Annotated in this window: 42 protein-coding genes, 1 tRNA gene and 1 pseudogene (2 of these 44 cut by a window edge); 18 read left to right on the top strand and 26 right to left on the bottom strand. The window is 49.1% G+C overall.

The window, feature by feature from the left end:
* Positions 1-73: the final stretch of a type 1 glutamine amidotransferase domain-containing protein gene (locus DU002_RS04695; RefSeq protein WP_114337200.1), read on the top strand. Its footprint begins 1,028 nt before the window's first position; only the last 73 of its 1,101 coding nucleotides appear in the window; its start codon lies off the left edge, out of view; its stop codon occupies positions 71-73.
* A gap of 224 nt (positions 74-297) precedes the next feature.
* Here the strand turns inward: DU002_RS04695 and DU002_RS04690 are convergent, their stop codons facing one another.
* Both DU002_RS04690 and DU002_RS04685 read right to left on the bottom strand, forming a co-directional pair.
* Complete coding sequence (locus tag DU002_RS04690) at positions 298-2,133, bottom strand: hypothetical protein (protein ID WP_147271772.1); 1,836 nt, start codon at positions 2,131-2,133, stop codon at positions 298-300.
* A 199-nt stretch (positions 2,134-2,332) separates the two neighbouring features.
* Positions 2,333-2,419: transfer RNA gene (locus tag DU002_RS04685), tRNA-Leu, on the bottom strand.
* A gap of 201 nt (positions 2,420-2,620) precedes the next feature.
* On the opposite strand from DU002_RS04685, the gene DU002_RS04680 reads away from it, so the two are divergent.
* On the top strand, positions 2,621-3,121 hold the full coding sequence (locus DU002_RS04680; protein ID WP_114337198.1) for an RDD family protein: 501 nt from the start codon (positions 2,621-2,623) through the stop codon (positions 3,119-3,121).
* A gap of 36 nt (positions 3,122-3,157) precedes the next feature.
* Here the strand turns inward: DU002_RS04680 and lptG are convergent, their stop codons facing one another.
* Both lptG and lptF read right to left on the bottom strand, forming a co-directional pair.
* Entirely contained in the window at positions 3,158-4,222 is a 1,065-nt protein-coding gene (gene lptG, locus DU002_RS04675) for an LPS export ABC transporter permease LptG (RefSeq protein WP_114337387.1), read from the bottom strand.
* Positions 4,222-5,331 (bottom strand): LPS export ABC transporter permease LptF, encoded by a 1,110-nt coding sequence (gene lptF, locus DU002_RS04670; RefSeq protein WP_114337197.1) that lies wholly within the window; start codon positions 5,329-5,331, stop codon positions 4,222-4,224. Before lptF ends, lptG begins: the two co-directional genes overlap by 1 nt.
* 230 nt (positions 5,332-5,561) lie before the next feature.
* On the opposite strand from lptF, the gene pepA reads away from it, so the two are divergent.
* From pepA to DU002_RS04655, 3 genes are read left to right on the top strand one after another with little or no spacing between them, the layout of a single operon-like run.
* Positions 5,562-7,070 carry a leucyl aminopeptidase gene (pepA, locus tag DU002_RS04665; protein WP_114337196.1) on the top strand — a complete coding sequence of 503 codons (1,509 nt, stop codon included), beginning with the start codon at positions 5,562-5,564 and terminating at the stop codon, positions 7,068-7,070.
* A 1-nt stretch (position 7,071) separates the two neighbouring features.
* On the top strand, positions 7,072-7,530 hold the full coding sequence (locus tag DU002_RS04660) for a DNA polymerase III subunit chi (RefSeq protein ID WP_114337195.1): 459 nt from the start codon (positions 7,072-7,074) through the stop codon (positions 7,528-7,530).
* Positions 7,531-7,540: 10 nt separating this feature from the next.
* Positions 7,541-10,390: a valine--tRNA ligase gene (locus DU002_RS04655; protein WP_114337194.1), complete on the top strand. Its 2,850-nt coding sequence runs from the start codon at positions 7,541-7,543 to the stop codon at positions 10,388-10,390.
* A gap of 184 nt (positions 10,391-10,574) precedes the next feature.
* Here the strand turns inward: DU002_RS04655 and DU002_RS04650 are convergent, their stop codons facing one another.
* From DU002_RS04650 to DU002_RS04635, 4 genes are all read right to left on the bottom strand, one after another.
* Positions 10,575-11,234 carry a YkgJ family cysteine cluster protein gene (locus DU002_RS04650; protein WP_147271770.1) on the bottom strand — a complete coding sequence of 220 codons (660 nt, stop codon included), beginning with the start codon at positions 11,232-11,234 and terminating at the stop codon, positions 10,575-10,577.
* Between the two features lie 224 nt (positions 11,235-11,458).
* The gene (locus tag DU002_RS04645; RefSeq protein WP_158537963.1) at positions 11,459-13,093 is read right to left on the bottom strand and encodes a methyl-accepting chemotaxis protein; all 1,635 of its coding nucleotides are present in this window, start codon (positions 13,091-13,093) and stop codon (positions 11,459-11,461) included.
* A gap of 146 nt (positions 13,094-13,239) precedes the next feature.
* Positions 13,240-13,596, bottom strand: coding sequence for a ribonuclease E inhibitor RraB (rraB, locus tag DU002_RS04640; protein WP_114337191.1), 357 nt, complete (start codon positions 13,594-13,596; stop codon positions 13,240-13,242).
* Between the two features lie 11 nt (positions 13,597-13,607).
* Positions 13,608-14,327, bottom strand: a complete 720-nt coding sequence (locus DU002_RS04635) for a 1-acylglycerol-3-phosphate O-acyltransferase (protein WP_158537962.1) — start codon at positions 14,325-14,327, stop codon at positions 13,608-13,610.
* Positions 14,328-14,542: 215 nt separating this feature from the next.
* On the opposite strand from DU002_RS04635, the gene DU002_RS04630 reads away from it, so the two are divergent.
* Positions 14,543-15,274, top strand: a complete 732-nt coding sequence (locus tag DU002_RS04630) for a 3-deoxy-D-manno-octulosonic acid kinase (RefSeq protein WP_114337189.1) — start codon at positions 14,543-14,545, stop codon at positions 15,272-15,274.
* A gap of 166 nt (positions 15,275-15,440) precedes the next feature.
* Here DU002_RS04630 and parC read toward each other — a convergent pair whose 3' ends face one another.
* From parC to nudF, 9 genes are all read right to left on the bottom strand, one after another.
* Positions 15,441-17,786, bottom strand: a complete 2,346-nt coding sequence (gene parC / locus DU002_RS04625; RefSeq protein WP_114337188.1) for a DNA topoisomerase IV subunit A — start codon at positions 17,784-17,786, stop codon at positions 15,441-15,443.
* A gap of 143 nt (positions 17,787-17,929) precedes the next feature.
* Positions 17,930-20,350: a putative bifunctional diguanylate cyclase/phosphodiesterase gene (locus tag DU002_RS04620; protein ID WP_114337187.1), complete on the bottom strand. Its 2,421-nt coding sequence runs from the start codon at positions 20,348-20,350 to the stop codon at positions 17,930-17,932.
* A 169-nt stretch (positions 20,351-20,519) separates the two neighbouring features.
* Entirely contained in the window at positions 20,520-22,409 is a 1,890-nt protein-coding gene (locus DU002_RS04615) for a tetratricopeptide repeat-containing diguanylate cyclase (protein ID WP_158537961.1), read from the bottom strand.
* Positions 22,410-22,502: 93 nt separating this feature from the next.
* Positions 22,503-24,863, bottom strand: a complete 2,361-nt coding sequence (locus DU002_RS04610; protein ID WP_158537960.1) for a bifunctional diguanylate cyclase/phosphodiesterase — start codon at positions 24,861-24,863, stop codon at positions 22,503-22,505.
* Positions 24,864-24,984: 121 nt separating this feature from the next.
* Positions 24,985-26,874, bottom strand: coding sequence for a DNA topoisomerase IV subunit B (gene parE, locus DU002_RS04605; protein ID WP_114337184.1), 1,890 nt, complete (start codon positions 26,872-26,874; stop codon positions 24,985-24,987).
* A gap of 113 nt (positions 26,875-26,987) precedes the next feature.
* A complete protein-coding gene (locus DU002_RS04600; protein ID WP_199405162.1) occupies positions 26,988-27,566 on the bottom strand; it encodes a YqiA/YcfP family alpha/beta fold hydrolase in 579 nt (192 codons plus the stop codon).
* The gene (gene cpdA / locus DU002_RS04595) at positions 27,566-28,396 is read right to left on the bottom strand and encodes a 3',5'-cyclic-AMP phosphodiesterase (RefSeq protein ID WP_233496418.1); all 831 of its coding nucleotides are present in this window, start codon (positions 28,394-28,396) and stop codon (positions 27,566-27,568) included. Before cpdA ends, DU002_RS04600 begins: the two co-directional genes overlap by 1 nt.
* Before the next feature lie 12 nt (positions 28,397-28,408).
* On the bottom strand, positions 28,409-28,867 hold the full coding sequence (locus tag DU002_RS04590) for a DUF1249 domain-containing protein (protein ID WP_114337182.1): 459 nt from the start codon (positions 28,865-28,867) through the stop codon (positions 28,409-28,411).
* 3 nt (positions 28,868-28,870) lie between these two features.
* Positions 28,871-29,506, bottom strand: coding sequence for an ADP-ribose diphosphatase (nudF, locus tag DU002_RS04585; protein ID WP_233496417.1), 636 nt, complete (start codon positions 29,504-29,506; stop codon positions 28,871-28,873).
* 221 nt (positions 29,507-29,727) lie between these two features.
* Between nudF and tolC the strand changes: the two genes are divergently transcribed.
* The 4 genes from tolC (at position 29,728) to DU002_RS04565 (ending at position 36,070) form a co-directional block, all read left to right on the top strand.
* Positions 29,728-31,041: an outer membrane channel protein TolC gene (gene tolC / locus DU002_RS04580; RefSeq protein ID WP_114337180.1), complete on the top strand. Its 1,314-nt coding sequence runs from the start codon at positions 29,728-29,730 to the stop codon at positions 31,039-31,041.
* Positions 31,042-31,316: 275 nt separating this feature from the next.
* Positions 31,317-31,691: a hypothetical protein gene (locus tag DU002_RS19260; protein WP_131414253.1), complete on the top strand. Its 375-nt coding sequence runs from the start codon at positions 31,317-31,319 to the stop codon at positions 31,689-31,691.
* A 101-nt stretch (positions 31,692-31,792) separates the two neighbouring features.
* Entirely contained in the window at positions 31,793-33,685 is a 1,893-nt protein-coding gene (locus DU002_RS04570) for a GGDEF domain-containing protein (protein WP_114337178.1), read from the top strand.
* A 237-nt stretch (positions 33,686-33,922) separates the two neighbouring features.
* Positions 33,923-36,070, top strand: coding sequence for a hypothetical protein (locus DU002_RS04565; RefSeq protein WP_114337177.1), 2,148 nt, complete (start codon positions 33,923-33,925; stop codon positions 36,068-36,070).
* Positions 36,071-36,161: 91 nt separating this feature from the next.
* Here the strand turns inward: DU002_RS04565 and DU002_RS04560 are convergent, their stop codons facing one another.
* Positions 36,162-36,479, bottom strand: coding sequence for a hypothetical protein (locus DU002_RS04560; protein WP_114337176.1), 318 nt, complete (start codon positions 36,477-36,479; stop codon positions 36,162-36,164).
* A gap of 373 nt (positions 36,480-36,852) precedes the next feature.
* Between DU002_RS04560 and DU002_RS04555 the strand changes: the two genes are divergently transcribed.
* Together DU002_RS04555 and DU002_RS19255 are read left to right on the top strand one after the other, a co-directional pair.
* A complete protein-coding gene (locus DU002_RS04555) occupies positions 36,853-38,067 on the top strand; it encodes an NAD/NADP octopine/nopaline dehydrogenase family protein (RefSeq protein WP_158537959.1) in 1,215 nt (404 codons plus the stop codon).
* A gap of 706 nt (positions 38,068-38,773) precedes the next feature.
* Positions 38,774-38,956 (top strand): hypothetical protein, encoded by a 183-nt coding sequence (locus tag DU002_RS19255; protein ID WP_147271769.1) that lies wholly within the window; start codon positions 38,774-38,776, stop codon positions 38,954-38,956.
* Between the two features lie 903 nt (positions 38,957-39,859).
* Here the strand turns inward: DU002_RS19255 and DU002_RS04540 are convergent.
* The 6 genes and pseudogenes from DU002_RS04540 to hldE form a co-directional block, all read right to left on the bottom strand.
* Complete coding sequence (locus DU002_RS04540; protein ID WP_114337172.1) at positions 39,860-40,219, bottom strand: hypothetical protein; 360 nt, start codon at positions 40,217-40,219, stop codon at positions 39,860-39,862.
* Positions 40,216-40,491 (bottom strand): hypothetical protein, encoded by a 276-nt coding sequence (locus DU002_RS04535; protein WP_114337171.1) that lies wholly within the window; start codon positions 40,489-40,491, stop codon positions 40,216-40,218. The genes DU002_RS04540 and DU002_RS04535 overlap by 4 nt, the downstream gene beginning before the upstream one ends.
* Positions 40,492-40,836: 345 nt before the next feature.
* Positions 40,837-41,160 (bottom strand): annotated as a pseudogene (locus DU002_RS04530) (RHS repeat-associated core domain-containing protein); the annotation flags it as partial.
* A gap of 37 nt (positions 41,161-41,197) precedes the next feature.
* Entirely contained in the window at positions 41,198-41,575 is a 378-nt protein-coding gene (locus DU002_RS04525) for a type II secretion system protein GspG (protein WP_114337169.1), read from the bottom strand.
* 305 nt (positions 41,576-41,880) lie between these two features.
* Positions 41,881-43,176 carry a lipid IV(A) 3-deoxy-D-manno-octulosonic acid transferase gene (gene waaA / locus DU002_RS04520; protein ID WP_114337168.1) on the bottom strand — a complete coding sequence of 432 codons (1,296 nt, stop codon included), beginning with the start codon at positions 43,174-43,176 and terminating at the stop codon, positions 41,881-41,883.
* The gene (hldE, locus tag DU002_RS04515) at positions 43,176-44,612 is read right to left on the bottom strand and encodes a bifunctional D-glycero-beta-D-manno-heptose-7-phosphate kinase/D-glycero-beta-D-manno-heptose 1-phosphate adenylyltransferase HldE (RefSeq protein ID WP_114337167.1); all 1,437 of its coding nucleotides are present in this window, start codon (positions 44,610-44,612) and stop codon (positions 43,176-43,178) included. The genes waaA and hldE overlap by 1 nt, the downstream gene beginning before the upstream one ends.
* Positions 44,613-44,784: 172 nt before the next feature.
* Between hldE and lpxL the strand changes: the two genes are divergently transcribed.
* Both lpxL and DU002_RS04505 read left to right on the top strand, forming a co-directional pair.
* On the top strand, positions 44,785-45,711 hold the full coding sequence (gene lpxL / locus DU002_RS04510) for an LpxL/LpxP family Kdo(2)-lipid IV(A) lauroyl/palmitoleoyl acyltransferase (RefSeq protein WP_199405161.1): 927 nt from the start codon (positions 44,785-44,787) through the stop codon (positions 45,709-45,711).
* Between the two features lie 127 nt (positions 45,712-45,838).
* Positions 45,839-48,403 (top strand): EAL domain-containing protein, encoded by a 2,565-nt coding sequence (locus DU002_RS04505; RefSeq protein ID WP_114337166.1) that lies wholly within the window; start codon positions 45,839-45,841, stop codon positions 48,401-48,403.
* 62 nt (positions 48,404-48,465) lie between these two features.
* Here DU002_RS04505 and glnE read toward each other — a convergent pair whose 3' ends face one another.
* On the bottom strand, positions 48,466-51,372 hold the full coding sequence (glnE, locus tag DU002_RS04500) for a bifunctional [glutamate--ammonia ligase]-adenylyl-L-tyrosine phosphorylase/[glutamate--ammonia-ligase] adenylyltransferase (protein WP_114337165.1): 2,907 nt from the start codon (positions 51,370-51,372) through the stop codon (positions 48,466-48,468).
* Positions 51,373-51,445: 73 nt separating this feature from the next.
* Positions 51,446-52,951 (bottom strand): CYTH and CHAD domain-containing protein, encoded by a 1,506-nt coding sequence (locus tag DU002_RS04495; RefSeq protein ID WP_114337164.1) that lies wholly within the window; start codon positions 52,949-52,951, stop codon positions 51,446-51,448.
* 146 nt (positions 52,952-53,097) lie between these two features.
* Between DU002_RS04495 and DU002_RS04490 the strand changes: the two genes are divergently transcribed.
* The 4 genes from DU002_RS04490 to putA all read left to right on the top strand — a co-directional run.
* The gene (locus DU002_RS04490) at positions 53,098-53,778 is read left to right on the top strand and encodes a TIGR00153 family protein (protein WP_114337163.1); all 681 of its coding nucleotides are present in this window, start codon (positions 53,098-53,100) and stop codon (positions 53,776-53,778) included.
* Between the two features lie 12 nt (positions 53,779-53,790).
* Entirely contained in the window at positions 53,791-55,056 is a 1,266-nt protein-coding gene (locus tag DU002_RS04485; protein WP_114337162.1) for an inorganic phosphate transporter, read from the top strand.
* Positions 55,057-55,156: 100 nt separating this feature from the next.
* On the top strand, positions 55,157-55,738 hold the full coding sequence (locus DU002_RS04480; protein ID WP_114337161.1) for a TIGR04211 family SH3 domain-containing protein: 582 nt from the start codon (positions 55,157-55,159) through the stop codon (positions 55,736-55,738).
* A gap of 203 nt (positions 55,739-55,941) precedes the next feature.
* On the top strand, positions 55,942-57,671 hold the 5' portion of the coding sequence (putA, locus tag DU002_RS04475) for a bifunctional proline dehydrogenase/L-glutamate gamma-semialdehyde dehydrogenase PutA (protein ID WP_114337384.1). It continues 1,432 nt past the right edge of the window; the window shows 1,730 of its 3,162 coding nt (coding positions 1-1,730); the start codon lies at positions 55,942-55,944; its stop codon lies beyond the right edge, outside the window.

Below are 57,671 nucleotides of genomic sequence, written 5' to 3'. Positions count from 1 at the left end.
ATCAGAGAAAAAGCTGCTGATGAGTGCATTCCCCAAGACCGAGTTGCCCGAAACCGTGAAACAGCTGAATTAGCTCACGCCTCACAACACGTTTGAACTCCATGATAAGACGGACGGAGAAAGCATGATAAGGATATGAACGACGCGCCTTAGTCGGTCAGTGATGAATAGGAAGGGCGACGCCTTTCCTATTCATTTTACCTTATCGGCTTACGCCTTTGCCGCATAACAAAATCAATGAGGACAGCCATTTCCCAATACGAAAATAAGATAACCCGAAAGCGCCACGACCAGTCGTCACCTATCCTGCTCATACAAAACCAAATTGTCGTAGTCGACGCTAGCCGGGGTTCCCTCTTGATGGCTATACAGGTGCTTCAATGGCATGGTATTCCAAGAGGATTTTTGGAACTGATACAGCGCTTGGTTAAAAGTTAAGTGAGCATTCGTCCTGATGGTAGCCGCCTCAGACTCGACATATTCGCGAATTTTCTTCGGCCAATCCGCGATCTTTTGCCCTTTTTTAAGCGCCTTTGGATTCGCTTTTTGATAAAAACTGTAGAAATATGCTTTCAACGGCTTAGGGTTGGCATCGCAAGTGAACTGCACTTCATAGCCCATATTGTTTGACGGCAGAGATAAACTCACGAACCCGCCCGAAACGCTGCCGGAAACATCAAAACGGGGGGTATAAATTTGGTCATTTTTAACGCTGCAATTAAACCCGCCCTTAGGGTGAGCGATGGATTGATGGGACACGAAAAAGGCTCTACCACTGCCATTTTTAAACTTCCCATCTTCAATTTCAAAATCGATCTCCGTGTTTACTTTTGTCGCAATGCCACCGAACAGGTAACTGTCGCCAAACACCAGATCATTTTTTTGCTCAATCACCAAGCGCCAACGCTGCCGCTCTTTCAATACAACCAGCCTAAAGCCATCGCCAAGGTGAGATAAGGAGTTTTCAAACATCACTTGCGCTTGATGTTTGCCCGCTGGCAACTTGTCCGCCTCAGGCCTAAGAGAAAGCTGAATATCGAGTGTTTCATCGGGGGCTAGTTTGCCTTTGTTTGGCTGAACGCCTACCCACGGTTGGTCAGCAGCGATACTAAAACTAAGCTCCTGCTCGCCTTCATTCTTTATTTGATAGGACTTTTGCCGAGGGGCAAACGACTTCTTAGGGGAGTTTCGAAAAGCCTCAAATGAGCCGGTAGGCGAAACAACCAGCATACCGGGTCGAGTGGCCGACAGCGTGTAACTCAATTCCCCCTGAACGTGGCGCTTATGCGCTTCGCCGTAAGCCCAATCTGATGAGAAATCTATTCTAAAATTTTTCTCAATTTTCTTACCCTGCAGCAAGCTAAAGAACTCTTCATAGGTGGGCGCCAAATCAACCATAGAGAGTCCATCTGACAGTTCTTCATTAGCACGTGCGCCATTCACCAGATCAAGCTGGCCAATATTATTGGCGCCAGAAAAGTCGCCATGTTGAAACCACTGGAGCTGCGGGGAATTGATATGACTATCACTATGAACCGTACTGCCTCTTTTTGCCTCTAAGAAGAACCACGCGCTTTGCCAATAGGTTTTCGCCTTGAAATTGGCATGCCGCCACGAGTCGAAATAGGGATAAAACTCATCTCCATCATCCTGTCTGCGCCAGAATTGAGCGTAGTTTCTGACGATTTTAGTCTGGCGACTTTCAGGCCTGATCGCTGAAAACCCAGGTACGACAGCACGAAAAGTTTCAACGCAACTTTTTGATGTGATTTTGCAATCTGGCTTGGCCTGAAAAATATGTAATTCACCTATACCGCGCTCTTTTATGTGCCAAAACATCTTATCGGTGAAATCTGGGCCTTCGTGTTTTTCAGCTACTTCCCACTCAATATCCACCTTGATTGGCTGACACTCGACCATGACATAAGGCCCGTTATAGGGCCCTTTTGAACGCCACTGACATGGAAAATCTTTGCCTTGTATCGCTTGAAACTGCGTTACCAAATTGCTCAAAGGATCTCCTGCGAGCTCAGTACAAATACCAAGACCGGACGAAAGGCTCAGAACAACCACAAACAAGAGAAAGGGTAGACGTTGATAGAAAGAGGCCACGGCAACATCCTTTGTCGACACAAGCTTGCCTTTTAAGCCTAGCCGCCAACGGCGCCACCGATGGTGTGCACCTTGCCCAATCGAACATTTATTGCTTGGTATCAATTTTCAGGCAACAGCCATTGCCTTGTTGGGGATTACCGACGAGATAAAAGTGATTGGCTAGCAGTTTCCGCCCTCAAAACGAAAAAACCCAGCCATAAGGCTGGGTTTCCGAATTTGGTACCAGTGGGCGGACTTGAACCGCCACGCCCGCAAAGGCAACGGATTTTGAATCCGTCATGTCTACCAATTCCATCACACTGGCAATGAATTTTAAGGCTTCCGCCTGTGTTACTGAGCAGATTTTGCAATCATCTCGGTAACGAAGTGCGGCTATTATACGTATTCGTCGCCGCTAGACAAGCCCCGTTTTTCTAACCGCTCAAGATTCGTACAGAGTTGCGAAAAATCATCTGATACACTGAACCAAGAATCTTGGCTAGTTCACTCAATATACAGGTAAATCATGGCTGAAAATCCGTTTAAAGAGTTTCCCCGTGCAGGCTTTTTTCGACGCTTAGGCGCTATGATCTATGACTTTTTAATTGTCATGGCGATCTATATGGTTGCAGGTGCGCTGGCCATGCTATTCGTGGTTGTGTTGGAAAAATTTGGTGCAATCTCTTTAGAGGGTTATCAGGACACAGCAGACTATTTGGGCGCTCAGCCTTGGTTCACCTTCTTTTTGGTGGTCTGTATTTGTAGTTTTTACGTCTGGTTTTGGAGCCATGGCGGCCAAACCATCGGCATGCGGGCATGGCGTTTACGGGTACAAAATGACGATGGCACGGCGATCACGTTAATGCAGGCGATCATCCGCTTGTTCTCTGCCGCCATGGGCATAGGCAACCTGCTGGTCATCATGGACCGGAAGCAAAAATTGGCGCTACAGGATCATATGGCGGATTGCGAAGTGATTGTTCTAAGTAAAGAAGCGAATCAATTTAGAAATTGGCAAACCCCATAAATAAGGGGCGCCAATCGTTTCTGTTTTTGACAGTTGCTAGTGTTTTCGCCGCAGCAAAAATACCGCTATGCCGGTAAACAGAGTTGCAGGCAGGATAGCGCCGATCACCGGTGGTATCTGATACACCAGCGTAATGGGGCCAAATACCTGCTCACAGATATAGAAGGTAAAACCGGCCACTATCCCCATCAGGATCCTTGCCCCCATGGTGACTGAGCGCAACGGACCAAAAACAAAAGAGAGTGCCAGCAACATCATGACCGCTACGGTAGCGGGTTGCAGTAACTTACGCCAAAAAGCCAATTCGTAACGGGCTGACTCTTGATTACTATTTTCCAGATAGGCGATATAGTCAGACAAGCCCGCTAAAGAGAGGGCTTCCGGTTTAACCGTCACCACACTGAGCTTTTCCGGGGTGAGATAGGAGGTCCAAAAGTCTGTGGGTTGATGCCGATTGGTCACCTTATCTTCTTCAAACTGAGTAAATGTCACATCCTCTAACTGCCACACACTGCCTTTAAACTCGGCGGCACGCGCGGCTACGATACGGTGCAGATCCAGCTTGCGATCAAACTCATAGATAGTCACCTGTCCGAGCGTGTTCTCATCAACCACTTCACCGATATTGATAAAGCTGTCGCCATCTTTGGCCCATATTCCTCGCTGGGAGGTAATTAAACTCCCGCCAGATAGTTCCTGTGCCCGCAGCTCTTTCGCCATACGCTCAGCCACCGGCGCGCCGTACTCTCCTAAGGCCATGACCAGTAACATCAGCGGGATCGCTGTTTTCATCACCGATCCGGTGATCTGTAAACGCGACCAGCCCCCAGCCTGCATGACAATGAGCTCGCTGTTTGAAGCCAGCATGCCCAGACCAATCAGCGCCCCCAATAACACTGCCATGGGGAAAAACATCTCGATATCCCGTGGCACGCTGAGCACAGTAAAAAGCAAGGCATCACTCATCTCATAGGTGCCTTTGCCCACTCGTCGCAACTGGCCAACAAACTTGAGGATGCCAGATAAGCCAACCAGTACCACTAGACATAGTGAGGAGGTAGTGACGATAGTGCGACCAATGTACAGGTCAAGGATCTTAATCATCCCTTCATCCCCTTTAATCTCGCTACCAAGCGCACACCAATCGGCCTACCACGCATAATCAATACCGCGCCAAATGACGCGGCCAAAGCATGGATCCACCATAAACCCAGTGACGCAGGTAAGGCACCATCCTCCAGCGCTTTATGACCCGACATTAACAAGACGTAATACCCCAGATACAAAAGAATGGCGGGGAGCATTTTGGCAAATTTTCCCTGTCGTGGGTTAACCGCGGCTAACGGCACGGCAATCAATGCCAAAATAGGAATGGAAAGTGGCACAGCTAAGCGCCATTGGATCTCAGCCTTCGCCTCTGTCGACCCATCTTCAAACAATTTTGCCAATGGCCAGGCATCTATCTTTCGTCCGCGCTCATCAACATCAAACTCTTTGAGTAACACCTGATACTCTTCGAAATCAACAATATGATAATCCAAACGTCTGGGATGCCCCTCCCAGCGCGTGCCTTCATTCAGCACCAACATGCTGGGCTGGTTCTTGGCCTCCTGCACGGAGCCCATATCAGAGACCACAATAGAAAAATTCTTGTGCCGCTCATTTATGGAGGGTGTTTGCGCTAGGAACACTTTAAATAACGTCCGCCCATCGCGGCTCATCTTCTCGACAAAAACCACAGACTTACCATCGAAAGTTTGCTTAAACTGCCCGGCCACTAACGTACTCAAGCCAGCACTGGCGTCAGCATCTTCTAGCAGCTGAAGCTGCTGCTCTTCTGCCCAAGGTTTCAAATAGAGGCTGGTTGCTCCACCAATCAGCCCGAGGAATACCGCGGCCGCCAACGTCACCCGTGCAACGTACCACTCACTAACACCGCAGGCACGCAACACCACCATCTCACTTTCGGCGTACATACGCCCAAGCGCAATTAAGATCCCCAGAAACATACTGAGTGGCAGAATCATCAAGATCAGGCCAGGTAAGTTTAATAAAACCAGACTGGTCACTAAATCTGCGGGAAACTTTCCTTCGGCCGCTTTAGTTAACACCGAAACGAATTCACGGCTGAGGAAAATGAGCATTAATACAGCTAGCACAGTGAGTTGTGCTTTGAATAGCTCTCTTGCCAAGTAACGAAAAAGAATCACGTAATATCTGCCTACAAACTGCTCATTTTGGATACGTTATGCGTAAATTTAATCTAACGCACCGTTTTTATATTTTTAAGCTTGAAATCAGTGCTTTTGCCACCACTTCGACTATAGTACATAACCAAAAGTTCGCGGCCAAAGCGGGCTTTAATTCTTAGCACCGATAGTGCGTTAGCTGCATTATCTAACAAACACCTTGATTTGTCTGTAAGGTTTGAGGAGTCCCCATGGAGTTCAGTGTCAAAAGCGGAAGTCCGGAAAAACAACGTAGCGCTTGTGTTGTCGTTGGCGTTTTTGAACCACGCCGCTTATCACCGATCGCTGAACAGCTCGATAAGATAAGCGATGGTTATATCAGTAACCTGTTACGCCGTGGCGACCTAGAAGGTAAGCCAGGGCAGATGTTGCTATTACACCATGTGCCTAACGTCCTGTCCGAACGTGTATTGCTGGTTGGTTGCGGTAAAGAGCGCGAGTTAGACGAAAAGCAGTATCGCCAAATCATCGCCAAAACTATCAGCACACTCAATGAAACTGGCTCCATGGAAGCGGTGTGTTTCCTTACCGAACTCCATGTCAAAGCGCGTGATACCTATTGGAAAGTACGTCAGGCGGTGGAAACCACCCGCGATAATCTGTACAGCTTCGACATGCTGAAAAGCAAGAAGGATGAGACGCGTCGCCCACTACGCAAATTAGTTTTCAACGTACCCACCAGACGCGAACTGTCCATTGGTGAACAGGCAATCAATCACGGTTTAAGTGTCGCAGCAGGTATCGAAACCTGTAAAGACGTAGCCAACATGCCGCCAAATATCTGTAATCCAGTTTATCTGGCCGAACAGGCTGAAAAACTGGCCGCAGAATATCCACAAATTGATGTTGATGTTATCGGCGAAGCAGAGATGGCCGAGCTAGGTATGAACTCCTACTTGGCAGTCAGTCGCGGCTCTATTAATGAAGCCAAGATGAGCCTTATCCATTACAAAGGGGATAAAGCCACAAATAGCCAGCCCATCGTTTTGGTCGGCAAAGGCCTGACCTTCGATTCCGGCGGTATCTCATTAAAGCCGGGCGATGGCATGGATGAGATGAAATACGACATGGGAGGTGCCGCGGGCGTACTGGGTACCATGAAAGCACTGGCAGAGTTGCAACTACCGCTAAACGTCATTGGCGTTTTAGCTGGCTGTGAAAATATGCCGGATGCCAACGCCTACCGCCCAGGCGATATCGTCACCACGATGAATGGCCAAACCGTCGAAGTCCTCAACACTGACGCAGAAGGTCGTTTGGTACTGTGTGATGCCCTTACCTATGTTGAACGCTTTGAGCCTGAGCTAGTGGTAGATGTAGCCACACTGACTGGCGCCTGTGTGATTGCGTTAGGTAAACATGCCAGCGGTTTGATGAGCACTCACAACCCTCTTGCCCATGAGTTACTCAACGCATCAGAGCAGAGTGGCGACCGTGCATGGCGTTTGCCGCTATGGGACGAGTATCAAGAACAGCTGGAAAGCCCATTCGCTGATATGGCCAACATCGGTGGCCGCCCAGCGGGCGCAATCACCGCAGGCTGCTTCCTGTCTCGTTTCACCAAAAAGTACCATTGGGCACACCTCGATGTGGCCGGTACCGCTTGGCGAAGTGGTAAAGATAAAGGCTCAACTGGCCGCCCTGTTCCTATGTTGACCCAGTTCCTGCTCAACCGGGCAGAAGAAACACCGGGAGACTAATATGACGCAGGTAGTTTTTTACCTGCTACCGGAAGATCCGCAGGCGCCCAGTGCGCCTGCGTTGCTTTTATCTGCCTGCCGTTTGGCTGAGCGCTGTTATTTAGACAAAGAAAAAGTCTATATCCTGGCCGCAGATAGAGCGCAGGCAGAAGCGGTTGATGAACTGCTTTTTGGCTTCGATCCCGATAGCTTTGTTCCCCACAATTTAGCGGGCGAAGGGCCTGCTGGCGGTGCCCCCGTAGAGATAGGTTGTGATGCCCCGAAAGGACAACGCACTGTTCTGATTAATCTCTGCCCACAAATGCCCTCATTTGCGGTAAAATCGCGCCTCATTATCGATTTCGTCCCCGCTGACGCGACCAACAAACAGTTGGCACGTGAGCGATACAAACAATACCGGACTGCGGGATTGGCCATCGACACATACGATCTGGCCACTCCAAACTCCGCTTCAAGCTGACATAAGATTTATGGATAAGACCTACACGCCGCAAAATATCGAGCAAGACCTGTATCAAGAGTGGGAAGCAAAAGGCTACTTCGCACCCGCCGGTAAAGGCGACCCATATTGCATCATGATCCCGCCACCAAACGTCACTGGTAGCCTGCATATGGGTCATGCTTTTCAACAAACCATCATGGACGCTTTAACTCGCTATCAGCGAATGAAAGGCAAAAATACCTTGTGGCAAGTGGGTACAGACCACGCCGGTATCGCCACCCAGATGGTCGTTGAGCGTAAGCTCGCTGCTGAAAATGGCCCTACACGCCAAGAGCTTGGTCGCGATGCATTCATCGATAAGATCTGGGACTGGAAGAAAGAATCCGGCGGCACCATTACCCGCCAGATGCGCCGTTTGGGCACCTCTGTGGATTGGCAGCGCGAGCGCTTCACCATGGATGCTGGTCTTTCCAATGCTGTGCAGGAAGTGTTTGTACGCCTGTATCAGGATGACTTGATCTACCGTGGCAAACGCTTGGTTAACTGGGATCCTAAGCTACATACCGCCATTTCAGATCTGGAAGTGGAAAACAAAGACAAAAAGGGCCACATGTGGCACTTCCGCTATCCGTTGGCGGATGGCGCCAAAACAGCGGAAGGTAAAGATTACCTGGTTGTAGCCACCACCCGCCCAGAAACCATGTTGGGCGATACCGCGGTGGCAGTGAACCCGGAAGATCCACGCTACAAAGACCTGATTGGTCAGCATGTGGTGTTGCCGTTTGTCGATCGTCAGATCCCTATCGTTGGTGACGAGCACGCCGACATGGAGAAAGGCACCGGCTGTGTAAAGATCACTCCAGCTCACGACTTTAATGACTATGAAGTCGGCAAGCGCAACCAACTGCCGATGATCAACGTGTTGACCTTCGACGCGATGATCCGTGACGAAGCTGAAGTATTCGACACCAATGGCGAAGCCTCCGCCGCATACAGCACCCACTTGCCGGAACAGTTCCGCGGCCTTGAGCGCTTTGCCGCACGTAAAGCCGTTGTTGCTGCAATGGATGACGCTGGCCTGCTCGATGAAGTCAAAGACCATGACCTGACCGTGCCTTATGGCGACCGTGGTGGTGTGGTGATTGAACCTATGCTGACCGACCAGTGGTACGTGCGTGTGGCGCCGATGGCAAAAACCGCTATCGAAGCGGTTGAAGATGGCCGTATCGAGTTTGTGCCAAAACAGTACGAGAACATGTACTTTGCCTGGATGCGCGACATTCAGGACTGGTGTATCTCACGCCAGCTCTGGTGGGGACACCGTATTCCCGCTTGGTATGACGAGTCAGGTAAAGTCTACGTTGGCCGTGATGAAGCGGAAGTACGCAGCAAACACGGTTTGTCTGACGACGTAAAACTGCGTCAGGATGACGATGTACTCGACACTTGGTTTAGTTCAGCATTGTGGACATTCTCAACCCTGGGCTGGCCAGAAGAGACACCAGACCTGAAAACCTTCCACCCGACCGATGTATTGGTGACAGGTTTCGACATCATCTTCTTCTGGGTGGCGCGCATGATCATGATGACCATGCACTTCATCAAAGATGAGCAGGGTCACCCGCAAGTACCGTTTAAGACGGTCTATGTCACCGGTCTGATCCGAGATGACGAAGGCAATAAGATGTCGAAATCCAAGGGCAACGTGATTGACCCACTGGATATGATCGACGGTATCGATCTCGACAGCCTGCTGGAAAAGCGCACCGGCAATATGATGCAGCCGAAGCTCGCCGAAAAAATTGGCAAGCGCACCAAGAAGCAGTTCCCCGACGGAATTGAATCCCACGGTACCGATGCGCTGCGCTTTACCTTGGCGGCATTGGCGTCAACCGGCCGCGATATCAACTGGGATATGAAGCGACTGGAAGGCTACCGCAACTTCTGTAATAAGCTGTGGAACGCCAGCCGCTACGTGCTGATGAATACCGAAGATCAAGATTGTGGCCGTAACGGCGGCGAAATTGAGCTGTCGCTGCCAGATCGCTGGATCTTATCTGCACTACAAAGTGCCACAGAAGAGTTCAGCCAGCATATCGATACCTATCGCTTCGATTTAGCTGCCGGTACCGCATATGAGTTCACCTGGAACCAGTTCTGTGACTGGTATCTGGAGTTAACCAAACCGGTACTGATGTCAGGCACTGAAACGCAGCAGCGCGGTACCCGCCAAACCTTGGTCACCGTGCTCGAACAGCTGCAACGTCTGATGCATCCATTAATGCCATTCATTACCGAAACCATCTGGAAGCGCGTCGCGCCGCTAGCGGGCGTCGAAGGTGATAGCTTAATGCTGCAGCCATTCCCGGCCAAGCAAGATGCATTGATCGATAATGCCGCCGAAACCGATCTGGAGTGGGTGAAACAGTTTGTTGTTGGTATCCGTAATATTCGCGGCGAAATGGACATCAGCCCGAACAAAGAGCTGAATGTCATGCTGCGTAATGCCAGCGCTGACGATCAACGTCGCGTGGCACAGAATGAGTCGTTCCTTTGCACGCTGGCCAAACTGACAACCATCGAAGTGCTTGAAGCAGGCCAGGAAGCGCCAGCATCAGCCACTGCACTGGTCGGTGAGATGGAAGTGATGATCCCAATGGCAGGGCTTATCGACAAAGATGCCGAGCTTGCACGTTTGGGCAAACAGGTCGAAAAGCTCACCAAAGAGCTAGGTCGCCTTAAAGGCAAGTTGAGCAACGACAAGTTTGTTAGCAATGCGCCCGAAGCGGTTATCGTCAAAGAGCGCGAAAAGCTGGCCGACGCGGAAAACCAGTTAGCCAAACTGCAAGAGCAGCAAGCGACCATCGCCGCTTTGTAAACTCAGGTTAGTTACAAAAACTACCAAAGCCCGCTGATTCAGCGGGCTTTTTATTTGCGGGGAATAACTCATTGATAGCGTCGGTGATGTATAAGAGAGCAAGGCAGTAAAAGCTTAACTCACCGCGTTTGACTTTAGTGCCGACTAGAACGGATCAACTACAGAGTCCCTGTTGAACAATTTGTTAGCTGAAATTTTTGAACATTTTTCTGCCGCTTTTCCAACGTTGAATTGCTTTGGGGTTTTGGAATAATTTATGTAGCCCTTGAAGTAATTCATATTTTTCAACATCATCTCTATTGTACTTAAGCACCTGCTCCACTACAGAAAACTGAATATCTTGTTCAATAGATACCCTTGGGTTTAAAGGGATGTTCGTGCTCATATCTGAGGGTTCATCGTATGAGTGCTTACAAATAGCCTCCGAGCAAGAATGATAGCTGGCACAGGTCATTGGGCGTACGGGATATATCGTACATTTATGATTATCTAGAAAAGGACATTCAACATTTATTACAAAATGTTCTGCTTCCGTTAAACCTTTTACTTTTTCGTACTGATTTCTAACCCGTTCAAGTATCTGTGATCGTTTTTGGGAAGAGAATTTAGAATTAACGTATTGATGAATTGCGACTAATTCGTGAGGATAGGCAACAACTCTCAAATGGCAGCAATGTGAACAACCAGAATGACATGCTGGTTTAGGATTTGAATCAAATGCCTCAACAAAACACTGCTTATCAGCAATAGATAGTATTTCAAGTGCATCAGCATTCTTCTTAGCTTTGCGATACTTTAAATCGTATTCCACACAGCGTTTATTAAAACTTTCTTGCGATATCATAATTCCCCTCTCAGCTAACGCTAGATAGATATACACAGACGTTCTATCTGGATAAGGGAGCTTGGTATACCTACCCCCAATCCACTAGATGCCCTGCCCGACTTACTAATGAATGAGTGCTTTCATTGTAACTGACTGATTGAACCCGTTTTAGCCTGCTTATCACAAAAAAATCCCGCTCATCGAGCGGGCTATTAGTCGTGAACATAGGCACAGTATTCGGCTTACACTTTAAAGCGATTCACCAAACCAGCGATGTCACCACTCTGCGCCTGAACCCGTTCGCTGGAGTTAGATACGTCCTGAGCGATAGCATCGGTCTCTTCGGCCATGTGCTTGATCCGCACAACGTTTTCGCTGATCTGGTCCGCAGTGCTGGACTGTTGCTCCGCGGCGGTGGCTATTTGGGTGTTCATGCCTGCAATCTCTTGTACTGCAGCAGTGATCTGTTCCAGTACTTGGCCGGTTTGTCCAGCGTGTTGCACCAGATCCGTAGCACGCCCTTGGCTCTCACCCATGGCCTGAACGGCTTCGTGGGAGAGTGACTGCAAGCGTTCGATGATCTCGCGGATCTCGTTAGTCGAATCCTGCGTGCGCTGGGCCAGCGTTCTTACCTCGTCGGCCACCACGGCAAAGCCGCGACCCTGCTCACCTGCTCGCGCCGCTTCAATTGCCGCGTTAAGCGCCAACAAGTTGGTCTGCTCGGCGATACCACTGATCACATCCATCACGGTACCAATATCACGGCTGCCATTTTCAACCCGTTGGATAACTTCTGCTGATTGCTCAATATTGTTGGCTAACTCTTCAATACCGCCAATGGTTTGATCGACCACGGCGCGACCATTCACAACATCCGAATCGGCCTGATGGGTCGCCTCGGCCGCATCATTGGCATTGCGTGCAACTTCTTGCACCGAGGCCGCCATTTCGGTGACGGCGGTAGCAACCTGATCATTCTCGCCTTGCTGCTCATTGGCAGCCTGACGAGCACGGCCAGCTAAGCTGCCCACCTGTTCCAGTTCATCATTCAATCCTGCAACCAGGCTCTGGATCTGCTTAATTAAATCTGATTGGTTGCCAACAAAGCGATTAAAGGTACTGGCAAGCTCAGCCACTTCATCTTTACCGGATACATTGAGACGTTGGCTCAAATCCCCTTCACCATCTGCAATTTCAGCCATCCGATCACGAATATGAATAAGAGACTTACCTGCGACAGATCCCACCCAAAGTGCCAAGATGATACAAACAATGGCCCCGGCGATACCCCAAAACAATAGCTGGCTAATGGCGGATTCGGCATTCTCATCGGAACTGATTACTTTCTCATTGGCGTGCTTTTCGACTAACTCAGTCAAGGCGTCAACAACATTGCGCATGGCTTGGAACTGTTGCTCTGCCTCCCCCAAACTGAGCGTTTTGGCCTGTTCCCAGTCGTCATCAGCCACAGCTAAAACTTGCTGCGTACTTTTGAGCCATATCTGGCGTAGGCGAAGGTAGTTATCAAATAGCTGCTTTGATTCGGTATCTAGGCTGAGTTCATTAAACTTCGCCATTCGATCGCCACTCTGCTTGATGTTTTCTTGATGCTGTTTTTTGAACTCGGCGTAACTTGGATCATCCACCGGAACAAACACTAACGAGCGCTCAGCCAGCTGTGCTTGGTGCAGATCCCGGTCGGCCTGTAGCAACAGCTCAAGACGGGGCATCAAGCGCTTACTTATCTCATCGGAATCTGCCGCCAGCGCAGTTATCGCGCTGTACGCCACAGAAAAGACAATCACTAAAACAAGTACAAACAGCGACGATAGAAACAGCTGTTTACCACGAAAATTAAGGTTGTTAATCCAGCTCATAGCTAAGTCCTCGATCATCAGGGATCGATAATTAAGTCATTAGCTGAAAAGTTAGCACAAGCAAAAGGTTAACAGCCAAAAGGGCTGCTAACTTCGTTGCTCAGTTCACAAAGAATTTCTATTTGGAAGGAGGGAAGGTAACCAATCTATTCGATGAAGTAGGTACCCCAACCGTCATAATGCACGTCATGCTTTTCGGCGAACGCGAACATCTCATTGGTTTGTTTGTCGATTTTCTCGATATTCAATGGACCTTTAGCGATCACGTCACAACAAAGTAGAAGCTCACCGTCTTCCATCTCCAGCTCTTCCGCATCGGTCACTTCAAAGCCCTGCTTGAAAGCATCCAACACCAGTTTTTCCAACTGGTCGAAATCATCGCTGGCGAAGTGATGCTCGAAAGTGTATTCCGCATCTGGCTGGCTGCCATCTTCAAGCAGCGCTTCTACCGTTTCTCGGTTTATCTCTAGCTGTTCAGCGATCTCTTGCTCTAACTCTGTCATGTCAGGTTCCTTCATGCTAATGCGTCAGACTGTTCGGTTGCGCCATTGAGTTTGTCCAGCTCTGCCGACATCAAGCTGTGGGTGTCAGCCATCAAGCTGCGTATATCTTTGTCTGTGGTATCAATAGGCTCAAGAAATTCAACGCGAATAACGCCATTAGACCACTTATTTAAACCAATACCATCCATCGACGAGACCGCCACGGGAACCACTGGCACCTTAGCTTTCATCGCCACCCGAAATGCGCCACTTTTAAACGGCAGCAGTCCTCTGCCTTTGCTGCGAGTGCCTTCAGGGAACATCCACACGCTCATCTGTTTCTCAGTGATGCGCTTAACCACCTGGCGGATCGTGCCGGCAGCACTTTTGCCGTCACTACGATTAATCAAGATGTTGCCGGTGATCCAAAATAGCAGGCCGAATACAGGAATATAAGCCAAGCTTTGCTTGCCAACGGACACGGTACGGGGGCGTAACACACCGGCGATCGCCAAAATATCGATGGCCGTTTGATGATTCGCTACGTAGACCGCGCTGCCGGTCGATTTAACCGAGTCAGGTACATTCGCTTCTAATCGCAATCCGAGAATAAAAAGCATCCAGCTAAAAGGCCGACCGACCAAATGCATGAGATTTGGATGAAATGGTCGTAACAGGCAAAACAGCACGCAAGGCACTGTAAAAATCAATAAATAGATGAGCAGTAGCACTACCCGAATAACAGCCAGCATGATTCCTCGCTTTTCTTCCCTTAAGAGGGCCAGTATACGTGTACCGGGCACGCTCGACAGCTCTGATCTCATCGAAAAACGACTAATCTATCGAGCTTTTCTCCATCAAGCGCATATTTGGCCGATGATAAAGCCTATCCAATCATGGTAACTAACTGCGCAGCCACATAAAATAGACTTTAATTTGATCTTACCCCGCGCTGAAGGCGAATTAGATGCAGCACCAGCAAGATGGCCACCATCTGGTATTTTGGCACTCTCCATTAAACCCACCACCTTCTCGGGAGTGGTTTTCAGCTAATCATTGGCGCTCACTCGATGCCATCAGCGGTGAAAGTCATGGCCGCGGCGTGACCTATTTTATCAACTTTCAAAGCCACTGCTGGGTGCTCAGACACTACCATCGCGGTGGCATGATCGCCCATATCAGTGATGACCAATACTTCTATAGCGGCTTGAAAAACACTCGCGTTTGGCGAGAGTTTCAACTGCTCCAGCAGATGCACCAACTTGGCCTGCCGGTTCCGCTGCCGATCGCTGGCCACATCTGCCGTCGCGGCCTGTTTTATCGCGCCGATCTCATCATTGAACGGATCGCCAATGCCTCAGATCTGTTTCAGCAACTGCAACAGCAGGCCCTGTCCGCCAAGCAGTGGCAACAGGTAGGCGAAATAATTGGTCAGTTTCATGCCGCCGGCATTTATCATGCAGACCTTAACATCCATAACGTTTTGCAGGACAACCAGGGGCGTTTCTTCCTTATCGACTTTGACCGTGGTGAGCAACGCTCCCCTGCACACCAGTGGCAAAATGACAATCTGATGCGATTGTTACGTTCCTGTCGTAAAGAGGCGAACCGCGTACAAAAGTGGCATTGGCAGGAAGATGACTGGCAGTTGTTGATGCAGGGCTATCGCCAAAGCAACCCTGACTTCGCCAACGAATAACAACAAATAGAGGCGAATAGAGACGAGTAGGGGAAAATAGAGGCGACGAAAACAAAAAAGCGGCCGTAGCCGCTTTATATCTGGTTATCGATCAGGGGTGACCGTCGCTCAGAACGTGTTTCATTCGAACAAAATTCATACACGAAAGGCCAACAGACCCTAGGCACTAAAACAGGTTATCACTTTCGCCAGCAATACCAGTTGGCGGGTTAACCGGATCCTCTGCGCCATTTTCAGTGTCACTCGAGCCGGTCGTATCCGCCGCCTGCCACTCTACTCTTTCCACCCGTTGCAGGCCTCGTGGTAACTTGTTGCCACGGCGACCTCGCTCGCCACGGTAATGCTCGATATCGGCCGGTTTCAGCGTCAGCTTGCGCTTACCTGCCCACAAGGTCACATCGGCATTTTCTGGCACCACCTCAAGTATCGTCACCACCTCTTCCCGGCTTGCAGCACGCGCAGATGGAATGCTGATCACTTTGTTGCCCTTACCTTTGTTCAATTCTGGCAGTTGCGACAACGGGAACACCAGCATGCGGCCTTCATTGGATATGGCCAAACAGAGTTGGGCAGCAATATCGGTGATCGCTTTTGGCGCCAACACCTTAGAGCCGGTAGGCAGGTTCAGCAGGGCTTTACCATTTTTATTGCGCGCCACCATGCTGTCGAAACTACCAATAAAGCCGTAACCCGCATCGGAAGCCATCAGATAGCGCTGCCCCCCACTGGACATCAACACATGCTCAATGGTTTCACCGGCAACAATACTAAAGCGACCAGACAATGGCTCGCCCTGACTTCGGGCCGATGGCAAGGTGTGAGCATCGGTAGCAAAGGCTTTGCCTGAACTGTCCAGGAACACCACGGGTTGATTGCTACGACCGATCGCAGCCGCTTTAAAGCCGTCACCCGATTTGTAGCTTAAGTTCTCGGCATCAATATCATGCCCTTTGGCACAGCGTGCCCAGCCCTTCTCGGAAACGACCACGGTGACAGCTTCGCTTGGCACCAAGTCTTTTTCCGATAACGCCTTGGCTTCATGACGCTCAACCAGCGGACTACGGCGGTCATCGCCATGCTTTTCGGCAACTTCCAGTAGCTCTTTTTTAATCAGCGTCTTCATCCGGCGATCTGAACCAAGGGTAAGCTCTAGTTGCTGTCGCTCTTTTTCCAGCTCAGCTTGCTCGCCAGTGATCTTCATCTCTTCGAGCTTGGCTAAATCACGCAACTTCAGGTTGAGTACCGCTTCGGCTTGTATATCACTCAAGCCAAACCGTGCCATCAATTCCACTTTCGGTTGCTCTTCGGTACGAATAATCTCAATCACTTCATCAATGTTGAGGAAAGCAGTGAGTAAACCTTCGAGGATGTGCAGGCGCGCTAACACCTTATCCAAACGGAACTGCAGACGACGACGCACGGTTTCTCGGCGGTAGACCAGCCATTCGTTCAAGATGACATCGAGCGACTTCACCTGTGGTCTGCCATCCAGACCAAGCATATTCAGGTTAACGCGGTAGTTTCGTTCCAGATCGGTGGTGGCAAACAGGTGCTGCATCAACTGTTCAACATCGACACGATTTGAACGTGGCGAGATCACTAAACGGGTCGGGTTTTCATGGTCTGATTCATCGCGCAGATCACTGACCATCGGTAACTTCTTGGCCTGCATCTGTGCCGCGATCTGTTCAAGGATCTTGCCGCCAGACACCTGATGGGGCAATGCATGGATCACCACATCACCAGATTCCATCTGATACACGGCGCGCATTTTCAAACTACCGCGCCCCGTTTGATAGATCTTCTTCAGCTCACTCTGCGGCGTAATAATTTCCGCTTCTGTAGGGAAGTCAGGACCTTTCACAAACGCCATCAAGGCATCCAGATCAGCCTTACTGTTATCCAGCAAATGGACACATGCATCGACCACTTCACGGACATTATGTGGCGGAATATCGGTCGCCATCCCCACGGCAATGCCTGTCACGCCATTGAGCAATACATGGGGCAGTTGTGCCGGTAACACTTTCGGCTCTTTCATGGTGCCGTCGAAATTCGGCGTCCAATCAGAGGTTCCCTGCCCCAGTTCTGACAGCAGGATCTCAGAGAATTTGGCTAACCGAGCCTCGGTATAACGCATCGCCGCAAACGACTTCGGATCATCGGGCGCACCCCAGTTCCCCTGACCATCAACCAGTGGATAACGATAGCTAAAGGGTTGAGCCATCAGCACCATGGCTTCGTAGCAAGCGCTGTCTCCGTGAGGATGATATTTACCTAACACATCACCAACGGTACGCGCAGACTTCTTATGCTTAGACGCGGCGGATAGCCCTAGCTCGCTCATGGCATAGATAATACGGCGCTGTACCGGCTTTAGGCCATCGCCGATATGCGGCAGGGCTCGGTCCATGATCACGTACATGGAGTAGTTAAGATAGGCTTCTTCGGTAAACTGACGTAGAGGCACCTGCTCTACACCATCAAGGCTGAATGCGACGGGATCGCTCATCTGACAAGGCACTTTTTCTAGGGTTAATTGGGCTGCTATACCATGCCAGAAATTAGCGCGCGCTTGAATAGCAAAGAGGCCAACACAGGGGCTTTATCACATCACAATGAACAATTATCGGTGGCAGGAAATGTAGATAGCTATCAGGCGCTACTCGTCTCAACCAAAATAGGTTGCACCGTATGCAACATCGGCGCAGGTTTACCGACATAATAGCCCTGTGCGTAATCGATACCCAACTCCTTAAGTACTTCATACAGCGCGGCATTTTCGACATATTCGGCGATGGTTTGATAGCCAAAGTGGCCAGCGATCTCAACCAAGGCTTTAATAAATACCCGATCAGAGGGCTTATTTAGCAGCTCTCGCACAAATGAACCATCAATTTTGATGTAGTCCACCGGCAGCTCTTTTAGGGTGTGGAAAGAGGAGAAGCCGACACCGAAATCATCCAGCGCAAAACGACAACCCAGCGACTTCAAGCGATCTATCGCCTCGCAAGCCAGAGGCAAATTGTTCAATGCGGCTGTTTCAGTGATCTCGAAGATCAAACGGCGACAATCAACCCTTGATTCCTCTAAGATCTTTTCGATCTGACGCATCACCCGTGGATCGGCAAACGAACGCCCAGACAGGTTGATCGATAGGCTGATCTCTTTCTGTGATGATGGCAAACCCAGTAGGGTTTGTACCGCATTTTCGATAACAAACAGGTCGATGCGGGAGATATAGCCCCCGTCTTCGGCGGCCACGATCAGCGGATAAGCGGAGACCAGTCGATTGCTGTCGTCTTTAAAGCGCAACAACACTTCGTAATGGCTATTTTGGCCGTTGGCAAACCCCTGAATAGGCTGGAACACCAAGGTCAGCCTTTCTTGGTCAATAGCCCGTCGCGCTTGCTCCAGCCAATAACCACGTTGGCGGCTATCCTCTTTAATCGTTTCCCGCTGATACAAGGAATAGCAGTTCTTGCCCTGCTGCTTGGCTTGGTACATGGCCAAATCGGCATGGGCTAACAGTTCATCCAGCGAACGCCCCTGCTCTGGATAAGCCACAATACCCAGACTGGCAGAAGCGGAATGCAACTGTTCTTTACCACCGATACGCAGCTGTGAAACAACACGCACGACTCTCGCGGCGACCATTTCGGCCAACTCGCTACAAACACCCGGCAGATAGAAAGCAAACTCATCACCACCAAAGCGAGCACATAGAACATTCGGTGACAGCACCTGTTCCAGTGCCCCAGAAACAGCCCTGAGCATGCGGTCACCCACATTGTGACCACTGTAATCATTAATATATTTGAAGTTATCTAAGTCGATAAAGAACAGGCAGCCACGTTCATCTCGTAATAAGCGTTGCCCCAGCAGAATTTCAAATTGGCGACGATTGATCAATCGCGTCAGTGAGTCATGACTCGCCAACCACTCCAACTCTTCCGCTCGATGGGTCAGCTCTTTCTCCATGCTTTCGAGCTGATCGGTCAACTGAGATGCAGCATTCGCCAGATCATCGGTTTCATCAGCGAAGTGGGTCTTCGGCAAAGAGGAGATTTCATTATGCACATCGCGGTAACGCGATTGCGCAAGCTGCGGCAAAATAGCGATCACTTTACGCACACGCAGCAGTGGGCCGCGTAAAACCAGCAGCAGTGAAATAAGCAGAACAAACAGTGCGACAAAACCAAATACCAAGTTGATGGCTTGCGCTTTACCTACCGCTTTCACCACCCCATCGATGTCGACAAGAGAACCAATAAACAGCGCATCATTGTCCACAACCGCCAATGGCAAGGCAGATAAACGCATCTCAAGGGCACGTTTATCCATCTCCACTATCACTGGTTTGTTCTCCAGTTCGCTCACTTGCCAGTCCGACAATAGCTGCTTCAACGGTTGCCGCTCACGGAATGTTGATTCCAGCAGCTCAAGTTTTTCGCCATTGGCGCGCACGGTAAACAGCGTCGAACCTAACTTCTTCTCCATCACCGGCATCAACTGGTTGAGCTTAATGACGTACACCAGACTGTAGCGCTGAACAACAGCCAGCCCAGAAGAGAAGCGATAAGGCACCACAGCCACTAAATAGCAGCGGTCACTGCAGTGAATATAATTGCGAGCAACGGGGGAATAGAGCATCTCGCTGGAGAGTTTGTCCAGCGGCAGGGTTTGATAGCCCCAACTATCTAGATATCTAGCTCGACTATCAAATAACATAAGACTATCAACGGAATAGCCTAAATTGTTGCGCAAGTCGCTCCAAAAAGTGGACATGTTTTGGTAGCTGGTTTCAGTGAGGCGGTCGTTTTCAAGTTCATTGAGGCCAACTTGACTGAGACGGTTTTGACTAAGCACCTGCAGTTGCTCAAGCATATTTGCAAGCATGCCTTCGAGCTGTGCACTGCGTAACTGACTTTGGCTTTGACGTTCAACGGTAAAGTAGTTGTTCAGACTACGGTGGTTCAGATAGGCGTAGGTAGCAAAAAGCACCAGGATCAAACACCCCAGTAACCCGCCAATCTTCCATCCTAAACCAAATCTAAAACTTAACGCCCACTTCACAACAGACCGCGCCCTGATACTACTGATGCGCTATAGCGCCGCTAAAAAACGGATTATCCTCCGCTAAATTAGCTGTGTAAAAGCTAACTTAGCAGAGATTGATTTGGATCGCGCTGGCGCGCGTTTTAAACGATGTTTAAGCGATTTGGCTCACACAGAGAGGGGCACCTCAGGGCAGATCCGCGGCCAATTCACCGGCCTCATCCAGTGCAAGATCAGATTTCTTAGGTAGGTCACGAAGCATAGATTCATGAGCCCGAAGCAATAGCTGCTCAACCGAACTATCATCGCCGGTGAAGGTCGCGACACCAAAACGGCATGAGAGAAAATCCAGATCTTCGATACGACTGGAAAACACATGAACAATCGCTTCACGCATACGTTCACATGCGCGCCAGGCTCTGACATCATCGGTATCAGGCAGTAAAATTAAAAAGCGTTCACCACCAATTCGACCAAACAGGTCGTTGCCCCGCAACACCTGCTTCTCTGCCGCAGCTATCTGAACTAACAGGTCATCGGCCAACTGATGCCCATAGCGATCAGTTAGCACCCCAAACCCTTGTAATTCAAACTCTACCAAACTAAACACACTCGGTAAGCGCATCCCCTTTGGCTTTAGCCATTTACCAAGGGTATTGAGCATATAACGACGATTGAAAAGCTGTGTGAGCGGATCAGTATTGGTGATCCGTTTCAATTTGGTGTGGGCAAGCCATTGCCAATACAGGGAAACCGCCAGCGCCAGGCTCATTACTAGAAATACTGCACTCCAGATAAACCAACGCCGCTCTGATGCCTGACTCTGCTCCAGTGCCAATTGACGTAGCTCTGTTTCCTGTTCCAGCAATACATTTTCCAACGCTTGCCGATCAACATCGAATGCCACTCTTAACAGCGCTTCTCTGCGCCGCTGCTCTGTATGGTAGAACTCCCGTAGCTGTTCAACATATTGATTGAGCTTTAAATAGGCTTCTGTATATGAACCGCGAGCCGCTAACACATTGGCATTCAACCGCTGGGATTGCTGGCTCATCCAAGTCTGTTCCAGATCATTATGCTTGTTCAGCACAGTCAACACGTGCTGGATCCGCACGTCAGCCTGTTCCACTTTAGCCAGACCCAAGCTTATCTCTGTACCTGTCATATAGAGTTGAACTTCGAACGCAGGATCACCGGTGTCACTCAACATTCGCTCCGCTTTGAGAAAAGCGCGCTCCGCTTTGCTATATCGCTTTAACGCCAACCAACCATTTGCCAGCCCCATCTGGGCGTAAGCCATATCCTCTTTCAGCCCTACCGTTTGCGCCGCTTCGAAAGAGAGCTCAAAATTGGCGATCGCATTTTGGTATTGTTCGTCGGCCTGATAAGCACTCGCCAGGTTATACAAGCTGACAGCCATCTCTACCGGATCGCCATGGGTTGCCGACAGTTCATAAGCCTGCAGATAGTACTTAATCGCGGTCTGGTGACGCGCCATATAACTGTAGATGGTGGCCATCTCGTTTGTGACAGCTGCCAATAGCCGGCTATCACCACTTTCACGCGCAAAATCGTGGGCAATTCGAATATGTTCTAACGCACCTTCGTTTTGCTCCAGGGTAGAAAGCAAGTTTGCCATTCCCATATGCGCTTCGGCACCAATATCGGCGTTGCTTGCCATCTCGGCATAGGTTATCGCACTGCCGTAAAGCTCTCTCGCTTCCGCGTACTGACTACGAGATAACAGCGTGTATGCCAATCCGGTTAACAGATGAGCCCGCGCTTCCGACGGTGTGTCAGGCAATCGCGTCAGCGCCAAACGCGCCACGCGTTCTGCTTCATCCCAGTTTCTAATGCCACTATATGCATCGGTCAATAATGCACTGAGAAAAGCAAACGACTCGGCGTCATGTTGACGCTCATTTAACGCAGTCGCCAGCTCCCTCACCGCGTCGGGGGGGGACTGATAAACCAGATCTTCATAACGCTGCCATTCCTCACTGGACATCGCTTGGGCAAACGATGAACACAACAGCAGGAGGCAGGACAATCGTCCAATGAAAGTGAATATAGTCAAACAGTGATCCATCAATGTCTTTAACATAATGAGGTTAATTTACGTGAGATATGAAATGAGTTCAGCTCTAAACATCAAATAATTCGCGATGAATTAATGCAAGATCCTAGTAAACGTTTCAAAAACCATCGGACGATAGTAATAGAAACCTTGTGCATGGTGGCAGTGACGACCCGTTAAGAAGTCTGCTTGTCCCTGAGTTTCAATGCCTTCTGCCACCACCTCTTTCCCCATGATCTGAGCAACAGCAATCATGGTGGAAGCCAAACTACGTTTCGCAGGATCATTCTCGGTGTCGCGTAACAAGCGCTGATCAATCTTCAATAGATCGATAGGCAACCGGGTGAGGGTCTCAACAGCACATGCGCCAGCACCAAAATTGTCGATGGTGAGCCCGACCCCCAGCTGATGAAGACGATGAAGTAAATTCTCAATCTCCGCCACATGATGTAGCAGCGTATCCTCTTTCAGTTCAATCCGCAGGCTACCGGCAGGAAGTTCACTCTCTTCAATCAACAAACGTAAGCGATCAACCAAACCGGCGTCGTCCATCTGTGAGGCCGATAAATTAAAGGAGAGTACGGTATCTTTGCCTTGTGCATTCAGTGCATGCGCATCCTTAACGACCTGCTGACACACCCATTCACCTATCGGTTTTAGCAGCTGATTACGCTCTGCCAGTTCAATAAACATCGCGGGAGCTAATAAACCTAAGCGCGGATGACGCCAACGCAATAAAGCCTCGGCACCAGATATGGCACCATCCTCCAGTGCGATCTGCGGCATATATACCAGCTCCATCTGCTCCTGCTCTACCGCACTGCGCAACTCGGAGATCAACGCATATTCGCTGCGAGCATCCACCGCAACCTGGGTATTAGCAAACTGATAACTACTCACACCTGATGCTTTCACCCGATACATCGCCTGATCGGCCAACTTCATCAGCTCTTCAGCCTCCACCGAATCAGCTGGCGCTAAAGCGATACCAATACTGACACCAATCTCGACACGCTCGCCGTCAATCACATAGGGCTGGATCACCTGATGCAACAGCTTTTCAGCTACCTGAGCAACCAAGTTCGGCATCTTAACGTTATGCAACAACACAATAAATTCATCACCACCGATCCGGGCAATATGGTCGGTCTTCCGCAAACAGCGCTTCAGTCGGCTCGCGACCTGCTGCAGTAGTTGGTCACCGGCACTATGACCTAAGCGATCATTGACCTGCTTAAACTCATTCAGGTCGAGAAACAGCAAGCCGGAACCTTGGCCATCACGATGATATTTCGCCAGTGCATCTTTAAGTTGCTCATTGAATAGCTGTCGATTTTCTAACTGAGTCAACGCATCAAAATAGGCCAAGCCGTGCAGACGAGTGCGAATAGAGTCCGCCTCAAGCTCGATGATACGGGTAAGCATCACCAAGCTGGCTGCCAGCACAAAGTTAAGTTCGTCAGGGTACCAATGGCGACTGATATCACACTGCTCAACCACCAACATGCCATAGCTTTTCTGGTGCAGATGTAACGGCACCACGATCATCGAACGAAGTTGTAACGATGAAAATAGTTTGCTGAATTCGTTGGTGCGAGAATCTTTCTCAGCATCATGGGCAGCAAACGCAACACCCGCTTCAATCGCAGTAAATAGATGATTGAACTGACGGCGATGCAGTTGATGGGAGATCAGCTTATGTTTGGCGACGCTGGTGTTCTCGTCTGGGTGCACAATCAACTTTAACAATTGGTGCCCCTGCTCAAATGACCAGACACCGCAATGGGATGCACCCAAAACACCGTTTATTTGTTCACAAACGTGGCTCACCACCAGCTCGACGGCTGACAATGACATCACCCCGGCAGTTAACTGATTGATCACCAACCCTTGGCGATACAGTCTTTTCTGTGACTGCGCTAATTTGACTTCATCGTGACGCGCACGATCTTCCGCTTCTACCAGCAACTGCTTCACGGCTGCCAGATCCCGGGTTTGCCGCGTCAGCGTGTCTTCCAAGGTTTTTTGCTGTTGATGCAAATCGGTCATATCGACCAAGATAGATTCGGTGAGACAATACTGGCCATCAACATGGCCGGCAATACGACCTGACTCCCAGATCCACAGCACACTGCCATCACGATGAACAAGTCTGTACTGCAAGGTAAAGGATTCTGTTTGATGAAGCTGCTGCAACGCCAAAGCGCGCAATCGGGATAAGTTTTCTTGCGGGTGCAACAAGGATTCGAAACTGCGCACGGCACCGTTCACAACTTCGTCAGCACGATAGCCAGTAAGTTGATGCATCGCGGAAGAAGCAAACGACAAAGACATGCTGGGATCCATTCGGCGGCAGCATATGGCACCGGGCAAACTATTCAGTAGCGCCCTTAGCTCACAATCACAACCCAATCGAGAACCCAACGACTCTCTATCAATTTTTTTCTGTTGCAAAGGGACACTCCTTGATCCCAGCGAACGGCCAATAATCTCAGTATAGTCAAACCTGTACAATTAATAGCCGTAAACAGTGAAAATTCCGTTTCCACCGTATTCCAATCAATAAAGAGGCGCCCTATAACTCGACGCGATCGCCTTTTTGTTCAAGCCACACTTTGCGGTCGGCGGAGCGCTTCTTTGCCAACAACATATCCATAATCAACATGGTCTGCTCAGCGTCATCAATGGTCAATTGCACTAAACGGCGAGTATTGGGGTCCATGGTCGTTTCACGCAACTGCAACGGATTCATCTCACCCAAACCTTTAAAGCGCGTCACCTGAACTTTGCCGCGCTTTTTCTCCGCTTCTATGCGATCCAAGATCCCCTGTTTCTCTGGCTCATCGAGGGCATAAAACACCTCTTTGCCGACATCCACACGATACAGCGGAGGCATCGCCACATAGATATGTCCCTCCTGCACCAAATGGCTGTAGTGGCGTAAAAACAGCGCACACAATAAAGTCGCAATGTGCAACCCATCAGAATCCGCATCCGCCAGAATGCAGATCTTGCCGTAACGCAATCCTGATGTGTCTTCAGAGTCTGGATCCATACCGATCGCCACAGAGATATCATGCACTTCCTGTGACGCTAGGATCTGCCCGCTGTCAACTTCCCAAGTATTGAGAATTTTACCGCGCAACGGCATCACCGCCTGGATCTCGCGATCCCTAGCCTGCTTCGCCGATCCACCCGCCGAGTCTCCTTCCACCAAAAAGATCTCGCTCAGCGCGGGATCATCCGAGGCACAATCGGTCAACTTGCCTGGCAATTGTGGGCCACTGGTGACTTTTTTCCGCACCACTTTCTTGGCCGCGCGCATACGACGCTGAGCGCTGCTAATACAAACATCCGCTAACAGCTCAGCAATGTCGGTATGTTCGTTTAACCAGAGGCTAAATGAATCTTTGACGACACCGGAGACAAAAGCCGCACACTGGCGCGACGATAGGCGCTCTTTGGTTTGCCCGGCGAACTGTGGATCCTGCATCTTAACCGACAGAATATAACTACAGCGATCCCAGATATCATCAGGCGTCAGCTTAACCCCGCGTGGCAACAAATTGCGAAATTCGCAAAACTCACGCATCGATTCCAGCAAGCCATTCCGCAAGCCGTTTACATGGGTACCGCCCTGCGCTGTTGGGATCAAATTGACATAGCTTTCGCCGATCTGCTCGCCACCATCAGGTAACCAAGTGACGGCCCAATCAACCTCTTCGTGCTCAGAGCGAAACACGCCTGTAAACGGGTCTTCAGGCAAGGATGGAAACGCTTTGACGTGTTCACGTAAATAGTCACGCAATCCATCTTCATAGAACCACTCGTGATTCTCGCCATTCACTTTGTCGTTCAGCTTGATGCGTAATCCAGGGCAAAGTACCGCTTTCGCCTTGAGAATATGTTTCAGCTTGGTGAGCGAGAATTTGAAACTGTCGAAATACTTAGGATCAGGCCAGAAATGGACACGGGTACCTGTATTGCGCTTGCCAACGGTTCCAGTAACGGCTAATTCCGATACCTTATCGCCGTTCTCAAAGGCTATTTCATGTACTTCGCCATCGCGACGAATAGCCACCTCTACACGGGTAGACAGCGCGTTGACCACAGAGATACCAACCCCGTGCAAACCGCCACTAAACTGATAGCTATCGTTGGAAAACTTACCCCCAGCATGTAACCGGCAGAGGATCAGTTCAACCCCGCTGACCCCCTCTTCTGGGTGAATATCGACGGGCATTCCGCGACCATCATCAATCACCTCTAGCGACTGATCGGCATGCAAGATCACTTGCACATTGCTCGCAAAGCCTGCCAGCGCTTCATCGACACTGTTGTCGATCACCTCTTGTCCAAGGTGGTTAGGGCGCGTAGTGTCGGTATACATACCAGGACGCCGCTGAACTGGCTCTAAGCCACTCAGAACTTCAATCGCATCGGCTGTATATTGCTGGTCACTCATCAATAGGGCTCTATGGTTGCTATTACTTACTGGCTAAACGCATTGGCGACTATCACCATGCGCATCACGAAAACATGGTGGCGAGGGTGCCATATCTTGTCAATCCTCACCACTCACACCGTTTGGGATTGCTGGAAAAAACGAAAAACTTCGGGAAGATAATCAGCAAACATGGTGAAAAGATGATCGCCACCATCCTCAATTGAAAACTCAGCACCATGATACAAGGCTAAAGCATCACGATAATCTAACACCTCATCTCCCGTGGTTAAGAGTACTTTATAGCGAGCAGGCGCACTGATCGTGGGCGTCATATTCAATAATTCATCCATATGCGCCAAGGTTAGCTGGTAAGACTCGCCAGTATAAGGATTATGCTGCGGCCCCAACGCCTGACGCAGCAATTTGGCAGGGGCTACTGCCGGATTAACGAGTACGCTGGGCAGATTAAATTGCTCTGTTACACAGGTGGCAAAAAAGCCACCTAATGAGCTACCCACACAACCGATAAGGTTGGGTGTACTGAGGACAAGTTGTTGAATTTGTCCCCACGCGGCCTGAGGCGTATTAGCCAATTGCGGCGTAAGCAGTTCAATGTTTAACGCCGATTGCAGAATGTAATCGGCGAGTATTTTGGCTTTTGCTGACTGAGATGAGCTGTTAAAACCATGCAGATAAATCAATCGCTGCATCAGTAGCCTTTACTTGCCAAGTTAGGCGCAAACGGGTTGTCCTTCAGGCGCAACACTTCCGTATCAATCTCACCATCATCCAGCAGCGTCAAACGACGATAACCGGGAGCGACCGTGTCCAAAGTAAACTGGTCACAATTCGGCTTAAACTGGATACAAGTGGATGGCGTTGATAACAGACGGATCCCATTGTGCATCCGATCAAGGGTCTGGTGCACGTGCCCCCAGACAACCCCTTTAACCTGAGGTAACCGGCTCAATAAATCGAGGAATTGACTACCGTTCTTCAGTTGATGCTGATCCAACCAGCGGCATCCAACCGGGATAGGATTATGATGCAGCAACACTAAACAGTGGCGATCCGGATACTCAGCAACCGCTTTTTCAACAAACAACAATTGCGATTCAGATAAAAAGCCATAGGTATGCTTTTTCACCTGGCTATCCAGTAGCAAAACCTGCCATTTAGGGTAAACAATCTGCTTTGCGGCGTGCAGTGTTGGGTTATCTAGCTCTGTCGCCATGATCCGCGGATCATCATGATTCCCGGGGATCCAGTAGCAAGGCGCGGCGAATCGGGCAATACCATGGGCGAAGGCGGAATAAGAGCTAATAGAATCATCCTGGGAGATGTCGCCAGTCGCCAGAAATGCGTCGATCTCAGCCGGTTGCTGTTCGATCAGATCCAGCACAGCATGAAAGCTATCCCGTGTATTGACCCCTAGTAGCGACTTTTCAGGACTACCGAAGAGGTGGGTATCTGTAATTTGAAGCAGTTGTGGGCATACCCTTCCTTCAGGTAGCACTGCTTCGACTTTGAGGATTTCCACTTAAATTAGCCACTATTTTCCGGAAACGGGGTCTACCTGTATCAGCGGAGCGGTGCCATAGCCAAACTTTTTGCTGTGCTGCAGCCACTCAGCAAGAAACTGATTAACCTGAATTTTTTCATCTTTATGATGCATTTTTCTATTAGGATAATCATACCTTGGCTTGAGCCTGGAAATCTGCTGACTAGTTAACACTTCTGCCACGCGGGCATCGTGGTACAGCCTCACCGTCATTTGTGGCAACAAAAAAGCAGCTGCACCTGCGCGATGTTGTTCCAGTAAGATGGTGCTGGTGTACTTAGTTTCTTCAACCAGCTGCATCGACACTTGTGTGTGCGTGTCCAACGCCCAAAATAGGGTATCACCGGCGCTATCCAGCCTCACCAGCAAAAAACGTAAACTGGCATAGTTATGCTCACAGCAACGTAAAAACGCTGACACATCAGGTTGATAGCGGCCGCTGCGAGACATCAGCTAATCCACTTCCCAACGCGACTTAAGCGCATCACCATGTAACTGCAGCCACTGTAAAGCGATAATCGTCGCGGCATTTTCTACCTGCCCATCAGCCAACATCGCTAGCACCTGCGATCGAGGTAACACCTGAACTCGGATATCTTCGTGCTCATTTGCTAAACCATGCAGACCGCCGATACCGCGACTATCAACCTCGCCGACGTACAGCTCAATCCGCTCGGTTGTGCCTCCTGGGCTAACCAGATAACTAAACAGGTGCTCCACCCGTCCCAGCGTTAATCCCGCTTCTTCGGCGGCCTCGCGATGGGCAACCTCCTCTGCAGATTCGCCCGGCTCAATAATGCCTGCCACCAGCTCGTATAGCCAAGGGTGACTGGTTGTCGCGCAGGCGCCCACCCGAAATTGCTCCTGGATCACCACACTATCGCTCTCCGGATCATAGGGCAGCACCACGACGGCATGACCACGTTCAAACACTTCGCGATCCATCTCCTCGCTCCAGCCACCCGCGAACAATTTATGGCGCAAGCGATACTTCACCATAGAAAAAAAGCCAGCATAAAGCGTCTGTTTCGCAAGCAGTTCGACATCTTTATCAGTAAAACGATCGGGTAGGCTTTGTGATGAACTCAACGGATATTCCTCAAAGCAAAGATTATTCTGACGAAACTCATTATCTGCGCCGCCTAACATGACTACAAGCAAACAAGCACACCCAAAAAAATTTCTGTTACACTTCAGGCAAAGAATTGGTGAGTTCTCAAGGGTATACTGCTGAAAAAAAAGCAGCCGATGTTGCTCAAAAGCCAAGTCATAAAGTCAAGTTAAAGAGACTTAAAGGAAGATAGATAACAATGGTCAAGAAGCCCCTTTCCCTTGCAGTCACACTGGTGCTAGGTTCTTTAACCAGTTCTGCTTTCGCCGATGACATCTGGCAAATCTATGAAAAATCATTAGAAGCCGATCCTGTCATTCTCCGAGCCGCCGCCCAGCGACAGCAAGCATTTGAAGCGATAAAGGAAGCGCGAGCGACCTTATTACCGCAAATATCAGTGACTGGTCAGTACACCGATACCAGCAGTAACCGTAACTTTCGTGAAGGTGACGGCACCAGCGCGAGCGTCGGACTGACCCAAGAGATCTATCGTCAGGAAAGTTGGATCAGCCTGGATTTAGCAGAGAAGTCAGCCCACCAAGCCGATGTTAATTACAACCTCGAACTACAGCGCCAAATACTCCGCGTGGCAGATGCCTATTTTGAAGTACTACAGGCAATGGACGATGTTGAATTCATCAGAGCAGAAAAACGTGCCATTGAGCGTCAATTAGAGCAAACCAAACAGCGCTTTGCCGTAGGTTTGACTGCCATTACCGACGTCCATGAAGCACAAGCAGAATATGACCGTTCTGCTGCCGATGAAATTGTCCAAGTCAACGTGTTGGAAAACAGTTACGAAGGGCTTCGGGTATTAACCGGCCTCAGCCATCGAGACCTCGACATCCTCAATACCGACCTGTTTTCACCTGCGAAACCGCAGCCTGAATCAGCGCAGAACTGGCAAACAATCGCGAAAGACAAAAGCTTATCACTGGCCTCTGCTCGCGTAGCTACCGATATTGCTAAGCAAAACATCGACTTGGCAGCGGCAGGTCATATGCCCACGCTGTCGCTGTTTGCTCAATATGACACCTCGAATATTGATAGCAACTTAAACAACGGCCCTGACAGCTATGATGACCAAACCATAGGGCTGCAGGTATCAGTGCCTATCTATACCGGCGGTGCCATCACCTCTCGCGAACAGCAAGCGCAGTATGCTTATGTTGCCACTAGCGAGCAGATGAATGAAACCTATCGTGAAGTCAATCGCGTCACCATCAGCAGCTATAACGACGTTATCGCTTCCATCAGTGCGATCCGCGCATTCGAACAAACCGTCGTCTCGCGGGTTAGTGCCCTGCAAGCAACGGAAGCAGGCTTTGAAGTTGGCACACGTACCATTGTCGATGTACTTGATGCCACTAGAAACCTTTATGATGCCAAAGCGCAGCTTTCCAGTGCCCGTTACGCCTATGTCCTCAGCGTACTGAGCCTGAAATTTGCCGCCGGTAACTTAACAGAACAAGATCTAAAAGATGTTAATAAGGGTCTGAAACGACCGGCGTAATAGTTTTTTCTGACATAAAAAAAGCCGCAATAGCGGCTTTTTTTATGTCAGATACAGACCTACCGCGACAGGCCGAGCCATTGCGACTATGACACACATGCTCACCATTTCCTCAAATATGAAATCGTTATACAGCAAAAACTAACTTGTCAGACCAGCTAGTGAGATGTGACAAAGATCACCTTCAGCCGCTATCTCTTTGATTAAAATGCCGCTAGTTTATTCATGTGACTTAAAAAGGGATCTCGCAAAGCGAGCAAAGGGATAATAAAACGATGGCAACGGGATTTTTGCTTCTAGTCTTGGCAGGTATTGCCTATTTGCTTTGGCGGTATCGTCAAGGTCAAAATAGTAACGGTCAGCTTATCGATCAGCGCTACCATGCCGTATCCATAGAGCAGGGACTCATTTGCTGCCGCCACGTAGAAAAACTTCAACATCAACGCTATTTGTCGCACGAAGCACCACACATTCCTCTGCCCGGCTGCGATCAGCCAACTTGCCAATGCCGTTACAAGCACCATTCAGACCGACGTAATCGACACAATGACAGACGCGATATATACGGTGTTAAGCAAGCACTGTTCGATGCGTTGACCACAGGTGAACGGCGGAAAACTCGAGACAGAAGAGCAACACCGGCATCCTAAGATCATCGTTTTTTATAAAGATAGTCGCTGCGATGGGGTTGAATAGTTGTTAAGCTGCAGCCGAAAGATCCCCTCTAAGCCATTAGCAGTAAGGTAGTACGTTGCAGAAATCGAGCCGATATTACTTAATCGCCCGCCTTCTTATTACGGTCTACTTCTTACTACCGTCCTTGGCGTTTGCGCAGACTTCTTTTCCGGTTTTAGAGAAACAACTGTCCGAAATAGACAATGACGACCACCAGCAAGCCTTAAAGATCCTCGCACGCTACCGCTCTGATTTAACGCTCTGGTCTGTGACTGAGCAAGCGCGCTTCTATCGGTTAAACGCGGATCACCAAATTGAGACCAGTCAATTAGATATAGCTAAACAAAACTATGATCGTAGTATCGGTATTCTGATGCCGCTAGGCGCATCAATCGACCTCGTACATAGCTTGTTGGAGCGTTCCTATATCCGCTACGTACAGACTAACGATCGCGAAAAATATTGCCCCGATAGAGTGATCGCAGAACAGTTCGCCAGAGCATTAGATAACGATGAACTGCTGGTGAAAGCACTGACTCAACTTGCTTTCTGCAACAACGATGATCAGCAATTCGACAAAGGATTGAAGCTATTACAGGAGGCACTGTCGATCGCACAGCGCTCCAACTTATCCTCTGCGCGCGTTGCAATGATCTATAACGCCACCGCACTGATTTATAAAAATAATGGGCTCAATTCTCAGGCTTACGAACATTTCAGCAAAGCCTACCAACAGTGGCAGTCAGTGGATGACAAAGTGGACATGGTGAGCATGCTCCACGGTATGGTCGGTGCAGCCATTGAGCAAGCTAAATGGCAACAGGCGAAGCAGCATGTCGGTGAGATGTTTGAGCTAGCCAAGTCCGCGCCCGAACACCCCGATTTCGAGTTTTTCGCCTATTACAATGCCGGCCGCAGCGCTTTGGCCAAACATGAGCTTGAACTGGCTACCGGCTACTTGGCAAAAGCGCTAGACAGGCAAGCAAACACCGCAGAAAAATTCTTTGTAAAGCACACATATGCCTTGCTCGCCGAAGCTCATCTCCGCAATCAAGCCTGGCAACAAGCCTATCGCTACGCCGAACAATGTTTAACCTTGTTACAATCTTCAGCCAACGAACTCAATGATTCACGCTTACTTTGCCAAGCAATTATCGCGGCGCAACAGAACGTGCCACAAGTAACCTTAGAGGCAATGCTGCAGCTTGCAGATAAACAGACCAAAGCGAAGCGAGACTTCGTCAACAATGCCATTTTGAAAGCCGCCCTCACCCATAATGAAAAGCTAACCCAATTTGAAAACCAGCTGCTTTTAAAGCAGGTGGAAATTAATGAATTGGCGTTACTCAATGAAAAAGACCAACGAAAAATTGCTTATCTGACTATCGCCATCTTCGTGCTCTTTATGGTGGCGTTAGCCGCAATCATCATCTTTCTGGCGCGCTCGCGGAAGGTATTGCAACACCGTGCAGAGACAGACTTCCTCACCGGTATCGCCAATCGTCGACGTATATTTGAACATGCACAACGACTGATTGAGCGCGCGGCCCACAACAAAGATCCACTGTCGATCATTATCTTCGATATCGATCACTTTAAGCAGATCAATGACAACTATGGGCACAACGTCGGTGACTTAGCCATTCAGCAAATTGCCCGCCTTACGGCGAATTCCCTGCGGCCAGGGGATATTGTTGGCCGTATCGGTGGCGAAGAGTTCCTCGTTGTACTGCCGAATACGCAAGAGCTTCAGGCACAGGAAGTGGCCGAACGACTACGCGTAATGATCGCTAGCACTAAGCTAGAGATCGAAAATCAGTCGGTACGCGTTACCGTCAGTTTAGGGGTGTGCACGTTAGACAAACAACGTTACGCGTTACAGAGCATCATCAATGCCGCAGACGAAGCGCTCTACTTCGCCAAAAATGCAGGCAGAAACCAGGTAAAGGTCAGCCCCAGCAGTAACTGAGGCGCCTCTGTAGCAGAGGCAATAGCGACGAGAAAACGCCTTGTGTAAGCAAAGCCTTGTGATAATCCTTCACCAAATAGTCAGCCTGCTATATTTAAAGCGACCACTTTAGCAGCGAACAAATTTTTACTGATATCGACAAAACATTGAAAATTCAATCCGGTGTCAAAAAATTTTACACTTCAATAAGCTAAAGTCGGAGCAGCATGCCGTCAGTCATTATTGAAGAGGTGGGGAATGGGATCTAACAAAGTCGTTAACAAGGACGATTCGCAAACAGCTACCGAAACGCAGCAAACAACAGAGACCGCTGAACGCGTCATCATCACCGCGAATGAAATGGTGCCAGTCCCAGAGCCCTCTGAATATAACTTCTTCACCGAGCGGGAACTGGAAAAGATCCTCGCGAACCTCGATACCTTACGTGACGATGTTTACCCCAGCACTGGCGCCGAGCCAGAACACTCAGCTGCCAATCACAGCTTTCCATCAGTTTGCCTTATTGGCCTAGGACGTTGCGGCTCAAATATTGCGTTAGAAGTTGCCACTCTGGTTTATCGCGCCCGCTCCTATTATCTCAATGAATTTAAAACCCAAGAAACGCAAAGAATAGAAAAAGATGGTCGGCCGCTGCGCTGGATCCGTCGGCGGCTGCACCTAAACGCCGAGAATACACTCAAACCTATCTTCCTTATCGAGCCGATCGTGATGCTCGGTGACCTGGATAAAGATATTGCTGGGCGGATCCGCTACTCCTCAAGAACCGAAGATGGCAAGTTCCTAGAGAACTACACCAAAATGAAAATCATGGATCTATCAGAGGTTCATGCGGGGGGGGCTGGTAACGCACCGATATTGGGTCAATATCTCGCTAAAATCATCTTGAACAAAGACACAGAGAAATTCAGTAATCAGGATTGGAAGTTTATCCACTCCTATCTAATCGACTCCTGCGGCATCAAGGCCAACCAGAGTCGACTGTACTTCTATATTTTCAGTGCCGGCGGCGGTACCGGTTCAGGCATGGCCTCTGAATTTGGTCTGGCACAGCAATATGCCTACATGCGCAAGACCTTTGAGATCCGCCCCAATGACACACTGGATGACGACCGCCATCGTTCATTTGTCTTCGAACCTATCTTTACCAGCGGTATCTGTATTCTGCCGAATATCTCCAACCAACAGGCATCTGTATCTGAAGCCCTGCATATCAATGCCGGCCGTCTGCTATGTAAGTACCTTTCTGAAGAGTGGGATTTTTCTTATAACTACGAAGATGAGGCAGAGAGCGAAGCCAGCGTCATGCAACGTATTCGCCCATGGAATGCGATGATGTTGATATCCAACGATATCATGCGCTACGCCGAGGAAACCGACGACGGAAAGATTGAAGACATCGATGTTAACTCGATGGAGAAGTACGCTAATCAATATATCTCGCAGCAGATATTTAATATCTTGACCGCACAAGCCGTCACCACAGACTACGACGAAAACTACTTCCGCCGTGCCGGTATCGATATTGGAGAGACCATCCGCCTGGACGCCAACGACCTGTTTATGAGCCTGGCTGGCCCCGTGGCGGTGGCTTATGCGGAAAGCGTTGTACCCCACCAGGAATCAACGTTCGGCGATAAGCACCATAATATCGACGTTGATGACCTGTTTTACCGCTCCATTGAGCTGCCCCATTTCAACAAGGACACACAGGCAATTGAAGGCATCAGCTTGTTGCCAATTGAGTCACAACGCTATCGAGCTGCATTAGAAAAGTATAAGAGCAACAGCTACGATGCATCAGCCCTCAATGATCTGCACTTTTTCAAGAACTGCTCATCCATTGTCTCAATTGTTTCGTTGCCAAAAGATTTCAAGCTCTCCTATGTCGATTTAAATCGACTGAAGAGCCATCTGAATGCGCTGTTCCCGAACACCACACTAAAACGCTATGCTTTGGTGATTGGTACCTCTGCCAACCTATCACTGACCACTTTGGTCGCCAAAAGCCCATGCCTCAGTGATGATTTCATCACGCTGATTGTCTCTTACATCAAACGCTGCTTTGCCAAAGACAAATATCGTTATGAAGAGACATTGGACAAGACCCTCATCGACATGATTAAGGCCGAAGAGTTTGATGAATCCAAGATTGATCAACTGGTCAATGTTTATGAAAGCCCGGCGAAGATCCTCGACACCAACTGGTTTGCAATCAAGCCTATGTATGAGAAAAAGTATCGAGAGCTGATCCGCGACGACAGTAAATTCCAGTCGATTAACGATATTCGTCTCTCGTCGGAAAATATCAAAAAGACCATTCGCTATCTACGCGAGATCTATCGTCACCGTATCAGTCGGACCAAGATCTTATCCCTGAGTGAGTGATCCACTTACCAGTGCTAGCTGCTATGCGGCTGGCACAGAAGCAATAAAAAAGCCGCAACAGCGGCTTTTTTATTTCCCATTAGCACTGCGGCTAATCACATTTAAGCAAATTGTACTCTTCGACAATAATATAGCGACCTTCAGCGATAGGCTCCTGATAGGCTACGGTATCAAACTTAAGGCCGTTCTTTTTCGCCAATGTCTTCGCCTCTTCCCGAAGCCTGGTAAATAGGTTGTCGTAGGTGCGTCCCACCGACGCAAAAGCAACTTCTTGCAGATTCTTCATTCCCAAAACGATTTGACACTCATGGACTCTGGCACCATACCAAGGCACTAGCCGTGGCGTTTCAGCAGCCAGTGCAGAAAAACTCATCATGGAAACAACAATAGCCAGAACAATCTTCTTCATAGAACCTCCACATCTCACTCATGGCTGCCTGCACCTTTCTTATTATGGGGAAACCCTTTACATGCAAGCGCCAAGTGTAAAAAAAGCCAACATAGATAACTCACTTTAAGGGTAGGCTACTGGTCTGACAACTTGGGTTGGCATATTCAAATTTTTGGTCTACTTCACGCTTTGAACCGAATTGTTTACAGTGCAACCGCAGCCATACCTCAACACTTTATAAGCTGTCAGCCAACGGAACTGATAGATCGCTCATAGATCCGGCAGACAGATCTCTTCCATAATAGAAATATAAATAATTCCCTATATAAATCAGAATCTTCTAATTCAGGTAGAGAGTGAAACCATTGCAATGACACATCGGAGAGCGGGCATGCAACAAATAGCGTATGACACAAAAAATAGTCAATCCCTTGTCATCACCGTCATCGGTGGCGGTAATGCCGCCCACGCTTTAGCTGCATTGCTACCCTATAAAGGAATCACCACCCGACTGTGGGCGCCCTTTGCTGATGAAGCTCAGCAACTAAACCAAGGTCTGAATGAGCAAGGCTACATTCATGCTGAATTTGCAGAACATAATCCTATCCACGGAGCGATCCAAGGCCGTCCGCAAATAGTCAGCGCTAACGCAGCAGAAGTTATACCAGGCAGTGACATAGTCTTGGTTCCCCTGCCATCATTTGCCTATCGTGATCTATTTAGTCAGATTAAGCCTTATCTCAAACCGGGCATGATGATTGGCGTTTCACCAGGACAAGGTGGCGTTGATTGGGTGGCCCGAGAAATCCTCGGCTCCCTATATGATGAGGTAGTGCTATTCGCCATCATGCCTATGCCGTTCAACTGTCGTATCAGTGAATATGGCAAACGAGTAGAGGTGCAAGAACTTAAACGTGCTTATCGGGTGGCTTGCCACCCTGAATCGGCCAGCGACAGAGTCTGCACTTTGAATAATCTCTTTTTCGGCCAATCAGAGCCCTGTGGCAACCTGCTCACTGCCAGCCTTTACCCCATCAATGCGGTGATCCATCCCGCTCGCCTCTATCAACTGGCCAAAGACTATGAAGATAACCAGCCACTGCAAGCAAACCCGCTGTTTTACGAACAGATGACAGATGAAGCCACCGCGCTGATGGACAGTGTGAACCAAGAACTGTTGGCCATCGCTGCGGCATTAAAGCAAGCTCACATCCCCTGTGGCGAGCTGCCGCACATTGCAGATTTCCTTGCCAACTACGTTTATCAAGAACCGTCACAATGCCTTACCAGTTTCTTTCGAGATAATCCTGCGTACAAAGGGTTCGGAACGCCTTTCATCCCAATCGAAGGCGGCTGGCGGCCTGATTTTTCCAATCGTTACTTTACCGAAGATATACCTCTGGGGCTTTGCTTATACAGAGGGCTGGCAGAGTTGGCTGCAGTGGCTACTCCCACCATTGACAAGATCATTGAGTGGGCACAAACCCATATGGAAAAATCCTATTTAGTCGAAGGCCAACTCATCGGCAAAGATATTAAAGAGACCCATGCGCCGCAACGCTTTGGTATTAATACGCTGACCAAACTAAGAGAATTCTATACCTAGTTTCTAACACAGAGAGGCAATACGTTATCGAAGCATCACCACAAACGCTTGCAGGGCAGTTATCTCTAGATATGCATAAAGATATCGCTTTTGGGCACTAATAATTCAATAGTCCTCCCTTAACAAAAAATTGCCTAAACATTGTTAACCAACTGTTTTTCATTGAATTTTACGGTTTAGGGGGAAATCACAGAAAGCAAGACACACCGGTTACTTCTCCTATGGGAATAAAATCGGATGCACTGATGAAGGTAGTTCGTTTCGGTCTAGCCCGTCAGAGCTAGCGCAGGTCCCATCCCCCCTGCTTCTCGCGTTGGATTGCGCGTAGCACTTTCTGCTGGCTATGTTGCCAATCACTGTACCGCGCGACAGATTTGGTTTCTGAATGGCTGCGATAAAGGTTTCCGCATCTAAGCCTAAGCGTTGCTGAATAGGCGGCGTACCCTTAAGAATACTGCCGCGTTTATCCGTTCGTTGTGCCCTGCCTGTCCAATCTACCAATTCAAGGTAGTCTGCAAATGAAATGCCTTCAGTCTTGTCTTGGTCGTAATTGCCTGCAAAGGATTGCAGCAATGGTGTTTTGGCTGTCTCCTTATTTAAGACGAATTTTTAACACTAGTACAATCAGAAGAATATAGAGCACACAATATAAATATTTTTTAGTCACATCCGTACTTTCACTTTTGCATTCAAAAGGAAATAAAAAGTGGCTGCCCCCTACTTCTCTATTAATTGGCAGCACAACATGACGATTAATCAATGCCATGCAGAACGCTTTGCTGTGCTACTAACCGCTGCCCCAAGTGCTTACCAGACATGTATGGACGCCCACCTTACCTTCCCGCTATTTCGTGGTAGGTATATTCACTACTATGTCACCACTAAATAAGTATTTATTATACACCGGAGTAAATATCTTATAAGACAGTAACCTCGGGGCTAATGATGTAAAAAAACCTGAGGTGAAATCAAATCTACTGACCCCACCATCATCTATCCCATCAGGACCAACACTATAAATTATCATCCCGTTCATTATTTTATATGTTTTTAGTCGCTCACCTGAGCTATCGAAAGGATCAACATCGCAACCACCCCCTCCACAAAAAACACTTTCTCCCTGCTCCTTATAACTACGATTTAAGACCGATAACGTTTCATTTAAAACGACTAGATCTTTATGGTAAAACACACTGCTCCAAATTTGATTGAAAAAACTCAAGGCAAGAAGCACTAAAAAAAACAATCTAATACTCTTATTTTTCAAACAAAAAAATGTCAACAACATAGAAATAATAATGAAAGAAATGAAGCTACTCAACCCAAAGTAATAAAAAGCCACACTTAGGAGATCAACCACCATGACTGAAAAAATAAAAGCGACGAGATATGATGCTATCTTTTTAGAAAATCGACTTTGAAGCAAATTATTCACCTAATTAACTAGACAAGTTTCTATATTAGTATGACAAAGCAAAAATAAAGCGATCCAATAATAAATTAACATTAGGGTTTTCTATATCACTCTCTTCATAGCTAGATAATGGTTTATCTCTAAACTTTGGAAGTTTATTTTCGATCTTGGATTCATATACTAAAAAAAGTGGCTGTCCCCTTACTTTTTTTCGGATCTCAATACTGAGCCTGCAGCTTCCCCTGTCAACGCTTAACCTCTGCCATTACTGACAGCGGCCCATGACTCGGGGCTTCGGCGGCTTGCTAAGCCTTACCGAATAAAGGACTTTCACCTTCAATCTCTTGCCGATTTATCTCGGCGCACTGAGTGTCCTTTCTATTTGTCTATTTTCGCTTTAGTGGATGCCTCCACCTCGCTTCCAAATTCATCATATAGAGTGATTATATATTTATTCTCATCATCATAATATTCTATAAAATATCCATTTTCGATAAGTATCCTTCCATCTACAACTTCCGCATTCAGGCCGCAATTAATTTTTCCATCATAAATAGAGAATGCTTTTTCAATAGAAACGTCTTGTTCGTTATAATTATGGTTTTCGACCACGACAACAAATGCCTGATAGTGGCATATTGCTAACCTTTCTATCGATTCATCCTTGCAAGAAGAAAGGATGAAGATAACGACAGAAAGAAATAGATATTTATAGTTAAACCTCAATAAATTCATCATTCCATTTCTATCTTCTGTTGTCTCCAACTTAAAGAATCCACTTTAGGGAGAGTTTTATTCAGTTCAATCTGATAGTTTAAATCGACCTTCTGGCTTTCCGTCTGAAGCTCCCTCCTAAGTGCATAGATTTGATAATCTCTTCCGAATTGAGTGATTTCACTATCGTGGCCTAGCTGGGTGAAAAATTCGTGAACCGCATATTCTTCCCTTGATAACCCTAGGTGAAACGCTTCATCCACATGAGCATACTCATGAGCAATTGTAGCCTCCACAACTTCGTCACCTACTCCGGCGGTTCTAATTAAAATCAGGTCCTCTTCTTCCCAGTAACCTAGTTTAGTTCTACCCCAAAAGTCAGCAGATCCACTATTTAGCCCACTCTTTACTGCACATGTCCATACTTCTCAAACTCTGGTATGGCCTCAAATACTTTTTGTTGTAAACGTGCAATTCTTTCTTCCGGTGACTCATTAGTAGGTATCGCTTCAGACGTTACCGAATCCTTGTTCGCAAGTAAATCAGTCTTCCCAAATCCCAACTGCTTAAATGCCGCTCCTTCATAGGCGCAACAATATACATATTGACCAACGTCATCGCAGCGAACTTAGCGGCGCCGGTTACCGCTTTACCCAGTACCGCCCCCCAGCACCATCTGTCCATGCTCCATAGGCTTGCGAAATCCCAGCAGCGACTTGACCGATACCTTGAGCCAACGAGAACATGCTATAGACAGTCGAAACTGCACTGAAAAAACTCGCAATAGCGGCATTGGAGGCGAAATACTGAATAGCCGCAACAACTAACATTTGGAAGATATACCCACTCGGATCGGTCGCATTCAACGGGTTATTCATCACGTAGCTATAGCGGTTCAGGTTTTGGCCGCTATTAGCCGCCTGAATATGCGGATCGGCACTCAAAAAGCGACCAAGGCGCGCGTCATAAACACGACAATCTCACCCTGCCTTCATTACTTTATTATTTTTTAGTACAATCAGAAAAATTAATATCGTCACTATCGCCATTATCATCAACGCCATTAGGCCCAAACGAGTAAAATATTGGCATAGTATTTCTATCTATATACTTGTAAAAAATCTCCTTCCCCCAAATATCAAGGTAATAATATTTCCACCTAACATATGGCCCTATCCATTTAGCATCCCTGTTTTCATGATATATCTTTTCTAATTTATCGGGATAATCGCCTACTTCATTTCGATAAGAGTTAATCGAAGAATATAGAGCACACAATCTAAATAATTGCTTAGTCATATCCATACTTTCACTTTTGCATTCAAAAGGAAATAAAGTAAAAAGTGACCATATAAGAAAGCAGATAGATGCTTTCATCATTTTTTAAACCCCATTCAAATCGCCCGCTTTCATTTTGACGAACTTTCAAATTACTCGAATCCAAATATTTATAAAATAATTAGAAAATTCTTCTGGTTTATCGGAATACAAGAGCATATCGGTTTCACGCTTATAAATACTATTGTGGTGAGAATCTGAATCTAAGAATATTCTGAAAAATGCGCCGTCGTCTCGATATCATTAAATAAGATTAGAGGCGAGTGCTAATTTATTGTTAACAAATGTGTTAACTGTTTAATAAATTTACAATTTTGAAGAGTTGATGTAGATCAAATGCTTAACATTTAAACTAATCGAGCATTTTCACTATTTAAATGGCGCCGGATCGCTAGCAGTGTAGACACCAGCGCGCCCTGACTCTTAGTAACCACATCCTTTCCGGCTTTGGCAGCTTGTTCGGCTTCATCGGGGTTGGCGATTAGCTGACTCACAGCCGCCGCCAAGCTGTCACTATCGGCTACCTGCTGGCAATTACCGGCGGCAACCAGCGTGCGCGAAATCTCTGTAAAGTTAAAATCAAACGGACCATTTAGCGTAGGCATGCCCACGGCCGCTGGCTCCAGCAAATTATGGCCACCATTAGGGACTAAGCTACCGCCCATAAAGCAGATATCGGATGCCGCTAACAGCAACATCATCTCACCCATAGTGTCAGCTAGGTAGATGCCACAGGTAGGATCTAACTGATTTAAGCTACGACGATTAAAAATCATGCCCTCTGCCTCAGCACGCCGCTGACATAGCGACGCAACTGCATCAAAGCGTTGCGGATGCCGCGGGACAATGATCAGCAATGCGTCGTTATGCTGTTGCCGAACTCGCTGATGAGCATCCAACAAGATCTCATCTTCCCCCTGATGGGTACTGGCAGCGATCCAGACCGGACGACGTGCAGCGATGTTTTGTCGAAATGAGTGACCATCCTTTGTCGTTTGCTCGCTGATCTTTATATCGAATTTCAAGCTACCTGAAACAGTCACACGACTGGCGTCGGCCCCCAATTCGATAAGGTGTGCTGCGTCTTGCCCCCCTTGGGCCAACACGCTATGAAACCCCTGCAAGGCAGGTGAGATTAACCACCGAAATCGGCGATATCCACGGTAGGAGTTATCCGACATCCGCGCATTAATCAGTAGCGACGGCACTTTTTGACGACAACAGGCTGCCAACGTGTTTGGCCACAACTCCATCTCCATCATCACCGCCAAACGCGGTTGAGTTCTGCGCAGAAAACGAGAGGTGGCATCAGGTAGGTCCAACGGTGCATAACGGTGGATCACCCGCTCCCCAAAAGCGGCTTGTACCCGATCGGCACCGGTGCGGGTGGTGGTGGTCACTAAAATAGGCAGTTTGGGGTATTCGGCAAGCAAGCGCTCAACCAGCGGCGTTACGGCGATCACTTCGCCGACAGATACCGCATGCAGCCATAATGGATGGCCATCAACTGGAGGCACAAAGCCTAAATGCTCAGGCCAACGCTTACCTATCTTCGGCTTACTGCCTTTGGGCCAATGCAGTAGCAGAAGCCCAACCGGTAAAGCCAAGTAAAGCAGGAGTGAATAAAGCGCCCGAATTACCATTACTTAGCGGCTCTATCACCGCGGATCGCATTGATGATCTCAGTAGTAGAGCAACCGTCTTCAAAATTTAGCACCCGGACTTCACCGCCATTGGCGCGTACGGCATCACCACCAGCGATTTCATCTGGCTGGTAGTCGCCCCCTTTAACCAATAGATCTGGCAATACAGCAGCAATTAAACGTGCAGGGGTATCTTCACTGAATGGTACCACCCAATCGACAGCGCCGAGCCCCGCCAATACCGAAGCGCGACGATCGGTTGGATTAACCGGACGACCAGGGCCTTTCAAACGGGCGACAGATGCATCGGTATTAACCGCCACGATGAGGCGATCCCCCAGTTTTGCAGCCTGATTGAGATATGCCACATGGCCAGCATGCAAAATATCGAAGCAGCCGTTGGTCATCACCACCTTTTCGCCGCGAGCTTTAGCCGCTTCAACCGCGTAAAGCAGTTGATCTTCACTGACCGCACCGAAACCGCCCTCTTGCCGTTCTCCGATAGCGTTGGCCAACTCGATAGTCGAAACAGTTGAAGTACCGAGTTTACCCACCACCACGCCAGCAGCAGCGTTCGCCAAGGCACACGCTTCACCAAATGATTTATTCGCTGATAAAGAGGCCGCCAATACCGAGATCACCGTATCACCGGCACCTGTGACATCGAACACCTCCTGCGCTAATGCTGGCAAGTGCAGCTCTGGTTCATTGGCCTGCAGCAAGGTCATACCATGCTCACCGCGAGTCACCAGTAAGGCTTGCAGCTCTAGCTTTTCCCGGAGCGCGTGACCGCGTTCCACTAGCTCAGCTTCATCCTTACACTTACCAACAATAGCCTCAAACTCTCCGAGGTTTGGTGTCATTAAGGTCGCACCACGGTACTTTTCAAAATCGGAACCTTTAGGGTCCACCAACACGGGCACATTGGCCTCTTTCGCCAGCTGTACCATCTGCTGCACGGCAGACAGCGCGCCTTTGGCGTAATCAGACAACACCACCACTTTGGCCGTCGCCAACTGCGCTTTCATTTGCGCCAACATAGGTGCGGGGTCGACCTCGTCAAACCCCTCTTCGAAATCGAGTCGGATCAGCTGCTGATGACGGCTAAGAATGCGTAATTTAGTAATGGTGGGATAGTTGGGAAGGCGGTAGAAATCACACTCAACATTCACCCCCTGCAACTTGCCTGCAAGTGCGTCTGCGGCTTCATCCTGCCCTGTCATGCCAATAAGTACCGCTTTGCCACCCAAGGCCGCCACATTAAGCGCCACGTTTGCAGCACCACCAGCTCGCTCTTCGATCTGCTCAACCTTGACCACAGGTACGGGAGCTTCGGGAGAGATCCGCGATGTCGGTCCATGCCAATAGCGGTCCAGCATCACATCACCCACTACCAACACTTGGGCCGTATCAAAATCTGGCAGGCTTACTCGCATAACTGTTTGTCCTGATGATATAAATTGTCGATATTCTAATGAGCTGACACGCGACATGCCAGTTTACTCACAGATATAATCATAGCGGTTGTGGTTCGACAGGCTAGCAACAGATATCTACAATACCTGCCCTGAACGATTTCAGGCTGCCACTAAGCCCGAGGATAGACGAGTGAAAGAAGCGCCATCACTGACATTAAGCATGTTTCACCCCCGCCACTGGCTGACTTGGTTCGGCTATGGGGTGTTCTGGCTTATTGTGCAGCTGCTTCCCTACCCCTTACTAATGAAGCTCGGCAGGGCACTTGGCCGTCTGATGCAGAAACTACTGAAAAAGCGCGCAGACATTGCAGACCGCAACCTGCAGCTCTGTTTTCCGCAGATGAGTGACAGCGAGCGACAGCAACTGGTCGATAGAAATTTCGAATCTGCAGGCATGGCGGTAATAGAAACAGGCATTGCCTGGTGGTGGCCTGACAGGCGTATCCAGAAGCTTTGCCATTATGAAGGGATGGAGAACCTACCCAAGGAACAAGGGGGCGACCAAGGCATTGTCTTTCTAAGCATGCATTTTCAAACCTTAGAGATGGGCGCTCGGTTGTACAGTAATACCTACGCTGGCATCGGTTTCTACCGCCCGAATAAGAATCCGATCATTGAGTTTTTCCAATACCGTGGCCGCTCCCGCGGTAAGACCTACCTGATTGATAAGCGCGACATTAAGTTGGCTGTTAAGCAGCTACGGAAAGGCCACCGGCTTTGGTATGCACCGGATCAAGATTATGGTCGTCGCAGTAGTATCTTTGTGCCTTTTTTCGCCGTGCAAGACGCTCCAACTATCCCGGCCACCAGTAACCTAGCCAAATTGGGCAAAGCCAAAGTAATGATCTTCGTGCAATCCCGGCTACCCAATAACAAGGGGTACCAGCTAACACTGAGCCCTGCATTAGACAATTTTCCTTCCGATGATCTTGTTGCCGATACCACAAGAATAAACCAGCTGATTGAAGCCGAGATCTTAAAACAGCCGGAGGAGTATATGTGGATGCATCGGCGCTTTAAAACTCGCCCCGATCCAGAGCAGCCCTCGTACTACTAAGCTTTGATGGCCCGGTGCTGCCCTACATTAAGTTGAATACCTGCGTAAAAACAGCAGGATGAGATGACCTTGCTATACTCCAAAGAGGTGCCGCATCAGCGGCCTGTTACGGAGTATCTGCTGCAGCATGGATCAGTTTACGCCGCTTCTTAGAGCCAGAACCCTGACGCTATGGCTAGACAGCTTTTCAGATTGGTTTAAACAATACTGCGCCCATCACCGTCTCAGCATCATTTTTTGGGATGATGATATGGTGGCGCTTGTGCTCGACCATAGAGAACAAGCCAGTTATAGCTTTCACAGTAATCATGTCGAAGAGCTAGAACCACCACTGCCCTGGTCAGCCTTGGGGCGGGTCGAGCCCAGTAGCCAAAGTTTTGTGCAGTTAGAAAATGAATCAGCGTCGCATCACAGCTGGCTGCTCAAACTTAACTGTACTGCACCATTAAGCGCTGTCATCTATTTGGAAACGTCGGACGCGGCAGATACCTCAGCATTGCAGCAGGTTGCCGATCAAAGTGAATCACTTGCCGCTTTAGCTGAGGTCCAATGGGATTTCCATGTACTGCAACGGCAACAGTATCGTATGTCGGAATCTCCCTTAAGCAGTGGTGAAGTAGACCTATTGCCCATCATTGAACACTGCCCAGCACTGATATCGGCTAAAGATCTTAACGGCAATATACTATTCGTTAATCGTCACTTTGCCTTGCTCGACGGCCCCTCCCCTGAGGAGTATGTCGGTAAGAACGTATTTGAACTGTTTCCAAAGAAGATCGCCTCAGAACTATGGAGCAACGATCTAAAAGCGATCAACCAAGGTGGGCTCGAAGTAGAAGAAACCTGCTATCACAAAGGCGGCAAATTACATACCTACCTTTCTAATAAGTTTCCGCTTAAAGACAGTACCGGAGAGATATTTGGCATCTGTGCGATCTCGACCGACATCACTGAACGCAAAGCGACTGAACTTCATCTGCGGGAAAGTGAGCAACGGCTCAAAACACTGCTGCGCTATGCGCCAGAAGCTATCCTGATTTTTGATGTTGATAAAGCTTGTTATATCGATGCCAATCGCAATGCGGAGAAGCTGTTTGGTCTCAATAAGCGCAATCTGATGACAGCAGATCCTGCCACCCTGAGCCCCTCGTTGCAGTCAGATAAAGGCAGCTCAACCACCGTAAGAGCGCAGATGATCCAACGCACGCTGAATGGTGAAGTGCCGCATTTTGAATGGCTCTGCCTGCGTCATGGCAGTGAAGCCGTGCCCTGCGAAGTGCGTATGGTGCAATTCCCAATGAGTGGTCGGCGCCTGATCCGTGAATCATTTATCGATATTTCCAGCCACAAAGCGTCGGAACGCAAACTGAAAGAGCATGAAGCTCATCTAGAGTATCTCGCCCATCACGATGCACTGACCGGCCTCCCGAATCGCCTGCTCTTGGCTGATCGCCTCGAGCACTCGTTGGCACTCGCCAGGCGCTCAGACACCCGGGTGGCACTGCTACTCTTTGACCTGGATCGATTTAAATATATCAACGATACCCTCGGACATGACACCGGTGATCGTCTGCTGAAAACCATCGCCAACCGACTGTCCGAAGCGGTCAGAACCATGGACACAGCCGCCCGGTTGGGCGGCGACGAATTTGTTGTGTTACTGGAACAGTTCGGTGCGCTGTCTGATGTCAGTCAGGTAGCCAGAAAGTTGATCGAAACCCTTGGTGAGCCCTGTAATGTTGCAGGTCACGAGTTGTCGCCATCCCTCAGTATCGGCATTAGCGTATTCCCTGATGATGCCAGTAGTGCAGAGAGCCTGTTAAAGCATGCTGATATTGCCATGTATAAAGCGAAAGAGTCGGGCGGTCGCCACTTCCGCTTTTTCACCGGCGAGATGGATCAACGCACAACACAGCAATTAAAGATGGAAAGTGAGCTGCGCCAGGCGATCATCAACAATGAGCTCTCGTTAGTTTATCAACCGCAGCTTTCATTGGCGGATAATACGCTCTGTGGCATGGAGGTGCTGGTACGCTGGCATCACCCCAAACGCGGCATTATCTACCCAGGGGAATTTATCCCTGTCGCCGAAGAGACTGGCCTAATAAACGATCTAGGATTGTGGGTAATGCGTCATACCTGCAAACAGATAGCCAAGTGGCGCAAAAAAGCACTCAAGGCACCACGCATCTCTATCAACCTGTCGGCACGTCAGTTTCATCAACATGATCTGTTGGCGCAATTAAAAGAGTTACTCCAAGCACACCAGCTTACCGCCAGCGACATAGAATTTGAGATGACCGAAAGCATGCTGATGGCGGACGCAGAAGAGACAGCACGCCTGCTCAATCAATTGGCCAAGTTCGGTATCTCCCTAGCGGTCGACGACTTTGGCACCGGCTACTCTTCCCTTGCTTATCTACAGAAATTCCCTATCCATCGGTTGAAGATTGACCGTCGGTTTATTCAACATCTGCCTGATAATGGTAATGACAGTGTCATTGTCTCCACCATTATCGCCATGGCTCATAACATGGGGATGAAGGTCGTCGCGGAAGGGGTTGAAACAGGCGAACAGCAGCGCTTCCTGGCGCGACTAAAGTGTGACGAAGCACAGGGCTACCTGTTTGCTAAACCGCTGCCGACGGAAGCTTGCGCTGACTATCTCAAAAATCATCAAGCTGAACTTTAATAAACGACAGCCCCTCGCTAGCGGCGGCAAGAAGAATAGCGCGACACTATTTTCCAGCAGTATCAGTTACTTTCGCTGAGTGTCAGGTAGTCTGGCAGATAACTTAGCCAAGCCTCTCTTACCTGCTGCCGCAGCGCTTGCCAACCATCAACAGGTAGCAGCCCCGGTAACTGCTGCAGAGCCAAACGGTGATTTTTATCCCGCAGTCGACAGTACGCGGCAATAAGCTGTTTAGATAACTCGGCAGAGACAATACCTTCCTCGGCTAAGGTCTCGAAAATACGCACATTGTCAGACCAGACGCTCAGCGCAGGATATTGCTGGCTATAGGCTAATACCAAATACTGCGCCAGGAATTCGATATCAACGATCCCTCCCGTATCCTGCTTCAGATCGTAAAGCTCTGCGTTACCCTTATTCAGGTGACCGTACATTTTAGCGCGCATCTTCGCGACATCCTCGGCCAACGTTCCTTGCTCACGGGAGCGTTGCAACACGTTAGCGCGCACTTGAGCAAAATCATCCGCCAGCTGACTGTCACCATAGACCACTCGACTCCGCACTAATGCCTGATGTTCCCAGGTCCATGCTTCCTTTGCTTGATAATCAGCAAAGGCGTCAATATGACTCACCATCAAGCCAGAAGCGCCCGATGGTCGAAGGCGCATATCAATTTCATACAGCACACCAGAAGGCGTACGGGTGGCGCACAAATGAATAATCCGCTGGCCTAGTTTCAGGTAAAACTGCTGATTGGTCAGTGACTTTTCACCCTGGGTATGACCTGCCGGTGCCTGATGCAGAAATACCAGATCCAGATCGGAGCCATAACCCAACTCGATCCCGCCCATCTTGCCATAACCAACCACAGCAAAAGCGTAGCTATTATCTGCTAACCCTGATGGAAGCCCATAGCGCAGGGTCATCTGCTGCCATGCCATGCCAACCACTTGTTCCATTAGCGCTTCAGCCAATGCGGTTAAGTGGTCACTCACTTTCATTAGAGGCAGTGCGCCGGCGATATCTGATGCTGCAATACGCAGTTGCTGGATCTGCTTGAATTGCCGCAACGCTTCCATCTGCTGTTCCAAATCATCTTCAGGAATACGCAGAACAAACTCACGTAACTCTTCACGATACTGCGTCGGACTTGGCGGCTGATAAAGGTGGGCAGGATCGATCAGTTCGTCGAGTAAGATAGGAAAACGCGACAGTTGCTCGGCGATCCACGGGCTGGCGGCACATAGTCGGCACAACTGATCCAGCGTACCGGGGTTCTCAAGCAACAGTTCTAAGTAAGCAGTTCGGGTTAAGATCTTGGTGAGCACCTGGGTAACGCGCTCAAACAGGAGCTCTGGACTGTCACCTTGCACCACGCGCTGGAGTAGGCCAGGCATCAATTTCGACAGGGTTTCTCGACCCCGATTACCCATTGAGCGTTGCTGGCATTGAAGACGAAAATCACGCAACAGTTTGGCTAACCGTTGACTCTTGCTTTCGGCGACACCGCACTCCGTTAAAATCCCTTCCAGCTCACCCAATTCAAAGTCATGCTGCCAAAGTTCGATGTAGCAGTCATCAACCTCTTCCTTACGCTCCTCCTCTTCACCAATCACAGAAGCAAAGACCTCATGTACCGCATCAGTGTGGAGGATGAGCGCGTCAAAATACTGCGCGTAGCTGGCATACCCCAACACATGCGCTAGGCGCAGCTGGTCAACATCACCATCTGGCAGCATCTGTGTTTGTTGATCACCAATCGCTTGGATCATCTGTTCACTGCGACGAAGAAACAGATAGGCGCGCCGTAACGTTTCCGAATCCGCAGCGTTCAATAAGCCATGCTCACCCAGCAAGGCCAGCGTCTCCAATAGCCCGTGACTCTGCAGCTCCGGCATGCGACCGCCACGGATCAGCTGCCATACCTGAACAATAAATTCGATCTCCCGAATACCGCCAGCCCCCAGTTTAATGTTGCTCAACTGCGATCGGCGGCGAACCTCACGGCTAATCATGGCTTTCATCTGGCGTAGTGAATCGATCGCGGAAAAATCGATATAGCGACGATAAATAAACGGACGTAATAAGCCTTCGAGCTCTTGGTGATAGCGACCGCGCGGACCGAGAATGCGTGCCTTGACCATGGCATAGCGTTCCCACTCTCGTCCCTGTTCTTGATAGTAATCTTCCAGCGCGGCAAAGCTCATCACCAAGGGCCCGCTGTCACCGAATGGCCGCAAGCGCATATCCACCCGATAAACAAAACCATCGGCGGTGCTTTGAGCTAACAAATTAATCAGCTTTTGGCCTAGCTTGGTAAAAAACTGCTGATTATCAAGACTACGGCGAGCCCCTTGGGTTTCACCGTTTTCCGGAAACGCAAAGATTAAATCAATGTCGGAAGAGAAGTTAAGCTCACCACCGCCCAACTTCCCCATTCCCAGTACGAGCATCGGTTGCGGTTGGCCACTTTGACGCCCCATAGGCGTGCCAAACTGCGTAGTTAACAGCTGATAGGCCCACGCCAATGCCTGACTCACCAAGGCATCGGCAAACTGAGAAAGCCGCGCTAGCGTTTGTTCAATCGGTGCGATATGCAATAGATCACGCCAAGCGATCAAAGTCATTTGTTGCCGCCTAGCAACCCGCAACACCTGCTGAACTTGGCGCTCATCGCCACCACACTGAGACAATTGCGGCGCCAACCATTGCTGATAACAGGCGGGGCCAGGCTGCTGCAGTTCGCCATCGATCACCTGCAATGCCCACGCAGGGTCTTTAATCAAATTTTCAGCCACAAAGTCACTCAGCGCAAACGCTCGCAACAGGCTACTTTTCATCGCCTCGGAAATAGCTGGTTCAGACACAGCTTGCTGCTCACAAGCCGTTTGAAAACGCTGCCAATAACGCTCAGCACCATCAGCTAGAATCTGCGGTAAGATCGGAAAGGTGGAGTCACTCTGGGACATGAAGATGTTCCTGTTAAGCGATGAAAAGCGATTCACAGCGCCCTAAAGCAGCGCTGCGCTAAAAACACGATGCTCATTCAAAAAGGGGATCATCAAGGGCTGATTGCCGGGATTGCTCAAGTGCGTGTAACAGCGCATTTCGCTTTCGCTCCAACCAGCGCCGATACGGCTTCTTGTCGGTCAAAGCTAAAGAATCAGCCACAGCATTAAGATAGTCTAACTGCGACCATTCAGCAGTACCGCGAGAGAGATCCAACCAGGCTTCACTGCACTCTGTGCCCTGCTCATTACTAAACAGAGCCGCAAAACAGAGCCGCAACTGCAACGCTTGTCTAAGCAGCGGAAACTTCTTCAAATAATCATCACCTGTGAACTCATGACCGGCATACAAAAGATGCAGCTGTTGCCACTGCTCAATTAGCGTGTCGCGCCCCAAAGAGATGACCGGCTCGTTTAATCGTGATGTCGCACCTAACAGATAACGACGCCAGCCCTGTTCGAACAACCACTCAGTGAAAGAGAGCACCAACTGACAATAACGGGAGGAGAGCAGTAGCGTAACCACCTCGGTTTCATCCGGAGAAGAATCCGAGATCTCAGCCAAACGTGATTTCAGCAACTTACGGTCATCTAGCTTGCGCAACTGATGGCCTTTATCGGCCAATGCGTGCTGACGAAATGACGCTTCAGGTACCCAGGCCAAGGTCTTAAGCAACCACTGCAGTTCATCACGCAGCGTTTCACTGGCTTCCAGTGGGATCGCATCCTGGTAGGCTTGCAACGCGCTATTGAGCCATTGGTAGCCATCATAAAGTGCTTCAACAGCAGCAAATGAAGGGCAACTAATAAAGCTCTGTTCATTGTGCTGGATGGTATCCAAGATATGCTTAAGAGTCGCTTCGAATGCCACTTCAACCGACATATCCAAACTAAGCTGCACCGGCACCAATGGGCACCGTTCATAGTGGGTTTCACCTTTGGCAAGACGATACCCCCGTGCAGCTTTACTTAAATGGCCTAACCTTGCGGGAACAGCACCAGAGATAGTGCGAGCCAAGCCAAATAGATGATCAGGATCGCCCTTCAGTAACTCAAACTCGACTTCCGCGATCGGCTCTTGCTGATGGTTAGCCTCAACATTACCGATATCCAATGCCACTTCAACTTCTGAGCCATCATCAAAGCGCAGACACCAGCTGCGGCGACGGAAATTAGTACTAAAAATCGGCACTAACTGTTTTTCCAGCCGTGCTGGCACTATCGTCTCAGGCCAAATATCCGCAGGAAATAGCGCTAAATCAGGACGACTTCCTTCAATAGGTTCGTTGTATTCAGGGCGCTGATGTAACCCTCCCACCACCCGTCCTGCGGTTTTTATGGTCTGTACCGATACATTATCAGCAGTTCGGACACGCAACCCTGTGTCGATGGCGCGTAACTGACGATCTGGCGTATCAAAGTAGATATTAGCCAGCTGCTTGTCCGCGGAATAGTAGATATCAGCTGCAGTTTCAATTGCTTGAACTAATGCCTCTGACTCACCGGGGATCACAAGTTTGATCTCTATTTCTGTTTCCATCGACTACATTCTGTTGTAGCGGGCGGAGAAATCACCCACTAATTTCAAGACATGCGACTGAATAGGTTTCATGCTTCACTAACATCGGCTAGTATTCAGCGCCAAATTTTAACGTTTCATGACAAACAGCGTCAGGAATTGCGTTCATGCCATTAAATAACATCATGGGAGTTTTTGCTAAATCTCCCATTAAACCGCTCGAAGAACATATTAATAAAGTTCATGCCTGCAGCGAAGAACTAACTAAGTTCTTTAAAGTCGTTCTGCAGCAGGATTGGAAAGCCGCGGCTGAAATCCGTCTCAAAATATCGACTTTGGAAAAAGAAGCCGATGCATTGAAGCGAGAGATCCGCCTCAAGCTGCCTAGCGGTCTGTTTATGCCAGTAGAGCGCACAGACATGCTGGAACTGCTCACTCAGCAGGACAAGATCGCGAATATCGTTAAGGATATTGCCGGACGCGTGCTGGGTCGAGAGATGGTGATCCCAGAATCGATCGCTGATGACTTCGAAAAGTATGTTGCTCGCTGTATCGATGCAACTGCGCTAGCCAAAAAAGCAATCAATGAACTGGATGAGCTACTAGAAACCGGCTTCCGCGGCCGTGAAGTTGATCTGGTTGAAAAGATGATCCACGAACTGGATCTGATTGAAGATGATACCGACACAATGCAGATCCGGTTACGCAAGCAGTTACGCTCCCTTGAATCTGAACTCAATCCTGTCGATGTGATGTTCCTCTACAACATCATTGAATGGGTCGGCGCAGTCGCTGACCAAGCAGAGCGCGTAGGTGCTCGCCTGGAATTGATGCTGGCTCGTTCATAAGGTACTGAATAAATGGAAATCTTAGTCAATTACAGCTTTGAGCTGATCCTGATTGCTGCGCTTTTCGGCTTTTTTATGGCGTGGGGTATTGGTGCTAATGACGTGGCCAACGCCATGGGTACCTCTGTAGGCTCGAAAGCGCTGACCATCAAGCAAGCGATTATTATTGCTATGATCTTTGAGTTCGCCGGTGCCTACCTAGCCGGTGGCGAAGTGACATCAACCATCCGGAAAGGGATTATTGATAGTGGTTACTTCGTCGATGCACCAGAACTCCTGGTGTTTGGTATGACAGCATCACTATTAGCCGCCGGTTTCTGGCTATTGATCGCCTCCTACCTGGGTTGGCCCGTTTCCACCACTCACTCGATCGTTGGCGCGATTGTCGGCTTTGCTGCCGTGGGTGTCAGTGTTGACGCTGTCGCTTGGGGTAAAGTGGCAGGGATTGTCGGCAGCTGGATTGTCACCCCTGCAATATCAGGCTTTATTGCCTATCTCATCTTTATGAGTGCACAAAAGCTGATCTTTAATACCGACGATCCGCTAAAAAATGCGAAACGTTATGTTCCTGTCTATATGGGCTTTGCCGGATTCGTACTGTCACTGGTGACCATCAAGAAAGGCCTTAAACATGTTGGCTTACACCTTAGCCCTGTGGAAGGTTATGCGTGGGCCATCGGTATCGCTGTCCTAGTTGGTATATTGGGCTCTTTAGCCATCAGTCGCCTGAAGATTGATCCTAAGGCTGACCGCCGTATGCACTACGCCAATGTCGAGAAGGTTTTTGCCATTTTAATGGTGGTGACCGCTTGTTGTATGGCTTTTGCCCACGGTTCGAACGATGTAGCTAACGCCATTGGGCCATTGGCAGCCGTTGTGTCGGTAGTAAGCAACGAAGGTGAAATCGCCAAGAAAGCGGCGCTGGCATGGTGGATCCTGCCGTTAGGTGCTGTTGGTATTGTTGCTGGTTTAGCGATTTTTGGTCACCGCGTGATGGCCACCATTGGTCAAGGGATCACTCACTTGACCCCAAGCCGTGGTTTTGCCGCTGAGCTTGCTGCAGCATCAACCGTGGTTATCGCTTCGGGTACTGGCTTACCTATCTCAACCACGCAAACACTGGTTGGTGCGGTCCTTGGGGTAGGTATGGCTCGCGGGATTGCAGCACTAAACCTCAGTGTGATCCGCAATATTGTAGTTTCATGGGTGGTGACGCTGCCAGCAGGCGCCGTGATGTCCATCATATTCTTCTACATATTAAAGGCCATTTTCTCTTGATTTAGCGGGCCCCTTGACCGGGGCTCTTGCCAATTTTCGGGGTAGGCAATAGCATGGTTGTTGAGACTCGCTACCCCTTAATCAATAACAAGGCACCGCTGTGAAAAAACTTCTGGTATCTCTTGCTCTTCTTCTCCCTACTTTTATCGCTCAAGCCGCAGATGGTGGTTACCGTTACGTCAGCGATGAACTGACCATTTTTATGCATACCGGGCCTAGTACCCAATACCGTATCATCGGCACGATTACTGCGGGCAGCCGGGTTAAGGTTGAACAAGCTCAGAGTGATACAGACTACATTAAAGTCACCGATCCTAAAGGGAAGACCGGCTGGGTCGACAAAAAGCTACTGATGGCACAAGCCAGCCTGCAATATCGAATGCCGCAATTGGAAGAGCAGCTAGCAACATTGCAGATGGAACTCCAAGCACGCAATGAAGAGCTGGCAGCGCTAAAACAAAATCTGCGCGGGCTACAAGAGCAATCTGAAATTTTAATTGAAGAGCGCGATGAAACCCTCTCGGCCAATCAACGCTTGACCACTGAGTTAGACACACTGGATGAATCGACGCAGATGGAATGGTTTTGGCGCGGTGGTATCGTGTTAGGTGCCGGCATTTTGTTGGGAATAATCATTCCTTTCCTACCTCGCAGAAGAAAACAGCAAGACCAGTGGATGTAAGTTCGCCGCTGTAGCACACGAATGTTTACAGGAACGGCCCTTATTTGGGCCGTTTTTTTTATCTAGCCACTATCGCAGTCAGAAGCTTTTGCAGTCTAAAATCAAGGCATATTCTGATTGCCATGGTACTGCAGCGCCGATGCAATGCAGCCGAGTACCAGCACACCCTCCATGGCAACGCTGTTAATACCAGAGGGCACGCCATGTTCAGACCTTCACAATTGCTATCAGTAGAATACCGACCAACGCTGTCCCAGTTATGGGCTCAGATCAGCGAGACCTATCAGGCTGATGAAGCTACATATCTGGCTGAGTTGTTGGCCTTGGTTGAGCAACCAAGCGACGAACTGCAACAAGTTACCCGACGCGCTGAACAGCTAGTGACACAAGTACGCCAAGAACATCACGCGGGTGAAGGGCTGGATGCATTCCTGCAGCAGTACAGCTTAGACACACAGGAAGGTATCATCCTGATGTGCTTGGCTGAAGCGCTGCTGCGTATCCCTGACGGTGCCACTGCCGACGCACTGATCAAAGATAAACTCAGCGGAGCGGACTGGGCAAAACATCTGAAAAGCTCTGAGTCTATGCTGGTGAATGCGTCAACTTGGGGATTGATGCTGACCGGCAAGGTGATCACCCTCGATAAGGGCATTGATGGCGAACCAGCCAACCTACTTAACCGTATGGTCACCCGTTTAGGCGAGCCGGTGGTACGCAAAGCAATGTACGCCGCAATGAAGATCATGGGCAAACAGTTTGTCCTCGGCCGCAACGTCAAAGAAGCACTCAAAAGCAGTAAAAGCAGCCGCAAAGCCGGGTATACACACTCTTACGACATGCTCGGAGAATCAGCCCTGACCATGGCGGATGCTGACCGTTACCTGGCCAGTTACCAAGCAGCAATTGCTGCATTAGGGGCTGCAGAATTTGACGAAGAACTAGCGCCACGCCCTACCATTTCAGTGAAATTATCAGCACTTTATCCACGCTATGAAGCCAGTCATAAGCAACAAGCGATCCCGGAAATGAGCCAACGTTTGGCCACACTGGTTAGCCAGGCACGCAGTCTCAATATTGGTATTCAGGTTGATGCAGAAGAAGCCGATCGCCATGAGATGATGTTGCAGATATTTGAACATGTCTATCGGAGTGATGCTGCCAAAGGCTGGGGCAATTTCGGCCTCGTCGTACAAGCTTACGCGAAATGGGCGCTACCTTCATTGGTATGGTTAACCGAGATCGCCCGCAGCCAAGGCGATACCATCCCGATACGTTTGGTGAAGGGCGCATATTGGGACAGTGAGATAAAACTGAGCCAGCAACGGGGCTTAACTTGCTATCCAGTGTACACCCGCAAATCAGCAACCGATTGCAGCTACCTGGCGTGCGCCAAGTACCTGCTGAGCGCGCGGACAGAACAACTGATCCTGCCACAATTTGCCACCCACAACGCGCAGACCGTGGTGGCGATCCAAAGATTAGCCGGCAACCGCCCTTTTGAGTTTCAGCGACTGTGGGGCATGGGTGACGAACTCTATGGCACCTTGCTGATGACCCATGCGACTCAGGCTGTTCGTATCTATGCCCCGGTTGGCGAACACAAAGATCTGCTGCCCTATTTAGTCAGACGCCTACTTGAAAACGGTGCAAATACCTCTTTTGTCCATAAATTGGTAGATCCCAATACACCAACCGCAAGCTTGGCTGAGCACCCGCTATACAACCTGCAAAAAGCTCACAGCTTAATCAATACTCGCATTCCGTTGCCGGCCACCATCTATCCCGACCGGAGCAATTCCGCAGGACCAAACCTCGATATAAGCGCCCAGGCAGAGCCTTTCTTTGCACAACTGCAGGAATATCAGCACTGTCAGTGGCAAGCTCACCCTATCATCGACGGAGAGTCGGTCTCAGGCGCGACACAAACCGT

This window comes from Corallincola holothuriorum (assembly GCF_003336225.1).
GTDB lineage: Bacteria > Pseudomonadota > Gammaproteobacteria > Enterobacterales > Neiellaceae > Corallincola > Corallincola holothuriorum.
Note: the sequence above shows the minus strand (reverse complement) of the source record. Positions and strands in the feature narration are given on the sequence as shown.

Bases quoted from the DNA above. Each gene is read 5' to 3' on its own strand.
- DU002_RS04680 (WP_114337198.1), top strand. From the start codon at position 2,621: ATGGCTGAAAATCCGTTTAAAGAGTTTCCCCGTGCAGGCTTTTTTCGA.
- pepA (WP_114337196.1), top strand. From the start codon at position 5,562: ATGGAGTTCAGTGTCAAAAGCGGAAGTCCGGAAAAACAACGTAGCGCT.
- DU002_RS04660 (WP_114337195.1), top strand. From the start codon at position 7,072: ATGACGCAGGTAGTTTTTTACCTGCTACCGGAAGATCCGCAGGCGCCC.
- DU002_RS04655 (WP_114337194.1), top strand. From the start codon at position 7,541: ATGGATAAGACCTACACGCCGCAAAATATCGAGCAAGACCTGTATCAA.
- DU002_RS04650 (WP_147271770.1), bottom strand. From the start codon at position 11,234: ATGATATCGCAAGAAAGTTTTAATAAACGCTGTGTGGAATACGATTTA.
- DU002_RS04645 (WP_158537963.1), bottom strand. From the start codon at position 13,093: ATGAGCTGGATTAACAACCTTAATTTTCGTGGTAAACAGCTGTTTCTA.
- rraB (WP_114337191.1), bottom strand. From the start codon at position 13,596: ATGACAGAGTTAGAGCAAGAGATCGCTGAACAGCTAGAGATAAACCGA.
- DU002_RS04635 (WP_158537962.1), bottom strand. From the start codon at position 14,327: ATGCTGGCTGTTATTCGGGTAGTGCTACTGCTCATCTATTTATTGATT.
- DU002_RS04630 (WP_114337189.1), top strand. From the start codon at position 14,543: ATGCAGCACCAGCAAGATGGCCACCATCTGGTATTTTGGCACTCTCCA.
- parC (WP_114337188.1), bottom strand. From the start codon at position 17,786: ATGAGCGATCCCGTCGCATTCAGCCTTGATGGTGTAGAGCAGGTGCCT.
- parE (WP_114337184.1), bottom strand. From the start codon at position 26,874: ATGAGTGACCAGCAATATACAGCCGATGCGATTGAAGTTCTGAGTGGC.
- DU002_RS04600 (WP_199405162.1), bottom strand. From the start codon at position 27,566: ATGCAGCGATTGATTTATCTGCATGGTTTTAACAGCTCATCTCAGTCA.
- DU002_RS04590 (WP_114337182.1), bottom strand. From the start codon at position 28,867: ATGTCTCGCAGCGGCCGCTATCAACCTGATGTGTCAGCGTTTTTACGT.
- tolC (WP_114337180.1), top strand. From the start codon at position 29,728: ATGGTCAAGAAGCCCCTTTCCCTTGCAGTCACACTGGTGCTAGGTTCT.
- DU002_RS19260 (WP_131414253.1), top strand. From the start codon at position 31,317: ATGGCAACGGGATTTTTGCTTCTAGTCTTGGCAGGTATTGCCTATTTG.
- DU002_RS04565 (WP_114337177.1), top strand. From the start codon at position 33,923: ATGGGATCTAACAAAGTCGTTAACAAGGACGATTCGCAAACAGCTACC.
- DU002_RS04560 (WP_114337176.1), bottom strand. From the start codon at position 36,479: ATGAAGAAGATTGTTCTGGCTATTGTTGTTTCCATGATGAGTTTTTCT.
- DU002_RS04555 (WP_158537959.1), top strand. From the start codon at position 36,853: ATGCAACAAATAGCGTATGACACAAAAAATAGTCAATCCCTTGTCATC.
- DU002_RS04540 (WP_114337172.1), bottom strand. From the start codon at position 40,219: ATGATGAATTTATTGAGGTTTAACTATAAATATCTATTTCTTTCTGTC.
- DU002_RS04525 (WP_114337169.1), bottom strand. From the start codon at position 41,575: ATGATGAAAGCATCTATCTGCTTTCTTATATGGTCACTTTTTACTTTA.
- waaA (WP_114337168.1), bottom strand. From the start codon at position 43,176: ATGGTAATTCGGGCGCTTTATTCACTCCTGCTTTACTTGGCTTTACCG.
- hldE (WP_114337167.1), bottom strand. From the start codon at position 44,612: ATGCGAGTAAGCCTGCCAGATTTTGATACGGCCCAAGTGTTGGTAGTG.
- DU002_RS04505 (WP_114337166.1), top strand. From the start codon at position 45,839: ATGGATCAGTTTACGCCGCTTCTTAGAGCCAGAACCCTGACGCTATGG.
- glnE (WP_114337165.1), bottom strand. From the start codon at position 51,372: ATGTCCCAGAGTGACTCCACCTTTCCGATCTTACCGCAGATTCTAGCT.
- DU002_RS04495 (WP_114337164.1), bottom strand. From the start codon at position 52,951: ATGGAAACAGAAATAGAGATCAAACTTGTGATCCCCGGTGAGTCAGAG.
- DU002_RS04490 (WP_114337163.1), top strand. From the start codon at position 53,098: ATGCCATTAAATAACATCATGGGAGTTTTTGCTAAATCTCCCATTAAA.
- DU002_RS04485 (WP_114337162.1), top strand. From the start codon at position 53,791: ATGGAAATCTTAGTCAATTACAGCTTTGAGCTGATCCTGATTGCTGCG.